This is a genomic window from Bradyrhizobium sp. AZCC 2176, assembly GCF_036924645.1.
Taxonomy (GTDB): domain Bacteria; phylum Pseudomonadota; class Alphaproteobacteria; order Rhizobiales; family Xanthobacteraceae; genus Bradyrhizobium.
Genome location: NZ_JAZHRX010000001.1, coordinates 746949 through 801320 on the forward strand (window position 1 = coordinate 746949; position 54372 = coordinate 801320).

General features: G+C 62.2%; 63 protein-coding genes and 1 pseudogene (1 of these 64 cut by a window edge). 26 read left to right on the plus strand and 38 right to left on the minus strand.

Annotated elements, in window-relative coordinates; all coding sequences use genetic code 11:
- Positions 1 to 345 precede the first annotated feature (345 nt).
- The gene (locus tag V1288_RS03345; RefSeq protein WP_334355723.1) at positions 346 to 735 is read left to right on the plus strand and encodes a RidA family protein; all 390 of its coding nucleotides are present in this window, start codon (positions 346 to 348) and stop codon (positions 733 to 735) included.
- A gap of 6 nt (positions 736 to 741) precedes the next feature.
- Here the strand turns inward: V1288_RS03345 and V1288_RS03350 are convergent, their stop codons facing one another.
- On the minus strand, positions 742 to 1287 hold the full coding sequence (locus tag V1288_RS03350) for a DUF2380 domain-containing protein (protein ID WP_334355724.1): 546 nt from the start codon (positions 1285 to 1287) through the stop codon (positions 742 to 744).
- Positions 1288 to 1489: 202 nt separating this feature from the next.
- Between V1288_RS03350 and V1288_RS03355 the strand changes: the two genes are divergently transcribed.
- Both V1288_RS03355 and V1288_RS03360 read left to right on the plus strand, forming a co-directional pair.
- Positions 1490 to 2257, plus strand: coding sequence for an SDR family NAD(P)-dependent oxidoreductase (locus V1288_RS03355; protein WP_334355725.1), 768 nt, complete (start codon positions 1490 to 1492; stop codon positions 2255 to 2257).
- A gap of 7 nt (positions 2258 to 2264) precedes the next feature.
- Complete coding sequence (locus V1288_RS03360) at positions 2265 to 3437, plus strand: cytochrome P450 (protein ID WP_334355726.1); 1173 nt, start codon at positions 2265 to 2267, stop codon at positions 3435 to 3437.
- Between the two features lie 272 nt (positions 3438 to 3709).
- Here the strand turns inward: V1288_RS03360 and V1288_RS03365 are convergent, their stop codons facing one another.
- A complete protein-coding gene (locus V1288_RS03365; protein WP_334355727.1) occupies positions 3710 to 3934 on the minus strand; it encodes a hypothetical protein in 225 nt (74 codons plus the stop codon).
- A 153-nt stretch (positions 3935 to 4087) separates the two neighbouring features.
- Here V1288_RS03365 and V1288_RS03370 point away from each other — a divergent pair, with 153 nt between their 5' ends.
- Entirely contained in the window at positions 4088 to 4435 is a 348-nt protein-coding gene (locus V1288_RS03370) for a hypothetical protein (protein ID WP_334355728.1), read from the plus strand.
- 62 nt (positions 4436 to 4497) lie between these two features.
- On the opposite strand, the gene V1288_RS03375 is transcribed toward V1288_RS03370, so the two are convergent.
- Positions 4498 to 4728, minus strand: a complete 231-nt coding sequence (locus tag V1288_RS03375; protein ID WP_334355729.1) for a hypothetical protein — start codon at positions 4726 to 4728, stop codon at positions 4498 to 4500.
- A gap of 496 nt (positions 4729 to 5224) precedes the next feature.
- On the opposite strand from V1288_RS03375, the gene V1288_RS03380 reads away from it, so the two are divergent.
- The gene (locus V1288_RS03380) at positions 5225 to 6091 is read left to right on the plus strand and encodes an SMP-30/gluconolactonase/LRE family protein (RefSeq protein WP_334355730.1); all 867 of its coding nucleotides are present in this window, start codon (positions 5225 to 5227) and stop codon (positions 6089 to 6091) included.
- Positions 6092 to 6523: 432 nt separating this feature from the next.
- Here V1288_RS03380 and V1288_RS03385 read toward each other — a convergent pair whose 3' ends face one another.
- Together V1288_RS03385 and V1288_RS03390 are read right to left on the minus strand one after the other, a co-directional pair.
- Positions 6524 to 7177, minus strand: a complete 654-nt coding sequence (locus V1288_RS03385) for a hypothetical protein (protein WP_334355731.1) — start codon at positions 7175 to 7177, stop codon at positions 6524 to 6526.
- A gap of 190 nt (positions 7178 to 7367) precedes the next feature.
- Positions 7368 to 7634, minus strand: a complete 267-nt coding sequence (locus V1288_RS03390) for a DUF2277 domain-containing protein (RefSeq protein WP_334355732.1) — start codon at positions 7632 to 7634, stop codon at positions 7368 to 7370.
- A gap of 127 nt (positions 7635 to 7761) precedes the next feature.
- Here V1288_RS03390 and V1288_RS03395 point away from each other — a divergent pair, with 127 nt between their 5' ends.
- Together V1288_RS03395 and V1288_RS03400 are read left to right on the plus strand one after the other, a co-directional pair.
- On the plus strand, positions 7762 to 8001 hold the full coding sequence (locus V1288_RS03395; protein WP_334355733.1) for a DUF2188 domain-containing protein: 240 nt from the start codon (positions 7762 to 7764) through the stop codon (positions 7999 to 8001).
- Between the two features lie 117 nt (positions 8002 to 8118).
- A pseudogene (locus tag V1288_RS03400) lies at positions 8119 to 9179 on the plus strand (alpha/beta fold hydrolase).
- 42 nt (positions 9180 to 9221) lie between these two features.
- Here the strand turns inward: V1288_RS03400 and V1288_RS03405 are convergent.
- Positions 9222 to 9875, minus strand: a complete 654-nt coding sequence (locus V1288_RS03405; protein ID WP_334355734.1) for a hypothetical protein — start codon at positions 9873 to 9875, stop codon at positions 9222 to 9224.
- A 338-nt stretch (positions 9876 to 10213) separates the two neighbouring features.
- On the opposite strand from V1288_RS03405, the gene V1288_RS03410 reads away from it, so the two are divergent.
- Positions 10214 to 10567, plus strand: a complete 354-nt coding sequence (locus V1288_RS03410) for a hypothetical protein (protein ID WP_334355735.1) — start codon at positions 10214 to 10216, stop codon at positions 10565 to 10567.
- A gap of 66 nt (positions 10568 to 10633) precedes the next feature.
- Positions 10634 to 11236, plus strand: coding sequence for an MSMEG_1061 family FMN-dependent PPOX-type flavoprotein (locus V1288_RS03415; RefSeq protein ID WP_334355736.1), 603 nt, complete (start codon positions 10634 to 10636; stop codon positions 11234 to 11236).
- A 106-nt stretch (positions 11237 to 11342) separates the two neighbouring features.
- Here the strand turns inward: V1288_RS03415 and bfr are convergent, their stop codons facing one another.
- The 4 genes from bfr to V1288_RS03435 form a co-directional block, all read right to left on the minus strand.
- A complete protein-coding gene (gene bfr / locus V1288_RS03420; RefSeq protein WP_334355737.1) occupies positions 11343 to 11828 on the minus strand; it encodes a bacterioferritin in 486 nt (161 codons plus the stop codon).
- A 138-nt stretch (positions 11829 to 11966) separates the two neighbouring features.
- Positions 11967 to 12242: a (2Fe-2S)-binding protein gene (locus V1288_RS03425; RefSeq protein ID WP_334355738.1), complete on the minus strand. Its 276-nt coding sequence runs from the start codon at positions 12240 to 12242 to the stop codon at positions 11967 to 11969.
- 30 nt (positions 12243 to 12272) lie between these two features.
- Entirely contained in the window at positions 12273 to 12446 is a 174-nt protein-coding gene (locus V1288_RS03430; RefSeq protein ID WP_334355739.1) for a hypothetical protein, read from the minus strand.
- On the minus strand, positions 12424 to 12702 hold the full coding sequence (locus V1288_RS03435) for a hypothetical protein (protein ID WP_334355740.1): 279 nt from the start codon (positions 12700 to 12702) through the stop codon (positions 12424 to 12426). The genes V1288_RS03430 and V1288_RS03435 overlap by 23 nt, the downstream gene beginning before the upstream one ends.
- A gap of 178 nt (positions 12703 to 12880) precedes the next feature.
- Between V1288_RS03435 and V1288_RS03440 the strand changes: the two genes are divergently transcribed.
- Both V1288_RS03440 and V1288_RS03445 read left to right on the plus strand, forming a co-directional pair.
- Positions 12881 to 13192, plus strand: coding sequence for a hypothetical protein (locus tag V1288_RS03440; protein ID WP_334355741.1), 312 nt, complete (start codon positions 12881 to 12883; stop codon positions 13190 to 13192).
- Between the two features lie 229 nt (positions 13193 to 13421).
- Complete coding sequence (locus tag V1288_RS03445; protein ID WP_334355742.1) at positions 13422 to 13694, plus strand: hypothetical protein; 273 nt, start codon at positions 13422 to 13424, stop codon at positions 13692 to 13694.
- Positions 13695 to 13774: 80 nt separating this feature from the next.
- Here the strand turns inward: V1288_RS03445 and V1288_RS03450 are convergent, their stop codons facing one another.
- From V1288_RS03450 to V1288_RS03465, 4 genes are all read right to left on the minus strand, one after another.
- Positions 13775 to 14122 carry a YunG family protein gene (locus V1288_RS03450; RefSeq protein WP_334355743.1) on the minus strand — a complete coding sequence of 116 codons (348 nt, stop codon included), beginning with the start codon at positions 14120 to 14122 and terminating at the stop codon, positions 13775 to 13777.
- A gap of 44 nt (positions 14123 to 14166) precedes the next feature.
- Positions 14167 to 15360 (minus strand): lytic murein transglycosylase, encoded by a 1194-nt coding sequence (locus V1288_RS03455; protein WP_334361182.1) that lies wholly within the window; start codon positions 15358 to 15360, stop codon positions 14167 to 14169.
- Between the two features lie 73 nt (positions 15361 to 15433).
- On the minus strand, positions 15434 to 16024 hold the full coding sequence (locus tag V1288_RS03460) for a TIGR00645 family protein (RefSeq protein ID WP_334355744.1): 591 nt from the start codon (positions 16022 to 16024) through the stop codon (positions 15434 to 15436).
- Positions 16025 to 16240: 216 nt separating this feature from the next.
- Positions 16241 to 16450 (minus strand): hypothetical protein, encoded by a 210-nt coding sequence (locus V1288_RS03465; protein WP_334355745.1) that lies wholly within the window; start codon positions 16448 to 16450, stop codon positions 16241 to 16243.
- Positions 16451 to 16496: 46 nt separating this feature from the next.
- On the opposite strand from V1288_RS03465, the gene V1288_RS03470 reads away from it, so the two are divergent.
- Positions 16497 to 16985, plus strand: coding sequence for a hypothetical protein (locus tag V1288_RS03470; RefSeq protein WP_334355746.1), 489 nt, complete (start codon positions 16497 to 16499; stop codon positions 16983 to 16985).
- Here V1288_RS03470 and ettA read toward each other — a convergent pair.
- Entirely contained in the window at positions 16945 to 18594 is a 1650-nt protein-coding gene (gene ettA, locus V1288_RS03475; protein ID WP_334355747.1) for an energy-dependent translational throttle protein EttA, read from the minus strand. The genes V1288_RS03470 and ettA overlap by 41 nt on opposite strands.
- 254 nt (positions 18595 to 18848) lie before the next feature.
- Here ettA and V1288_RS03480 point away from each other — a divergent pair, with 254 nt between their 5' ends.
- Positions 18849 to 19043 (plus strand): hypothetical protein, encoded by a 195-nt coding sequence (locus V1288_RS03480; RefSeq protein ID WP_334355748.1) that lies wholly within the window; start codon positions 18849 to 18851, stop codon positions 19041 to 19043.
- 124 nt (positions 19044 to 19167) lie between these two features.
- Entirely contained in the window at positions 19168 to 20127 is a 960-nt protein-coding gene (locus V1288_RS03485) for a D-2-hydroxyacid dehydrogenase family protein (protein ID WP_334361183.1), read from the plus strand.
- 100 nt (positions 20128 to 20227) lie between these two features.
- Here V1288_RS03485 and V1288_RS03490 read toward each other — a convergent pair whose 3' ends face one another.
- Together V1288_RS03490 and V1288_RS03495 are read right to left on the minus strand one after the other, a co-directional pair.
- Positions 20228 to 21193 (minus strand): NAD-dependent epimerase/dehydratase family protein, encoded by a 966-nt coding sequence (locus V1288_RS03490; protein WP_334355749.1) that lies wholly within the window; start codon positions 21191 to 21193, stop codon positions 20228 to 20230.
- Positions 21194 to 21422: 229 nt separating this feature from the next.
- Positions 21423 to 22685: a L,D-transpeptidase gene (locus V1288_RS03495; RefSeq protein WP_334361184.1), complete on the minus strand. Its 1263-nt coding sequence runs from the start codon at positions 22683 to 22685 to the stop codon at positions 21423 to 21425.
- Positions 22686 to 23015: 330 nt separating this feature from the next.
- Between V1288_RS03495 and V1288_RS03500 the strand changes: the two genes are divergently transcribed.
- The gene (locus V1288_RS03500; RefSeq protein WP_334355750.1) at positions 23016 to 23810 is read left to right on the plus strand and encodes a hypothetical protein; all 795 of its coding nucleotides are present in this window, start codon (positions 23016 to 23018) and stop codon (positions 23808 to 23810) included.
- A 16-nt stretch (positions 23811 to 23826) separates the two neighbouring features.
- On the opposite strand, the gene sseA is transcribed toward V1288_RS03500, so the two are convergent.
- From sseA to V1288_RS03515, 3 genes are all read right to left on the minus strand, one after another.
- Positions 23827 to 24681 carry a 3-mercaptopyruvate sulfurtransferase gene (gene sseA / locus V1288_RS03505; protein ID WP_334355751.1) on the minus strand — a complete coding sequence of 285 codons (855 nt, stop codon included), beginning with the start codon at positions 24679 to 24681 and terminating at the stop codon, positions 23827 to 23829.
- Positions 24682 to 24802: 121 nt separating this feature from the next.
- Positions 24803 to 25216 (minus strand): rhodanese-like domain-containing protein, encoded by a 414-nt coding sequence (locus V1288_RS03510; RefSeq protein ID WP_334355752.1) that lies wholly within the window; start codon positions 25214 to 25216, stop codon positions 24803 to 24805.
- A 133-nt stretch (positions 25217 to 25349) separates the two neighbouring features.
- A complete protein-coding gene (locus V1288_RS03515) occupies positions 25350 to 26525 on the minus strand; it encodes a vWA domain-containing protein (protein WP_334355753.1) in 1176 nt (391 codons plus the stop codon).
- A 141-nt stretch (positions 26526 to 26666) separates the two neighbouring features.
- Between V1288_RS03515 and V1288_RS03520 the strand changes: the two genes are divergently transcribed.
- From V1288_RS03520 to V1288_RS03530, 3 genes are all read left to right on the plus strand, one after another.
- Positions 26667 to 26909, plus strand: coding sequence for a GlsB/YeaQ/YmgE family stress response membrane protein (locus V1288_RS03520; RefSeq protein ID WP_334355754.1), 243 nt, complete (start codon positions 26667 to 26669; stop codon positions 26907 to 26909).
- Positions 26910 to 27023: 114 nt separating this feature from the next.
- Positions 27024 to 27866 carry an AAA family ATPase gene (locus tag V1288_RS03525; RefSeq protein WP_057836460.1) on the plus strand — a complete coding sequence of 281 codons (843 nt, stop codon included), beginning with the start codon at positions 27024 to 27026 and terminating at the stop codon, positions 27864 to 27866.
- 81 nt (positions 27867 to 27947) lie between these two features.
- Complete coding sequence (locus V1288_RS03530; RefSeq protein ID WP_334355755.1) at positions 27948 to 29450, plus strand: flavin-containing monooxygenase; 1503 nt, start codon at positions 27948 to 27950, stop codon at positions 29448 to 29450.
- A 52-nt stretch (positions 29451 to 29502) separates the two neighbouring features.
- On the opposite strand, the gene V1288_RS03535 is transcribed toward V1288_RS03530, so the two are convergent.
- The gene (locus tag V1288_RS03535) at positions 29503 to 30519 is read right to left on the minus strand and encodes a methyltransferase (RefSeq protein ID WP_334355756.1); all 1017 of its coding nucleotides are present in this window, start codon (positions 30517 to 30519) and stop codon (positions 29503 to 29505) included.
- A 309-nt stretch (positions 30520 to 30828) separates the two neighbouring features.
- Between V1288_RS03535 and V1288_RS03540 the strand changes: the two genes are divergently transcribed.
- Genes V1288_RS03540 through V1288_RS03550 form a run of 3 tightly spaced genes read left to right on the plus strand, consistent with a single transcriptional unit; the run spans position 30829 to position 33625 of the window.
- Complete coding sequence (locus V1288_RS03540) at positions 30829 to 31878, plus strand: aromatic ring-hydroxylating dioxygenase subunit alpha (protein WP_334355757.1); 1050 nt, start codon at positions 30829 to 30831, stop codon at positions 31876 to 31878.
- A 4-nt stretch (positions 31879 to 31882) separates the two neighbouring features.
- A complete protein-coding gene (locus V1288_RS03545) occupies positions 31883 to 32635 on the plus strand; it encodes a GntR family transcriptional regulator (protein ID WP_334355758.1) in 753 nt (250 codons plus the stop codon).
- A 9-nt stretch (positions 32636 to 32644) separates the two neighbouring features.
- Positions 32645 to 33625: a PDR/VanB family oxidoreductase gene (locus tag V1288_RS03550; RefSeq protein WP_334355759.1), complete on the plus strand. Its 981-nt coding sequence runs from the start codon at positions 32645 to 32647 to the stop codon at positions 33623 to 33625.
- Between the two features lie 51 nt (positions 33626 to 33676).
- On the opposite strand, the gene V1288_RS03555 is transcribed toward V1288_RS03550, so the two are convergent.
- The 7 genes from V1288_RS03555 to V1288_RS03585 form a co-directional block, all read right to left on the minus strand.
- Positions 33677 to 34384, minus strand: coding sequence for a hypothetical protein (locus V1288_RS03555; protein ID WP_334355760.1), 708 nt, complete (start codon positions 34382 to 34384; stop codon positions 33677 to 33679).
- Between the two features lie 52 nt (positions 34385 to 34436).
- The gene (locus V1288_RS03560) at positions 34437 to 34625 is read right to left on the minus strand and encodes a hypothetical protein (protein ID WP_442894180.1); all 189 of its coding nucleotides are present in this window, start codon (positions 34623 to 34625) and stop codon (positions 34437 to 34439) included.
- A gap of 355 nt (positions 34626 to 34980) precedes the next feature.
- A complete protein-coding gene (locus V1288_RS03565; protein WP_334355762.1) occupies positions 34981 to 35406 on the minus strand; it encodes a hypothetical protein in 426 nt (141 codons plus the stop codon).
- 16 nt (positions 35407 to 35422) lie between these two features.
- Positions 35423 to 37066 (minus strand): GMC family oxidoreductase, encoded by a 1644-nt coding sequence (locus V1288_RS03570; protein ID WP_334355763.1) that lies wholly within the window; start codon positions 37064 to 37066, stop codon positions 35423 to 35425.
- A gap of 24 nt (positions 37067 to 37090) precedes the next feature.
- Positions 37091 to 37684 carry a GNAT family N-acetyltransferase gene (locus V1288_RS03575; RefSeq protein ID WP_334355764.1) on the minus strand — a complete coding sequence of 198 codons (594 nt, stop codon included), beginning with the start codon at positions 37682 to 37684 and terminating at the stop codon, positions 37091 to 37093.
- Positions 37685 to 37836: 152 nt separating this feature from the next.
- The gene (locus V1288_RS03580) at positions 37837 to 38763 is read right to left on the minus strand and encodes an SMP-30/gluconolactonase/LRE family protein (RefSeq protein ID WP_334355765.1); all 927 of its coding nucleotides are present in this window, start codon (positions 38761 to 38763) and stop codon (positions 37837 to 37839) included.
- A gap of 148 nt (positions 38764 to 38911) precedes the next feature.
- Positions 38912 to 39748, minus strand: a complete 837-nt coding sequence (locus tag V1288_RS03585; RefSeq protein ID WP_334355766.1) for an AraC family transcriptional regulator — start codon at positions 39746 to 39748, stop codon at positions 38912 to 38914.
- Between the two features lie 119 nt (positions 39749 to 39867).
- On the opposite strand from V1288_RS03585, the gene V1288_RS03590 reads away from it, so the two are divergent.
- Positions 39868 to 40974, plus strand: a complete 1107-nt coding sequence (locus tag V1288_RS03590) for a mandelate racemase/muconate lactonizing enzyme family protein (protein WP_334355767.1) — start codon at positions 39868 to 39870, stop codon at positions 40972 to 40974.
- Positions 40975 to 40989: 15 nt separating this feature from the next.
- On the opposite strand, the gene V1288_RS03595 is transcribed toward V1288_RS03590, so the two are convergent.
- The gene (locus V1288_RS03595) at positions 40990 to 41379 is read right to left on the minus strand and encodes a hypothetical protein (protein ID WP_442893907.1); all 390 of its coding nucleotides are present in this window, start codon (positions 41377 to 41379) and stop codon (positions 40990 to 40992) included.
- A 186-nt stretch (positions 41380 to 41565) separates the two neighbouring features.
- Between V1288_RS03595 and V1288_RS03600 the strand changes: the two genes are divergently transcribed.
- Entirely contained in the window at positions 41566 to 41781 is a 216-nt protein-coding gene (locus V1288_RS03600) for a hypothetical protein (protein ID WP_247830889.1), read from the plus strand.
- A 243-nt stretch (positions 41782 to 42024) separates the two neighbouring features.
- Here the strand turns inward: V1288_RS03600 and V1288_RS03605 are convergent, their stop codons facing one another.
- Together V1288_RS03605 and V1288_RS03610 are read right to left on the minus strand one after the other, a co-directional pair.
- A complete protein-coding gene (locus tag V1288_RS03605; protein WP_334355768.1) occupies positions 42025 to 42459 on the minus strand; it encodes a cupin domain-containing protein in 435 nt (144 codons plus the stop codon).
- 304 nt (positions 42460 to 42763) lie between these two features.
- Complete coding sequence (locus V1288_RS03610) at positions 42764 to 43417, minus strand: glutathione S-transferase family protein (protein ID WP_334355769.1); 654 nt, start codon at positions 43415 to 43417, stop codon at positions 42764 to 42766.
- A 173-nt stretch (positions 43418 to 43590) separates the two neighbouring features.
- On the opposite strand from V1288_RS03610, the gene V1288_RS03615 reads away from it, so the two are divergent.
- Both V1288_RS03615 and V1288_RS03620 read left to right on the plus strand, forming a co-directional pair.
- Entirely contained in the window at positions 43591 to 44814 is a 1224-nt protein-coding gene (locus V1288_RS03615) for a polyhydroxyalkanoate depolymerase (protein ID WP_334355770.1), read from the plus strand.
- Between the two features lie 172 nt (positions 44815 to 44986).
- A complete protein-coding gene (locus tag V1288_RS03620; protein ID WP_334355771.1) occupies positions 44987 to 45781 on the plus strand; it encodes a substrate-binding domain-containing protein in 795 nt (264 codons plus the stop codon).
- A gap of 117 nt (positions 45782 to 45898) precedes the next feature.
- On the opposite strand, the gene V1288_RS03625 is transcribed toward V1288_RS03620, so the two are convergent.
- The 7 genes from V1288_RS03625 to V1288_RS03655 all read right to left on the minus strand — a co-directional run bounded on the left by V1288_RS03625 (position 45899) and on the right by V1288_RS03655 (position 53854).
- Complete coding sequence (locus tag V1288_RS03625; protein ID WP_334355772.1) at positions 45899 to 46645, minus strand: hypothetical protein; 747 nt, start codon at positions 46643 to 46645, stop codon at positions 45899 to 45901.
- Between the two features lie 650 nt (positions 46646 to 47295).
- Entirely contained in the window at positions 47296 to 49032 is a 1737-nt protein-coding gene (locus tag V1288_RS03630; protein WP_334361186.1) for a bifunctional protein-serine/threonine kinase/phosphatase, read from the minus strand.
- A 62-nt stretch (positions 49033 to 49094) separates the two neighbouring features.
- Positions 49095 to 49946 (minus strand): formate/nitrite transporter family protein, encoded by an 852-nt coding sequence (locus tag V1288_RS03635; protein ID WP_334355773.1) that lies wholly within the window; start codon positions 49944 to 49946, stop codon positions 49095 to 49097.
- Between the two features lie 589 nt (positions 49947 to 50535).
- Positions 50536 to 51282 (minus strand): transporter substrate-binding domain-containing protein, encoded by a 747-nt coding sequence (locus tag V1288_RS03640; protein WP_334361187.1) that lies wholly within the window; start codon positions 51280 to 51282, stop codon positions 50536 to 50538.
- Between the two features lie 112 nt (positions 51283 to 51394).
- On the minus strand, positions 51395 to 51976 hold the full coding sequence (locus V1288_RS03645; protein WP_334355774.1) for an OmpA family protein: 582 nt from the start codon (positions 51974 to 51976) through the stop codon (positions 51395 to 51397).
- 92 nt (positions 51977 to 52068) lie between these two features.
- Positions 52069 to 52485 carry a hypothetical protein gene (locus V1288_RS03650; protein ID WP_334355775.1) on the minus strand — a complete coding sequence of 139 codons (417 nt, stop codon included), beginning with the start codon at positions 52483 to 52485 and terminating at the stop codon, positions 52069 to 52071.
- 187 nt (positions 52486 to 52672) lie between these two features.
- Positions 52673 to 53854, minus strand: a complete 1182-nt coding sequence (locus tag V1288_RS03655) for an MFS transporter (RefSeq protein WP_334355776.1) — start codon at positions 53852 to 53854, stop codon at positions 52673 to 52675.
- A 187-nt stretch (positions 53855 to 54041) separates the two neighbouring features.
- Between V1288_RS03655 and V1288_RS03660 the strand changes: the two genes are divergently transcribed.
- On the plus strand, positions 54042 to 54372 hold the beginning of the coding sequence (locus V1288_RS03660; RefSeq protein WP_442893908.1) for an AraC family transcriptional regulator. Its footprint extends 356 nt past the window's final position; the window shows 331 of its 687 coding nt (coding positions 1-331); its start codon is at positions 54042 to 54044; the stop codon falls past the right edge of the window.

Genomic DNA, 54372 nt, shown 5'->3' on the forward strand with positions numbered 1-54372 from the left:
ATCGAGATCTGCCGGGTATCGGCGCGGCAATAGCTGCCCAAGCGAACAAAATTATCTCCCCTGTGAACTGGATTACCCTCGCCGCGATCATTTCGCGCTAGCTACTCGCCCGGGGATTTCCTCGCACCGGCGCCATGCCTTTTTAAGACCTATCGGCGGGTCGCAAGCGCCGCGCCGCTGCCTTTCCAGCGAGGCAGCGGCGCGTTAGAGCGGGATGACGCTTCTTCGAATCGTCATCCCGCTCTAACGCTTTGATTGGAGCATGATCTTTTCGGAAAACCGGTATCCACTTTTCCGGATCATGCTGTAGGCTCGAGACACCGAACCGTTCATGGAGAGCGTCACATGGCCCCGATCCAGCACTTCGCGCCGCCCGCCGGCATCAAGTCCCCGCCGCTCTCGTTCGCTACCCGCACCGGCGACCTGCTGTTCGTCTCGGGCATTCCGGGTTTTGACGACAAGGGCGCGCTGGCGGACGGCTTTGAGGCGCAGTTCGGCTTCGTCGTCGCCAACATCAAGCGCGTGCTCGGCGAGGCCGGCGCAACGTTTCGCGATCTCGTCAAGGTCAACGTGCTACTGACGCGCGCCTCCGACGTCGCCACGATGAACGTGCTGTATGCGTCCGCGTTCGGACCCGCGCCCTACCCCGCGCGCACCACCTGCGTGGTGCAGGCGCTGCCCGATCCGAAGATGCTGATCGAGATCGAAGCTGTTGCGTCACTGGCGAAGGCGTAGGACGCATTACGGCTTCGGCATCGTTTCCTTCAACTGATCGCCGACGAAATTGGCGGCATGGCGATAGGCGGCATCGTTGTCGCCGCGAAACGTCACCGTTCGCCGCATCAGCAATTTCTCGGCTTCGAGATCGAGCAACTGAATTTCGCCCCATTGCACCAGCGTGCTCATCTTGCGGATGCCGCCATAGACTACAAGCCGCGCGCCGGCCCGGCGGGCGGCGGCGATGAAAACCTCCTGCGACATGCTGGTGGCGGTGCAGGGATGATCGGGACATTCGATCGCCACCACGCGATAGTCGCCCTGGGCGGCCAGATTATCGCGCAGCAATTTTGCAAACGACGCCACACGGGCGCGATGCTCCGCGCTCTGGTCCGCGACCTCTCCGGAGGTGTCGAAATAATCGAAATCCGCTACCGCCACTGCAATCGGCGCGGCAGCGGGCGATCCGCCCGATGGAAACGACAGCGCGGCTACCGCGCACAGCATCAGCACGGCCCTTGCGCCGCTGCGCAGGCTTAGCGCGCACCATCGAGTTGCTGCACGCATCATGCTTCGTCTCCTTCACCTGCGACGTTGGCATCGCTTGCCGGGCCTGAATCATACCAGCGTACGGGGATTTCGCTAAGCCATTCCTGCGATGGTGAGCACGCTTGCGCTCTGCCTACCCTACGAAACTGCCGTCCCTTACCCATCTTGTACAAACGGGCACGCTTGCTATCCTCCGCCAAAATCAAGCAAGAGGAAACGCCCCATGCCCCTTCTCCAGAATCATATCGCCGTCGTCACCGGTGCAGGCTCCGGCATCGGGCGCGCCATCGCGATCGGTTACGCCCGCGAGGGCGCGCGCGTCGTGCTGCTCGACAGGGAAGAGAAGGCGGCGGCGGAGGCTGCCAAGGAAATCCGCGACGCCGGCGGAAGTGCCGAAAGCTTTGCACTCGACGTCGCCAGGCGCGAAGACTGCGTCGCGATGGCCAAGCAAATCGCCGACAAGGTCGGGCAGGTTTCGATCCTCGTCAACAATGCCGGCATCGTCCGCCGCAACGGCATGCTGGGCGCGGCAGAGGCCGTCATCAACGACTGGGAAGACATCATCGCGGTCAACCTCACGGGTGTTTTCAATGTGACGCATGCCTTTCTCGCGCCGCTGCGCGCCAGCAAGGGACGCATCGTCAATATCGGCTCGATCCAGTCCTTCGTCCATGTACGCACGCCGAGCTCGCCGGCCTACACCGCCTCCAAGCACGGCGTGCTCGGCTTCACCAAGGCGCTCGCTGCCGAACTCGGCAAGGAAGGCGTCCGCGTCAACGCGATCGGCCCGGGCTTCATCGCGACGCCCTTGAACGCCAATGCCCGCGCCAACAATCCGGACCTGGTGAAGACCTTCATGGATCATACCCCGCTGGGCCGCGCCGGCACCGCGGAGGACATCGTCGGGCCTGCGATCTTCCTCGCCTCCGATTTGTCGGCCTATGTCTCCGGATCGATCGTGATGGTCGATGGCGGTTATCGAGCTGTGTGAGCAGATCATGTCCAACGCACAGCATTTCGACATCGACGTACCGAGCTTCTGGGCCGACCCCTACCCCGCGCTTGCGCAGATGCGCAAGGAGGCGCCGATCGCCTTCGTGCCGCAGCTCGGCTCCACCGTGTTCACCCGTCGCGACGACATCTTCACCCAGGAAAAGCGGATCGACGTGTTCTCCTCGCACCAGCCGAACGGGCTGATGAATGTGCTGATGGGCCACAACATGATGCGCAAGGATGGCGAGGCGCACATGACGGAGCGGCAGGCGATGTTTCCCGCCGTATCTCCGCGCACGGTGCGCGACACCTGGGTCCGGCAGTTTCAGGCCCACGCCGAGCGCATCCTCGACGAACTCGCGCCAAAAGGCTCTGCCGACCTCTGCAAAGCGCTGGCGCTGCCGCTGTCGGCCGAATGCCTGAAGGACGTCACCGGGCTCACCAACATGCGCTACCAGGACATGGACGCGTGGTCACAGGCAATGATCGACGGCATCGCCAACTACACCGGCAACAAGGAGGTCGAGGCGCGCTGCCATGCGGCGACATCAGGCATCGATGCCGCGATCGACGACATGATTCCGGTGGTGAAGAAACACCCGAACACCTCGATCCTCGGCGTGCTGCTGGCTTCAGGCCAGAACATGGAAAGCATCCGCGCCAACATCAAGCTCGCAATTTCGGGCGGCCAGAACGAGCCGCGCGACGCGATATCAGGCGCGACCTGGGCGCTGCTGACGCATCCTGACCAGCTCGCGCTGGTGCGCGAGGGCAAGGTAAAATGGATCGACGTCTTCGAGGAATATGCGCGCTGGATCGCACCGATCCAGATGTCGCCGCGCCGCGTCGCCAAGCCGTGGAGCTATGCAGGCGTCGACTTCGAGCCTGAGGACCGCGTGTTCTTCATGTTCGGCTCGGCCAATCGGGACGAGGCCTGCTTTGCCGAGCCCGACCGTTTCGACATCACGCGCGATACGCAAAAGAGCATCGCCTTCGGGGCCGGCCCGCATTATTGCGCCGGCGCGTTCGCCTCCCGCGCCATGGTGGCCGACGTCGCGCTGCCGAGCGTGTTCGCGCGGTTGAAAGGCCTGCGGCTCGACGGGAGCGAACCGGTGCGAATCGGCGGCTGGGCGTTTCGCGGCCTGCTCAACCTGCCGGTGAAGTGGGACGCCGGCTGATCGTTGCAGATAGTCATGAAGCCGACTTCTATTTCGGCCGCGCGAAAGCCCGGCGAATGTGTGCCGGGCGAACGCAAATATACGCTTTGGGGAGAAAGCGGCATTCTTAGTCAATGCTTCACGGTCGTCCATTCCGGGCAATTACCGTCAGGCTTGCTGACGGAATTCAGTGCCACAGCGTCGCTTTCTGATCACACCGTCTTCTTAGGCTCCACGTCTCGCTGCTACGCCGATCGCGCGGATCAAGAGCGCTCGATATGTGCTGCCAATTCCTAGGAGCGGGAGTTAGGCTGCCGTTGCTTCGTTATCTCGTTGAGCGCGCTATGTGCGACGGCCCTCAATCCGCCCAAGGTGGTGTTTCCCCTCTTCGCGCTGAGCTTTAGCTTTTGGGCGATGTAGCGACGTCGTTCGTGATCGCCGCCGTTGGGGAAGATGGTGCAAGTCTCTTCCAGAACGAAGTCCATGTTGGCAATCGTACGATCATCCAATCTGGTCATGGCACTACCTCTCCGGGCACTTGTGGTGAATCGACATCCTTTGCGAGCGATAGGACGGTTCTGATGATAGCAAATTCGGGAAAAAGTGGAATAAAATTGGAACCGCTGGGGGTGGACAGCACTTGAATCGCGTGAGTTGCAGGATGCGCGCATATGCCAAAGACTGACTTCTCACCCGGCGTGGTACCCTATGGGGCGGATGAAACCGTCTACCTTGTCGTAGATAGCTTTTCTAACGGTACGGTTTACCGAGAAACCGAGATCGAAAAAGCCGACATTGAAACCATCGTCGGCGATCTACTTTCCGGCCAATATAATAGCCCCGTCTGCATCGTGGCGTTCAACACGCTCGAACACTGGTCCGAAGATGTTTCTTCGGATATGGCGGCCGAAATCCAGATGCGCTGCGACATGGATCGTGTGCCGGTGCCGGATCATCTGATCGACTTTGTGCAGACCCACATCCATCCCTTGCGCCAGTTGACCCTTCGGCTCATCTAATACCGGGATCATCTGTCGGCCCCAAGGCGCGCTTCAGCAGCGCTCAGCCGAACGCGCGCGTATCACGGCGTCTCCCGGCCATCGCCCTGATCGCCGTTCAGCGGAAGCAGACGCATGTGCTGAAAAAACACCCAGCGCATGGCGAGGCATCGGAGGTAGCCTCCGATGGTCCCGCACACGGCGAGAAGGATGATGTAGGCGGGGTGATACTCGCCGCCCCACCACAGCATCCCGCCGATCCAGAAGATGGTGAAGAAGACGGCGGCGAGCTTCAATCGCCTGGCCTGATCCATGGCATCCCTCCGATGGTGACATCCGATGCCATCATGGACGCCACTGCCTCGCCGCACCGTGAGGCGTATCACGTCGTGCTCGAATCCAGGCGGCTGGAACCATAAATCCGGAGTGGTTGGTGGACGTCCGCTTTGACACGCATTCCGGACCCAAGTCGGACATCGCGTGAGGTCCGAAAAGTGCAGTGGAAAAGCTTTCGCCCGAAGTGCTGAATAGCGCTTGCCCATTCAGCGCCCGCACCATCCCACGCGCGCAGCTCTATATGTTCGACGGCAAGAGCACAGCCCGATGTGCTCGGCCATGAGCGAGTGGTGCAATGAGCTTCGCAATTTCATTCGTACGAGACGCGCGGAAAGAACGTTTCTGGGAATAGCGGCGGGCGCTTGGGAGCAAAGAAGTCAAAGGCAAATTGGCGCCTGCCATAAAAGGAAAACGGGAGGAACGTCTGCCCTGACGGGCTCTTTCCTTCCTTGGGGCAATCAGGAGGAGGCTACCATGAGGACACCTCAGCTCTCCGCATTGGTGTTTGCTGTGCTTACCTTCAATGCCGTCGCCGCGGAACCTCAGAAGCTGTGGGAGGCGAGTGGCTTCAAGCAGCCCGAGTCAGTGGTCTTTGACCGAGCCGCGGGGGCCATTTATGTGTCGAACGTCAACGGCGATCCGATGAAAAAGGATGGCAACGGCTTCATTTCAAAGCTCGCGCCGGACGGAAAGGTTGTGACAATCGAGTGGATCAAGGGACTCGACAGTCCGACCGGGCTCGCGCTTGCCAACGGCAAGCTGTACGCCGCAGACGTGGATCGGATTGCGGAAATCGACATCGCCAAGGGTGAAATTATCAACCGATACGAGGCACCCGGTTCCAAGTTCTTGAACGACCTCGCGGCTGACAAGGGGGGACGGGTCTACGCATCCGACATGGTGACAAACAGCATTTGGGTGCTCGACGGCGGCAAGCTGTCTCTCTTGATGCAGGATGACGCGCTCGACAACCCGAACGGGCTCCTCGTCGAGGACGGGAGGCTTGTGGTCGCGTCGTGGGGCAAGATGGCCCCGGACTTCTCGACCAAGGTACCTGGCCACATGAAGGCGGTCGACCTCGCGACGAAGAAGGTGTCCGCTCTTGGTGACTCGACACCAGTCGGCAATTTCGATGGCGTCGAGCCCGATGGCAAGGGCGGTTATCTTGTCACCGACTGGGTAAGCGGCGGTCTGTTCCGCGTCGCGAACAATGGCAAGCCGACACCCCTCCTACCGCTCACCAAGGGGAGCGCCGATCTCGGCGTGGGGCCGGACGGTACCGTCATGATCCCGATGATGATGGACGGCACTGTTGTGGCTTACAGGATCGATCCACGCTGAAAGGATTGCGCCTGACCAGCATTAGGCCCGTGCGCGGTTCCCGCGAGCGAAAAGAATACGGCGCGGCGACAATCGCCGTCTTCAGCAACGAAGGCGGACGATCGGATGAAACAGGAACTTGGCGTGCTCGGAGCGGATGTCTGCTTAGGGTCGCTTTGATGGTGTACTGATCACTTCCGGTCTGCCCCGATTAACAGACATCTTCAGAACCGGTCGGCATGTCTCAAACGCGCCACCACAGCAGTCATGGCACGCATCCCGAGTTGGAAGCGACGGTCGCAGAGGAGCGCGCCACCGATGTTGCGTGAGCGCGGTGATAACCCCTCAAAATGAAGCTCGAAGTGAACTGGGGCGGGAGGGTCGGTCGCCATAAGTTGACCGGGTCACAAAAGGAAAGGCGTTGATCAATTTCGCCGCCGGCAATCTGGGCCGTCAGCGCGCGAGCTGTGGTCCGGCGGGAGGCGGCGGGCGAGCCACCGACGACGACTGTAGGGCCGATGATTGCGCCTTGGGTTGCGGAGGTTTGGGCTGCGGGATAGAGGCCGCCTGCTGGGCCGGGGCCGGAGGCGTGGATGACATCTTCTGTCTGATGTCCTCCTCAACGGCCTTTAGTGCCGCAATGTTCTGGGCCATCTGATCTTGCTTGGCAGCGAGTTGTTCTACGTTGCGCCGCACGACATCGAGATTGGACGCCAAGGGCGCAAGCTGCTGCATCGGGTCAGTGGAAGTTGCAGCCGCGACTGGCGACTTCGTCGTCGAAACGGATAACACCCAGGCCAGCGCCGGAGCCCGGGCTACCAGCATCTCCTTTGCTGCATCACCGTAGGACTGCCAGCCAAGCGTGGCGCCGACACCGATGAGAACCGCAATAGAGAACCGGGTAAGGCTGCGGAATATTCGCCTGCCAATCGACGGCCGGCCGCTCGCCGGCCGACCCTCCCCGAAGCGGTAGTGATGGGGAGGATCGATCGACGGCGTCATGCGCCGTCTGCCAATGCGCTGATCGGATCGGACGTCCGGATCGTGCGCAAGCCCGCCGGACGAAGGTTCTTCGGCCGTCAGTGGTGGGCTTTGCGAGTATAACATTGGTACCTCCACCGACGGTTCTTCCAAATTCTTGAGGGAAGAGGCGATCCTGGTTTGACGGAAGGGAGGCAGGAGGACAGCAGCCCTAGGGCGTTTGTGAGATCGTTGCACGATATTTATGAGATCGTCGCTCGATAAAAGAATCGACTTGTTTGAGGTCGGTCAAGCGTCAACCGTTAGGCCCGCGGCCCTAGCCAAACCTCGCCCGCGAGCGTTCCCTCGCCTTCTCGGCCTCGACCTCGCGGTCGCGCGGCGGGGCATTGGTCTGCAGCGCGGCCAGCAGCCGCCGCGCGCTGTCGGAGACTTCGGAGACCGCGCGGTTGAACGCCTCGGCGTTGGCCTGCGACGGCGAATTGAAGCCAGAAAGCTTGCGCACGAATTGCAGCGCGGAAGCATGGATTTCGGCGTGCGTGGCCGGGGGATCGAAGTTGAACAAGGTCTTGATATTGCGGCACATGGTTCTCTCCTCTGCACCCGTCGGTCAAGGACGAACGGCCGGTGCAAAATCCGACAGCGTGGCCTATTCTGTCATGGATCGCGCGGCGCGTTCACCCCTGTCGGCACCTGCAAACAGCGAGTTCCCGATGACCCATGTGACCTACAAGATCGTCGAACATGACGGCGGCTGGGCCTACACCGTCAACGGCGTGTTTTCCGAGCCGTTTCCGAACCGCGCCGCAGCGCTGGCCGCCGCCCGGCGCGTGGCGGCCGAGCAGCGGGTGCCGGGCCGCACAGAGGTGATCGAATACGAGACCCCGGATGGAAAATGGCGCTCGGAGACCGCGGCCGGTAACGACCGGCCGGAAACCGAGGTGGAGGGCTAGAGCTCGAAAACGCATGGGCGGCTCGCAGTGCCGCCGACCTGGTGACGGAAACAGCCGGTGTGATAGGTTCCCCCGCAAGCGGTGCAAAAGATCGCCGCAGCCCTCGGGGAGACCATCATGAATTTTTCGCACGTCGCTTTCTCGGCCGCCCTTGCCTTGACCTCCGTCACCGCCTTCGCCGCAGATTATCCAGCGCCGAAGCAGGGCGACTGGATCGCCAGGGACTTCAAATTCCACACCGGCGAGACGATGCCGGAGTTGCGGCTGCATTACACCACCATCGGCGAGCCGACCGGCAGCCCGTGCTGGTGCTGCACGGCTCGGGCGGCTCGGCCGCCAGCATGCTGACGGCGGGCTTTGGCGGCGAATTGTTCGGTCCCGGCCAGCCGCTGGACGCCGCGAAATACTGCATCATCATTCCTGACGGTGTCGGCCACGGCAAATCGGCAAAGCCCTCCGACGGCATGAAGACCGCGTTTCCGAAATACAATTACGAGGACATGGTCGACGCGCAGTATCGCCTGGTCAAGGAAGGTCTCGGCGTCAAACATCTGCGGCTCGTCATAGGCAATTCGATGGGCGGCATGCACACCTGGATCTGGGGCGGTAGATATCCGCAGTTCATGGACGCGCTGGTACCGATGGCGTCGCAGCCGACCGAGATGGCGGCGCGCAACTGGATGCTGCGGCGGATGATGCTGGAGACCATCAAGAACGATCCGGACTACAATGGCGGCAATTACACCGCCCAGCCGCGCATGATGAAATACGCCATCAACGCCTTTGGCATCGCGACCGGCGGCGGCACGCTGGCCTATCAGGCGCTGGCGCCGACGGCGACGAAGGCCGACAAGATGGTCGACGACCGGCTGGCGACAGCGATCACCGCCGACGCCAACGACTTCATCTACCAGTGGGAAGCCTCGCACGATTATAACCCTGCGCCATCGCTCGAGAAGATCGAAGCGACGCTGCTCTTGATCAACGCCGCCGACGACGAGCGCAATCCGCCGGAAACCGGCGTCACCGACGCAGCGATGAAGCGCATCAAGAACGGCCGCCTGTTCCTGATCCCCGCCTCCAGCGAAACGCGCGGCCATCTCACGACCGGCAATGCAAAATTCTACAAGAAGCAGTTGGAGGAGCTGCTGCAGACCGCACCGCAGCGGGCCATGTGAACCGGCACGAACATTGAAGCGAGCGCGCGATCCAATCGTCCGTCATCTTCGAAGCTCGGGGCAGCTACCCCATGGGACGTTGCGCGCCCTGTTTTTGTCAGGGCTACCTTTCAGCCCGGCGTGCAGAACGTTGACTGCCTGCAACTCGTATCGCTCGGTGGCAAGTTCATGCGAAAAGATCACGTCAATGGTCGTGTACGACCATATCAGGCAAAGAACGCACACAGGCGCGAAACGCACTTGCGCCATGTAGTATGTGAAATAGACGCGCGAACCGGTGTGATCCAGGCGCATGTCCGGCACTTCCTGGCTTTGGACGTATTCTGCGCCCATGCTGCGCATAACAGCGTGGGCAGCGGCCAGTTGGCGACTAACGGACGGATCGGGTCCAGCAAGCCCTCTGATATTTGAGAGAAGGTGATCATTCAGATTGCTATTGAAGGATGCCGTCGGACCGCGAAAGCCCCTGTCCGATGGCCAGAACACCCCATTCGACAGGCCAGGCCACACCGTCCAGCGCTGCTCGCCAGCCCGCGACAATATGTTCTGGTATTCAGCACCGCTAATCGAACCGATGCTGCATTTCTCCAGCCCGAAGCGTTCGGTAAAGCCGAAAGCCCAGAGCAACACAGGGAGCGCAAACAGCAATCCCGCGGGTGAAAGCAAGCCTATCGCTATCTTCGTGTTCGTGCCCAACGCGTTTCCAATCGTGCCGGATGACCGTGGAGCGGCTGTGCTGGCTCGGCCAGCTCACCACGAATTCTCACGCGAGATCGATAGCACGTTCGTGCTGCCCCTATTAGCGGCAGCCATCAGTTCGGTGCGCGTGTTGAGCCAACCGCGGCGCGCATCAAAACCGTGTACAGTACGCCGGCTGGAAGTTCCGATTTCGCAACGCATCAAATTTGCCTCGCTCACATCGCTCATTATTTGAGCGTGCATCTGCGATCCGGCTCCGCTTGAATTGTCCTGAGATTACGAATCGTGGGCGGCATGCCCCGCGGGGGATAAAGACAAACGCAGCGGAGGATCGGATGCGAAGGCTTGCGCCACTGTTCTTGCTGGCCTGCCTTTCGGTGCTGGCCGGCGCGGCGCTCGCCGTCGACAGGGGCCAGTTCCGCCACGTGCCACCTGATATCCGCGCCTGGTTCAAGAGCGTGATCGCGCCGAACGGCGTGCCCTGCTGCGATGAGTCGGACGGACATCGCACCACCTACGACGTTCGCGCTGGCGCCTATTGGGTTCCGATCGAAGGCCAATGGATGCAGGTGCCCGAGCGCGCGGTCATTCGCGATCAGGGCAACCCGATCGGCGAAGCCGTGGTGTGGTACGTGCACCACCGCGGCAGCATCATCATCAGCTGCTTCGTGCCGGCGGACGCGGTCTAGATTCTCTCAGGGATGACGCCCGCGCCGCGGGATGATAATCTGGCCGAAACCGAACGGAGCCGCGCAGTGACCGATTTTTCCGCCAGCGATCTCGCCTCGATCTATCCTGCACCCTCGCCCCGCGTGATCGCAAAAGCGCGGCCGGAGATCGACGTCCATGCGAAGAAATTCATCGGCATGTCGCCGTTCTGCGTGCTGGCCACCTCAGGCTCAGACGGCAGCGTCGATGCTTCTCCGCGCGGCGGCAATCCCGGCTTCATCCATGTTGCGGGACCGAACCTGCTGTTGATGCCGGATCGCTCGGGCAACAACCGCATCGACAGTTTTCGCAACATCGTCGAGGGAAGTGGCTTCGTGCAGTTGATCTTCTTCGTACCGGGGATCGACGAGACGCTGCGTGTCGGCGGCAGGGGCAAAGTGTCTGTCGATCCGGAGCTGATGGCCTCGATGGTCGAGTTCGGCAAGCCGCCGCGCGCGGTGCTGCGCATCGAGGTCAGGGAAGCCTATTTCCACTGCGGCAAGGCGCTGATGCGCTCAAAGCTGTGGGCGGGTGAGCGGGTCGAGCGCTCGGTGATGCCGAGCATCGGCGAAGTGATCCACGACCAGACCGGTCTCGGCGAGCGCGAAAGCCAGGACGTGATTTACGAGCGCTACAAGACGCAGTTGTAGGGCTCCGTGATGCCCGGGCTTGTCCCGGGCATCCACGAGTTAGCAGTGTCGCGGCGACGAAGACGTGGATGGCCGGGTCAAGCCCGGCCATGACGAAGGATAGAGTCTAGTCCCCGTTCTCCAGCCCGCCGACATGCTTCTGTGTGTAGAGATCAAGCCCGATGCGCTTGATCAAATCGAGTTGGGTTTCGAGGAAATCGATGTGATGTTCCTCATCCTTCATCACGCTCTCGAACAGGTCGCGCGAGACGTAATCCTTGACGCCATGGCAATAGGTCGCGGCTTCCTGATAGAGCGTGCGTGCCGTCATCTCGGTTGCAAGGTCGCATTCGATGATCTCCTGGACGTTCTGCCCGATGCGCAGGGGATCGAGCACCTGCATGTTGGGAAAGCCGTCGAGGAACAGAATCCGGTCGGTGAACTTGTCGGCGTGCTCCATCTCCTCGATGGATTCCTTGCGCCAGACCTTGGCAAATTCCAAAAGCCCCCAATTGTTCAGGAGCCGGTAATGCAGCCAGTACTGGTTGATCGCGGTGAGCTCGCTGCGCAGGCCCTTGTTGAGATAGTCGATGACTTTGGGATCGCCCTGCATGGTCCACTCCGATTTTCCCAGGCCAAAGGTGGCCTGACACTGTATTTAGAACGCTTCTAAATCAGTTTGGAGCCAAGAGCAACTGTTCCGCGGAAAAAGCGGTGGGAACAGCGAAAACCAGTGGATTCTAAGGGATTTTCAGCAGGCCGCGAGCGCGAACGCCGGAGCAGTTTCCTGCGCGGGCTCGTCGTTGGCGGCGTGACGGCTGTGCGGGCAACCGGAGCAGCATTCCTTGGCGCAGGCGCCGAGCGCTTCGTCGATGATGGTCTTGATGGTGCGCGCGCACCGGCCGCATTCGGCGCTGCAGCCGAGGCAACCGTAAATCTGTTTCGGATTTCGCGGCAGGTCCGAGGATGCGCTTACAGCATTGCGGACATCGTGGTCGCTCAAAACGTTGCAGGAACAGACGATCATGAAATCGGTAAAACCTTCGGTGATGCGACCTCATCGATATTTAAGAGCGCGACGAGATGCAAAAGGAAAAGCCGCATTTTCAAGCAATTCCAAACTGATGCCGGAGAAATACTGGAATGAATCTAAAAAGGCGGCATTGCGGTAGATCACACTGGCGCTGAGTTGCCGGCGGTTTTCGGCGTCAATCGCCGCCGCCACCGCCATCGCCGCCGCCTCCGCCACTGTCTCCGCTGGAATCGGCGGACGAAGTGGAGCTATCCGATGAAGAACTGTCGCTGCCGAACCAGGAAAACAGGTTCCAGCCATCGCCATCGGAACTGCCGCTGGGGCCCATGCTGGAAGCGTCGCCACCTGCGCTCTCGCGCTGCGTCTTGCGGTTTTGCACCCGGCTCATCAACAGGTAGCAGATCAGCGACATCCCGCCGACCGCCACCACGAATGCCGTCATTCCGCTTGTCATTGTGTCTTCGCTCCAAATGCGGGCGGGGTCTTAGGTATCTTTGCACCGCAATCTGCCGATCTCTCCCATTTTCGTCGCCCCCGGAGGCACTGCCGTTCATTGATCATTCAAGTGAAATGTGGAACCTTTGCCGGGACAACACTTAACGTGCTTTGCTCCCCACGAGAAAGGTGAGGCCATGAAGAAGACATTGATGGCGCTCGGCGCCGCCGCCGCGTTGACGGTTTCCGCCGTGGCAGTCCCGGCTCCCGCCCATGCGCAACGTGGTGTCGCGGCAGGGGTCGCCGCCGGATTGATCGGCGGTGCCATCGTCGGCGGCGCGATTGCTTCGCAGAACGGCTACTATTACGGCCCGGGTTATTACGGGCCCGGCTATGGCGGCCCGGCCTATGTCGTCGATCCCGGCTATGGCGAATCTTGTATCTGGCAGCGACAGCGGTTCTGGGATGGTTACGGCTGGCGCGTCCGCAACGTCAGGGTTTGCGACTAGCACCCCCGTTCATCTTCATTAAATTAGCGCCCCACATCCCGGAACGGCGCCGCTTTCCGGGATGCATGCCATTTCTGGCCTGAAAAAGACCGTTTTTTTCGGTCACGCTTCAGAACGTTTACTTTCGATTGACCCATGTGCGCTTTTTAGCGAAGCGGCAGTCCGAAACAGCGTGTGAGTCATCCCTAAACCCGGCGCTCGAAGGCGCCACCCCAGGAGAGCCCAGGACATGAAGAAGACATTTGCTGCCTTGGTCGCGGTCGCAACGATTGCCGGTTCGCTCGTCGCGACGCCCGCAAGCGCACAGCGTGGCGTTGCCGCAGGCGTGGCGGCCGGCCTGCTCGGCGGCGCGATCATCGGTGGCGCGATCGCCTCCAGCCGTCCGGCATACGGCGGACCGGTGTACGTGGAAGAAGCGCCCTACCCGGCCTGCCGGATGGTGCGCGAGCGCTTCTGGGACGGCTATGACTGGCGCTATCGCCGCGTCGAGGTCTGCAACTGATCTGATCGATTGATGCGCGAGCGCGCACCTTGATCGAAGCCCGGCCGATATCTCGGCCGGGCTTTTTCTTTGCCGCGGCGTCAAACGACGTCCGCCACCCTGCTCCTCAGCAACTCGTATTGCTGCTTCGAACAATCGCCAAGCGCCTCGTCCCGGCTGCTCGGGACATCGTCGTAACCAATCGGGCTGTCGAATTGACTCATTGTGAAGTCGACGCGACTTCCATCGATCCGGTTGTAGAAATGCCAGGCGCCGTTGACATCGGTCTTCAGGGTCTCGCCACCGAACTTGTCATGAACGACGAGCGCCGTCACGCCGCACTGCCCGGATGCCGGGTTGTCACGCCGCCAGCGGCTGCTGGTCTCGATCGACCACGACCGCCGGAGTTGCCGATAGAAATCGACCAGGAGCGTGCTGCCTGCGGTCATCGACATCCTCGAATTCGGTCGCCCTTGTTCGTGAATGATACGCGCTAGCGCCCCGCGCTCATAGCGCGCAGCACCGCTTCGCTCGGCCAGCAATCGACCTTGAGGCCGGCGGACTTCTGATACGCGCCCAATGCCGCGCGGGTCTGCATGCCCGCCTTGCCGTCGAGCTTGTCCTTGTAGAGGCCGATGCGCGTCAAATGACGCTGCATGGCTTCGACATCGGCCGAGCGCAACTGCGTCGAGACCGACCATGGGGTCGCAAACGGCTGCGGGCTCGTCATGCGGTCGGCGAGATGGCCGACGAACAGCACATACAAGTCGGAGAAATTATATTCCTTGATGACGAAGTAGTTCTTTGTGGTCAGGAACGCCGGGCCGTAGGTGCCTTCCACCTGCAACAGCGAGGCCGGCTGCGCCAGCTCGGCTGCGCTCAACTTCTGCCCGCGCACCGGCACAAAACCCGCCCGCAGCCATTCGGCGATCGGCTTGGTCACCTCGGGCACGCCCGTGGTGCAATCGACATTGGCGGGCGCCTTTACCTCATAGGCCCAGCGCACGCCCGCCTGCCAGCCCTTGTTGACAAGCTGCTGCGCGGCAGACGCCAGCGCATCCGGCACCGAATGCCAGATATCGACCCGGCCGTCGCCGTCGAGATCGATGCCGTGCTTGTAATATTCGGACGGCAGGAATTGCGTATAGCCGGTGGCGCCGGCCCAGGACGAGCGGAAATCCTTGCGCGCCACCGCGCCCTCGCCGAGAAGCTTCAGCGCGAGAATGAATTCGCTGCGGTACTGATCCTTGCGCCGGCCGACATAGGCCTGCGTCGCCACCACGCGCAACGTGTCGTAAGGCAGCCGGTAGCGGCCGTAGTCCGTCTCGCGCCCCCAGATCGCCAAGACGACGCTGGCGGGAACGCCGAAGCGCTTTTCGATCTCGGTGAGCGCTGCGCGGTGCTGCTGCATCAGCTTCTGCCCCTCGGCTGCCAGCCGCGCGATGGAAGCTTCCTTCACGTAATCGGCCGGCACCTGTACGAACTCGGCCTGCGACGGTGCGCCGGTGGCAGGCCGGCCGGGCAGCAGGAGATCGGGCAATTTGTAGTCGGGCTCGAGCCCACGCGTCTCGGCATCGAACGTCGCGCGCGACACGCCGGCCGCCTGCGCCTCCGGCCACAGCGAGGCGACGAACTGAGTGAAGGCGGCGTCGGCGGCCCGGGCCGGGCGCACCGCGCCCGGCGTCATCGCTGCCAGTATCAGAACCGCGGCTATCAACCTTTGTCGCAAACCGGAATCCTGTCGATCGACGCGCCGCCCATCAATGCGAGACGGCCTGTTTGGCGTGTTCGGTGGAAACATTCGACAATTTGTCGACATAGGCAATGCCGATCGCCGACAGAATGAAAACCGTGTGGATGATGGTCTGCCACATCACGCCGGTCTCGGTGTAGCCGCTCTTGCCCGAGGTCAATCCTCCGGCCTCGATGAAGGTGCGCAACAGATGGATCGACGAGATGCCGATGATGGCCATCGCGAGCTTGATCTTGAGCACACTGGCGTTGACGTGGCTGAGCCATTCCGGCTGATCGGGATGTCCTTCCAGATTGAGACGCGAAACGAACGTCTCGTAGCCGCCGACAATAACCATCACCAGCAGGTTGGAAATCATCACCACGTCGATCAGGCCCAGCACCGCCAACATGATCTGCTGCTCGCTGAAGTCGAAGGAATGGGCAAACAGGTGCCACAACTCCTTCAGAAACAGCACCACATAGACGCCCTGTGCGACGATCAGTCCAATATAAAGCGGCAGTTGCAGCCAGCGGGAACTGAAGATCAGCAGCGGTATCGGACGCAATGCCTTCCGCTGAGCTTCGGGCGGCAAGGGCGTTTCGGGCGTAAGGGACATTCAGGAGGGCTCGCTTGCGTGGATTCGAATTGCGGAAGGAGGCCTATATCTACGCAATCTGACCGCGCTGTGAAGCGACAACTGGCCGCAGCGCATATTACGGGATCGTCACGTTATCAGGAGCTTCGGGGCAAAATAGCGGTGTGGCACGATCTCAATCGTAGCCGAAGCCATGGCTGCAGCATCTCGCAAGGCAGGAGCGAGAAGAAACAATCTTCACGCGTCCGTCAGATCGAGACGCCGCTCGATACGCTCGATGCGGACATCCATCCGATCAAGACGATTCGACATATTGGCGTACTGGTTCTCGAGATTGCCTGCGCGCTGCTTTACCTCGCGAATATCATCCCGCACATCATCAATCGCGCCGCGGATATGGCCCAGGTGCTCAAGGACGATGTTGTCCGTGTTGTCCGTCTCGGTCATCGGGTGACATTATCACGATATCGACTCATTGTGAACCGTGGCCGCGATGTTCTTCCCGAAGATCAACGTGAAGACCGATCCGGTCCGGCGGTGGCACCGGCCCGACCGGCACTTCTTCGCTAACGGTGCCTGTCAGGTTCTGGCCTTTGCGTTTCTGGAACGATATCCCGATCTCGAATTCCGCGCCCGATGGATCAAGCCGGCAGCCGGATTTGGCGGCAACCACATCTACGTCACCGACGGGATCAATGCCTTCGACTATCACGGCCTCACCACCGAACAGCGCCTGCTCGCGTTGGCCTTCAGGCGCGGCCGGCGATTCTTTCCCGGCTGGGACGCTGCGCTGGTGGACTTGCCGGCCGATGTTCTGATTTCAGAACAGCGCTCGTGGCAAATCGAGGGACTTTGGCTGCGCGAGCCAACGCAATTCCTTCATGACGCGCTGCCCCGCGCGCGCAACTTTCTCGACGGATTCGGCGACATCAAGCAGAGGCTCACCTTGTCAGCTTCTTGTATTTCACGCGGTGCGGAATGATGCTGTCCTGGCCGAGCCGGCGCATCTTGTCTTTCTCATAGTCCTGGAAGTTGCCCTCGAACCATTCGACGTGGCTGTCGCCCTCGAAGGACAGGATGTGCGTGGCGATGCGGTCGAGGAACCAGCGATCGTGGCTGATGATGACGGCGCAGCCGGCGAAATCCTCCAGCGCCTCTTCCAGCGCGCGCAGCGTATCGACGTCGAGATCGTTGGTCGGTTCGTCGAGCAGCAGCACGTTGGCGCCTGACTTGAGCATCTTGGCCAGATGCACGCGGTTGCGTTCGCCGCCCGACAACGCGCCAACCTTCTTCTGCTGGTCGGCGCCCTTGAAGTTGAACGAGGAGCAATAGCCGCGAGAGTTCACCTCGCGCTTGCCGAGCAGAATCAATTCGTTGCCGCCGGAAATCTCCTCCCACACCGTCTTCTTGCCGTCGAGGTCGTCGCGCGACTGGTCGACGTAGCCGAGATGCACGCTTTCGCCGACGGTGATGGTGCCCTGGTCGGGCTTCTCCTGCCCGGTAATCATCCGAAACAGCGTGGTCTTGCCGGCGCCGTTGGGACCGATCACGCCGACGATGCCGCCTGGCGGCAGCTTGAACGTGAGATTCTCGATCAGCATGCGGTCGCCGAAGCTCTTGTGGAGCCCTTCGAAGTCGACAACGTTCTGGCCGAGCCGTTCGGCCACGGGAATGGTGATCTGCGCGGTCGTGGTCTGCTTCTCGCTCGCCTGCTTCAATAGCTCTTCATAGCGCTGGTAGCGTGCCTTGGATTTGGCCTGGCGGGCTTTGGGAGACGACGCGATCCATTCCTGCTCGCGGGCAAGCGTCTTCTGATGCGCGACCTCCTCGCGGCCCTCCTGCTCGAGGCGCTTCTGCTTCTGCACCAGCCAGGACGAATAATTGCCCTCGTAGGGAATGCCCTTGCCGCGGTCGAGTTCGAGGATCCATCCCGTGACGTTGTCGAGGAAGTAGCGGTCGTGGGTCACGATCAGGATCGCGCCGGGATAATTGCGCAGATGGCCTTCCAGCCAGGACACCGACTCGGCGTCGAGATGGTTGGTCGGCTCGTCCAGCAGCAGGAGCTCCGGCTGGTCGAGCAGCAGCTTACAGAGCGCGACGCGGCGGCGCTCGCCGCCCGAAAGCTTGGTGACATCGGAATCATCGGGCGGGCAGCGCAGCGCATCCATCGCCTGGTCGACCTTGCTGTCGAGATCCCAGAGGCCCGCGGCCTCGATCTCGTCCTGCAGCTTGGTCATCTCGTCGGCGGTCTCATCCGAATAATTCATCGCCAGCTCGTTGTAGCGATCGAGGATCGCCTTCTGCTTGGCGACGCCCTCCATGACGTTCTCGCGAACCGATTTGGAAGGATCGAGGTGCGGCTCCTGCTCGAGATAGCCGACGCGGGCACCCTCGGCGACCCAGGCCTCGCCATTATACTCCTTGTCGAGGCCGGCCATGATCTTGAGCAGCGTCGACTTGCCGGAGCCGTTGACGCCGAGCACGCCGATCTTGGCGTCGGGGTAGAACGAGAGATGGACGTTATCGAGCACCTTCCGGGTCGGGTAGCTCTTGGTCAAACCCTGCATGAAATAGACGAACTGGCGAGCCATCGCGATCCCTGGAAACGGTTGGATTTTACGGAGATTTGCTGCCGCTGATGTAGCGGCGCAGCCGCCAAAGGGCAACCGCGGGAACCCGTTTTCCATCCGTTCACCACGGATGAATACGGGATGGACACCATGTGCGCCGAGATCCCGACAATTGAAACTATCTTTTAATAAATCAGGCGAAAACTCGTTTTCAGGCGCCGAATAAGGCGTTTTACGCGGCCAGCCGCCGCGATTGAAAACGAAGGGCCCGCGTCATGGCTACGATCGGTTCGGCATCCCTTTCCGCCCCGGCGCATGCAAGCGCCGGTCTGGCAAAACCGTTGGCAGAACTCCGCGCCTTCTGGCGCCAGTTCATCGCCAAGGCGTTCGACCCCTACCGGCCGGAACTGCACTATATGCGCGGCCCGGGCCCGGCTTGGCACGCCAAGCATCTCGGCCGCTCGAACTGAGCCATCCGGTTATTTGAGCCTGCCCTGCATTTAAGTCCGCTTGCGCCGTTTCTGATTGCGCGCAACCATGGCGATCTCTCCTGACGGCCATCCCGCCGTCATCCTCGCCACCAACGGACCTCCCATGACGCGGCTGCGCTGTGCAATCCTCGACGACTATCTCAACGTGGCGCTGACAGTCGCCGACTGGTCCAAAGTCAAGGACCGTGTCGACGTCACCGTGTTCAACCAGCCGTTTGCGACCGCGGAAGCCGCGGCCAGTGCGCTGAGGGATTTCGAGATCATCTGCGCGATGCGTGAACGGACGCCGTTCCCGCGCACCATGTTTGCCGCGCTGCCCAATCTGAAGCTGCTGATCACCTCGGGCATGCGCAATGCCGCCATCGATATGGAAGCCGCCAAGGACCACAAGGTTACGTTGTGCGGCACGCAATGGGGCCGCGACCCGACCGCGCCGCTCACCATGGGCCTGATCCTCGAACTGACCCGCAATATCGGCCGCGAAAACGCCCGCATGCATGCCGGCGAACCCCTGCAGAAATTCGTCGGCATGGAGATCGAAGGCCGGACGCTCGGCGTCATCGGCCTCGGCAAGCTCGGCACCAAGGTCTCCAAGCTGGCGCAGGCCTTCGGCATGAACGTGATCGCCTGGAGCCAGAACCTGACGGCTGAAAAATGCAAGGAAGTCGGCGTCACCTATGTCAGCAAGGAAGAGCTGTTCTCGACCGCAGACATCGTCACCATCCATGTGGTGCTGAGCCAGCGCTCGCGCGGGCTGGTCGGGGCTGCCGAGTTGGCACGGATGAAGCCGACCGCCTACCTCGTCAACACCGCGCGCGGGCCGATCGTCGATGAAGATGCGCTGTTGGAAGCGCTGACGCAAAAGAAGATCGCCGGCGCCGGCGTCGACGTGTTTTCGGTCGAGCCGCTGCCGGTCGACCATCCCTTCCGCAAACTGGACAACATGGTGCTGACGCCGCATCTCGGCTACGTCACCGGGGACAGCTTTCGAAACCACTACCAGCAGATGGTCGAGGGCATCGACGCCTGGTTCACGGGCGAGCCGAAGCAACGGCTGGCGTAGAGCGCTATCGGTTCTGATTGAATCAGAACCAAAGCTCCAGATTCTTGTTTGACGCGTTTTTTGCACGCGAACCGGCTATGCGAGCTCAGGCCGGATGTTCTCACGCCGCATGTTGCGTGGTGGCCCGGCTGGCGACCTCCGCAAATCCCTGGCGCCATGACGGATACGCCGGCCGCCAGCCAAGTTCCCGCCTGGCCTTGGCGTTGGAGCCTCCCCGCACCTCGGTCATCATCGCAACCATATGCTCGCCGGCGAACAACCGGCCAAGCCAGGCCGGCACGCGAATCGGCCGCCTGGCTCCGAGCAACGTGGCAATGGCGGGCAGCCATTCGCTGACCGGCGCCGGTTCATCGTCGACGACGTTATAAATTTCGCCAGGCTTGCCGCGCTCAACGGCAGCAACTGTGGCCGCAGCCGCGTCGTCGACGTGGATGAACGACCACCATCCGCCACCGCCGCCGATCAGCGGCACGCGGCGGCCGCGCACCTGATCGATCATCGCGCGGGAGAGCATTCCGGTATCCGGGCCATAGAATGATCCATATCGCAAGACAATCCCTTCAGGGTTTGTCGAGCCGGTGACGGCGCCTTCCAGATACTTGATCGCTTCCAGCGTGGGGCGCAGCTCCTCCGGCGGATCGGGATCGAGCGCATCAGCCTCCGTCTTGATCGATGCGCCGTCACGGCCGTAATTCCAGCCGCAGAAGCTCTGGGCGATGAAGCGTTGCACGCCGGCTTCGCGTGCGGCCGCCAGCAGGAAATCGGTACCCTCCGTGCGCAACCGGTTGGTGGTGGCGAAGGCGCGGTCGAAATGCCGGATATCCGTGACCGCAGCGAGATCGGTCATCTGATCGATGATGATGTCGGGCTTGGCCGCGATCACGGCGGCGCGAATCGATGCCGCGTTGAGCCCGTCGGCGATCGCGGGTTCCGCACCCATCCGTTTGATGATCTCGGCTTTCGCCGCCGTGCGCGTCGTGCCGACAACGGAATGACCGGCTGCAATCAACTGCTGAACGAGCGGAAGGCCGACGGCGCCAGTGGCGCCCGCAACAAGAATTCGCATGGCGTGATCCTCATATTCGTTGCGACCGTGCGGCAGGTAGTCGGAGCGAATGTGAAATCAAGCGAGCGAATGTGGCAGCGGCGGGAAAACTGTGCGGTGCGGAACTCAGATCAGGCCGGGGCCGATGATCGCCCAGCGCCGAAGACCTCATCGGCGCCCCAACAAAAGACGCCCCAACAAAAAGGCGCGCCCTCGGCGCGCCTAAAATGTTTGTCCGACAACAGGCCGCTCAGCGCACCGTGACTGGTGCGGGCAGCGGCGGCACGATGGTCTGCTGCGTGCCGGGAACGGGCGCCAGTTGGGCCTGTGCCGGTCCGGAGGCTGCAGCGCCGGCAGGACCACCGGGCGGCGGGGCGGCCGAGGCGCTTGCGGTGTTGGCGGGCGGCGGGCCGCCGGGCATCACCACCACGCGGGTGCCGACCTTGGCGCGCTCGAACAGGTCGGAGACGTCCTCGTTCAGCATGCCGATGCAACCGGAGGAAACGAACTTGCCGATCGTCGATGGCTGGTTGGTGCCGTGAATGCGGTAGATGGTCGAGCCGAGATACATGGCGCGCGCGCCGAGCGGATTGCCGGGGCCGCCGGCCATGAAGCGCGGTAGATAGGGCTGGCGTTCGATCATCTCGGTCGGCGGATGCCAGTCCGGCCACTCGGCCTTGCGGCTGATCTTCTGCACGCCGGTCCAGGTGAAGCCGTCGCGGCCGACGCGGACGCCGTAGCGGATCGCGCGGCCGCCGCCGAGCACGTAATAGAGGTGGGTATTGGCCGTATCGACGACGATGGTGCCCGCGGGCTCCTTGGTCGCGAACGCCACTTCCTGGCGGCGCAGGTGCGGTGGAAGCTGCGCAGGGCCCACTTCCGGCTGCTCTTCCGGCGGCAGCGCGGCGAGCTGCACCGGCCTGCCGTCGGCGCCGGGTTGCTGCGGTTGCGGCAGTGCGCCGGTAGCACCGGGCGCGGGCGCCGGTGCAGCGCCGATCGCTCCCGGCGGGCGCAGGCCAGCGCGGTCGTCGTTCGGATAGACGATGCCGGCGCCGGGGATGCGGCTGTCGCCGCGATCCGAATAGGCAGGCTGCTGCGAGCCGGGCGGGCGGTCCGCATAGATCACCGGCGGCGGACCGGCCGGGCGGCCGTAACGCGGATCGTCGGGAGAAAGGATCGGGCCCGTGGGCATCGGGGCGCCGCGGTCAGAATAAACCGGGGCGCCGGCCGGACGGCCATAGCGGGGATCGTTGGGCGACAGCACCGGACCGGGCGGCGGCAACGCGGCCGAGTTCTGGCCGTTCGGCGCGTCATCATCATCCAGCGCGTCGAAATCGGGCTCGCCGGGGCTGCGGCGTTCATCGGCCGCATAACCACCGGGAACATACGGTCCCGGAGCTGTCGAATAGGCCTGACCTTGGGCGGGATAGCCCTGCTGCGCATGGGCGAGCGAAGTTCCCGCCACGCCAGCGGCAATGGCGGCACAAATCGTCAGAATGCGGTTGTTCATCATCGCCTTTGTATAGACCCCAAGCCCCACCGGACGGTTAACGGCAGATGACGGAAGATCGCGGCGCATTCAAGACAAATCCGCCAATTTCGGCGCAGGCCAGTCATTTGTGATCGCGCCTGCGCTGCGGCAAAGATGCCTCAGAGCGCCGGAAATCGCCATGAGCGCATAGCGAGCGACTTCGAACCACAGAATTTGTAACAAAAAGCCGCCAGGCGCTGAGATACTCTCAAATCGGCCTGATTCGCCCGCGCGCTTGTTCCCTCGCGAATCGAGCCACTGAGTGGTCACCGCGTTCCCTTGGCATCAATAGCCCTCCAGACATAAGGAGGGGTGGAACTCGCGTCCATGCTTCCCGGCTTTCGTTTCCTGTTCATCGCGATCGTGCTGTCGATGTCGATCCTGGTTTTTGGCCTTGGCGCCGCCGCCCTGTTGCGAGCCGCGCATGAGGAATTTGCCAACCTTCCCTCGCGACGGGCGTCGCCCCAGCCGATGTTTGCCCGCCAGACTGACGACTCGCCGCCGACCCTGGCGCTGCTACGCGTCGATCCGCCGGTCGCGGAGCAGCCGGCGGTGAATGCTCCGGCCGCCACTGATGTCGCGGCGCAGGCCGGGCAAACCCCGGATGTCAGCCCGGCCGAGCCCGAGAAGCTGGCGGCGCTGAAGCCGGCAGAGCCGATGCAGGTCGAAGTGGCAAAGCCGGAAGACCCGGCGAAGGCGACAAGCGCGGAGACACCGGCCGCTCCGGCCCCTGCGGCCGAAACCGAAGCGCCCGTTGCCGATGCGGAAGTAAAGCTCGCCGCCATCGCGGAGGCGCCGGAGCCTGCCGCCGCCATCCCGCCTCCACTGGCACCGGATATCGAAGGCAACGTCGCCGCGGCCAGGATCGCGACGCTTGGCGGTCCCGCCGTCATCGTCGACGAAAAGACGGCGGCCAAGGCAATGGAAGCGACGACGGAAGCGAAGCCGGATCTCAGCGCCGTCAAGAAGCGGGCGGCGCAGCGGGCCCGGGAACGGCGGCGAATTGCAGCGCGGCGGGCGCGTCTGGCACGAGAGGCGGCCCTGACTCTGCAGCAGCAACAACCCAATCCGTTCGCACAGTTCCCGGTGGCGCGCGCGACGAGGTAGCGTCTGGACTTAAGGATCAGACCGGACCGGTCGCGATCGGCGGACCGTCGGCGGCGCCCCACTCCGTCCACGAGCCGTCATACAGCGCCGGGTTCTCGACGCCGAGGCGATAGAGCGCCAGCGTCAGCACGGCGGCGCTGACGCCGGAGCCGCAGCTTGTCACGATGGGCGCGTCGAGCTTCACGCCCGCGCCCGAGAACGCCGCCCGCAGTTCGTCCAGCGGTTTCATCGTGCCGGTCGCGGCATCGAACAGGTTGTTGTAGGGCAGGCTGAGGCTGCCGGGGATATGGCCCGAGCGAAGGCCCGGCCGCGGCTCGGCCACCTTGCCCTGGTAGCGCTCGTTGGCGCGCGCATCGATCACTTGCTCGGCGCGGCTTGCGAGATTTGCGACCAGTTGCTGCATGCTGCGCGTGCGCCGCGCGTCGAACGTCGCCTTGAAGGTCGCAGGCTTCGGCGTCACCTCGCCCTTCTCGACCTTGCGACCTTCGGCGATCCATTTTTTCAGGCCGCCATCGAGCACGCGCACGTCCTTGCCGAACGACAGGAACATCCACCACACCCGGGCGGCGGCGACCCAGCCGCCCGAATCGTAGAGCACGACGGTATCGTCATTGCCGATCCCCAGCCCACCGACGTCGCGGCCGAATTGCTCGGCGGAAGGGAACATGTGCGGCAACGGGTTGGAATGATCGGACACCGCGTCGACGTCGAAGAACACCGCGCCCGGAATATGCGAGGCGAGATAATCGTCCTTCGGCAGCGGCAGCACGCCGGGCATCTTGAACGAGGCGTCGATCACTTTGACACCGGGATCGTTCAGGTGCGCGGCGAGCCATTCGGTGGAGACGAGCGGGTCATTGGTGGTGGGCATGGAGCAGTCTCCGGCAGTTTCTCAGATCGTCATTGCCGGGCTTGACCCGGCAATCCATCTTCTTCGGAAGGATTCATTTTCTAGGATGGGCACGCGGGTCAAGCCCGCGTGTGACGAGTCTTCACCCCTTCTTCTTCGGCTCCCACTTCTCGACCGGGCCGCCGGCATCGCGCCAGGCGGCGAAACCGCCGCCGATATGGGCGACCGGCTTCAGGCCCATGTCCTGCGCGGTCTTGGCCGCGAGCGCCGAACGCAGTCCGCCGGCGCAATGGAAGATGAATTTCTTGTCTTCCTGGAAGATCGGCTTGGCGTAGGGGCTTTGCGGATCGATCCAGAATTCAAGCATGCCGCGGGTGCAGGAGAACGCACCGGGGATCTTGCCCTCGCGCTCGATCTCGCGGGGGTCTCTGATATCGACGATCACGACGCCCGGGTCCTGTGCGGCCTTGATGGCGTCAGCGGCGCTGACGGTCTCGATCGCGGCGTTGGCTTCGTCGATCAGCGATTTGATTCCGCGGTGGATGGTCTGGGGCATTGATTGCGCCTTTCGTTGTTCTTGATCTGTCATTCCGGGGCGATGCGAAGCATCGAACCCGGAATCTCGAGCGAGCGAAATAACCTCTGGATTCCGGGTTCGCGCTGCGCGCGCCCCGGAATGACGGCAAACCCTACCGCACCAGTTCCTTCATCGCGCTTTCGAGGCCTTCGATCGTGATCGGGTACATGCGCTCAGACAACAGCCGGCGGATGATGGTGGTGGATTCCGAATAGTCCCAATGCTTCTGCGCCACCGGATTGAGCCACACCGTATGCGGATAGGTGCGCGTGATGCGCTCCAGCCAGACCGCGCCGGCTTCCTCATTGACGTGCTCAACCGAGCCGCCGGGCACCATTATCTCGTAAGGGCTCATCGAGGCGTCGCCGACGAACACCACCTTGTAGTCGTGCGGGTACTTATGCAGTACGTCCCAGGTCGGCGTGCGGTCGGTGAAGCGGCGCTTGTTCTGCTTCCACACGCCTTCATACAGGCAGTTGTGGAAATAGAAATATTCCATGTGCTTGAACTCGGACTTCGCCGCCGAGAACAGCTCCTCGACCTGCTCGATATGCGAATCCATCGAGCCGCCGATGTCGAAAAACACCAGGACCTTCACCGCGTTGCGGCGCTCGGGACGCATGTGCACGTCGAGATAGCCATGGTTGGCAGTCTCCCTGATCGTGGTGTCGAGATCGAGCTCGTCCGGCGCGCCGGTGCGCGCGAACTTGCGCAACCTGCGCAGCGCGATCTTGATGTTGCGGATGCCAAGCTCGACATTGCCGTCGAGATCCTTGAATTCGCGCTTGTCCCATACTTTCACGGCGCGGTTGTTGCGGTTCTTCTCCTGCCCGATTCTTACACCTTCCGGATTGTAGCCATGAGCGCCGAACGGCGAGGTGCCGGCGGTGCCGATCCACTTGTTGCCGCCCTGGTGACGGCCTTGCTGTTCCTCCAGGCGCTGACGAAGCGTTTCCATGAGCTTGTCCCAGCCCATCGCCTCGATCTGCTTCTTCTCTTCCTCGGTGAGGTATTTTTCCGCGAGCTTCTTCAGCCACTCGGCGGGAATGTCTGCCTTCTCCATCGCGTCCAGGAGACTCTCCAGCCCCTTGAACACGGTGCCGAAGACGCGGTCGAACTTGTCGAGATTGCGCTCGTCCTTCACCAGCGCGGCGCGGGAGAGATAGTAGAAATTCTCGACCGTCTGATCGGCGAGGTCGGCGTCGAGCGCCTCCATCAGCGTCAGATATTCGCGCAGGGTCACCGGGACCTGCGCGTCGCGCAGCGATGTGAAGAATTGCAGGAACATGGGATACAGATTGCCCGCCGGACCGCGCCCGTCAAGAGCCAGCGCATGCCAAAGGCCCGCGCATAGCTGTCAGGCCTAGACCGGGAAGCTTTTTCAATTACAATTGAACCGTAAAGGGCTTATTCCGGCAGGGGAAATTCAATGGGCATCATTGCGGCGCTGATCATTGGCGGTATCGCGGGCTGGCTTGCCGGGCTGATCGTGCGCGGTGCAGGGTTCGGGCTGATCGGCAATATCGTGGTCGGCATCATCGGCGCGCTGCTGGCGAGTTGGCTGTTGCCGCAACTCGGCGTCCACCTCGGCGGCGGCTGGGTCCGCGATGTCATCAACGCCACCATCGGCGGCGTGATCATCCTGGTGATCCTGTCGCTGATCAAGCGCTGAGGGACAGGCACATCAATTTCAATCGCGACCGCCGGACCGGCGGTCGTTTACTGTTCGGGCCGCGAGCGGCCCAAGGACAACCAACAAGGCACGAGCAACAAGGCAAACGGATAGATGAAATTCACCGGCACAAAGGACTATGTCGCCACCGACGACCTCAAGGTCGCCGTCAACGCCTCGATCGTGCTCGAGCGCCCGCTGCTGATCAAGGGCGAGCCCGGCACCGGCAAGACCGTGCTGGCGGAGGAAGTCGCCAAGGCACTCGGCGCGCCGCTCCTGACCTGGCACATCAAGTCCACCACCAAGGCGCAGCAGGGTCTGTACGAATATGACGCGGTGTCGCGCCTGCGCGACAGCCAGCTCGGCGACCCCAGGGTTTCAGACATTTCCAATTACATCAAGCGCGGCAAATTGTGGGAAGCCTTCACCCACGACAAGCGCCCGGTGCTCTTGATCGACGAGATCGACAAGGCCGACATCGAGTTTCCGAACGATCTCCTGCTCGAACTCGATCGCATGGAGTTCTTCGTCTACGAGACCGGCGAGAACATCAAGGCCAGCCTGCGCCCGATCGTGATGATCACATCGAACAACGAAAAGGAATTGCCGGACGCGTTCCTGCGCCGCTGCTTCTTCCACTACATCAAGTTCCCCGACGCCGACACCATGGGCCGGATCGTCGACGTGCACTTCCCCGGTATCAAGAAGCGGCTGGTGGAAGAAGCCCTGCGCATCTTCTTCGAAGTGCGCGAAGTACCGGGGCTGAAGAAGAAGCCCTCGACGTCGGAACTGCTCGACTGGCTCAAGCTGCTGCTGAACGAGGACATCACCCCGGAGATGCTCAGGGAGCGCGATCCGCGCAAGCTGATCCCGCCGCTGCACGGCGCCCTGCTCAAGAACGAACAGGACGTGCACCTGTTCGAGCGGCTGGCGTTCCTCAGCCGCCGCGAAGTGTAGTTCGGGAAACCTCTACAGCGCCAGAACCCCGGGTTCTGGCGTTTCGTTTTCTAGACAACAAACGAAAAAAGAACAGGGCAGATGAACGTTCAAACCCAGATCGACACAACTTCGCCCCGCGCCACGGAGCATTTCGACGTCCTGATCGCCGGCGCCGGCATCTCTGGCGTCGGTGCCGCCTACCACCTCACCACGCAATGCCCAGGAACGAGCTTCGTCGCGCTGGAGGCGCAGAAGACGTTCGGCGGCACCTGGACCACACACCGCTATCCCGGCATCCGCTCTGACAGCGACCTCCACACTTTCGGCTATCGCTTCAAGCCATGGACGACAGCGCCGATCGCGAGTGCCGCAGAAATCCTGAAATACATGGGCGAGGTGATCGAGGAGAACGATCTCGCGCCTCACATCCGCTACCAGCACACCATCACCTCAGCGAAATGGTCGAGCGCGGAAAACCTCTGGACCATCGAGGCCACACGCACCGACACCGGCGAGCAACTTCGCTTCACCACCAACTTCTTCTGGATGTGCCAGGGCTATTACCGCCACACCGAGGGCTATACGCCGGAGTGGAAGGACATGGCCAGGTTCAAGGGCCCGATCGTCCATCCGCAGAAATGGCCCGAGGATCTCGACTACAAGAACAAGCGCGTCGTCGTGATCGGCTCGGGCGCGACGGCGGCGACGCTGATCCCGGCGATGGCCAATGATTGCGCGCATGTCACCATGCTGCAGCGCTCGCCGACCTATTTCCGCACCGGGCGCAACGCGATCGAAATCGCCGAACAATTGCGCCAGTTGCAGGTCGACGAAAAATGGATCCACGAGATCACCCGGCGCAAGATCCTGTTCGACCAGGATGCCTTCACACGCAAGACGTTCGAGGAGCCGGAAGCGGCCAAGAAGGATCTGCTGTCGGCCGTTGAAGCCTATCTCGGCAAGGACTACGACATCGCGACCCACTTCACGCCAAAATATCGGCCGTGGCGGCAGCGCATCGCCTTCATCCCTGATGGAGACCTGTTCCAGGGCATCAGGTCCGGCAAGGCCTCCGTCGTCACCGACGAGATCGACCGCTTCACCGAAAAGGGCATTCTCTTGAAATCCGGCAAGGAGCTCGAAGCCGACATCATCGTCACCGCGACCGGCTTCAACCTCTGTGCCAATGGCGACATCGAGTTCGCCGTCGACGGCGAGCCGCTCGACTTCGCCGATACCGTGACCTATCGCGGCATGATGTTCACCGGCGTGCCGAACCTGGTCTGGGTATTCGGCTATTTCCGCGCGAGCTGGACGCTGCGCGTCGATCTCGTCGCCGACTTCGTCTGCCGGCTGCTCACACACATGAAGGAGACCGGCGCGAAAAAGGTGACGCCGGCGTTGCGTCCCGAAGACCACAACATGCCGTTGTTGCCGTGGATCGATCCGGAAAACTTCAATCCCGGCTACATGATGCGCGGCATGCATCTGCTGCCCAGGCGCGGCGAGAAGCCGGAATGGCAGCACAACCAGGATTACTGGGCGGAGAAGGATGAATTCCCGGCGATCGACCTCGAGGACCGGGCTTTCGTTTACGGCTAAAGTCCTGATGATGAGCGTCGAGTGACGGAGACATCCCGTCACTCGACAGACCTCAAGCGGGATTCGCTTCGATCAAGTTGAAGCGGCCGGCTGGATACGTCGTAGCCAGATCGAAGCCGCTTTGGTTGAGCAATTCGCGGTACTGTCTCTCGGTGCGCTCGAGCCCTCCGGGCCCGCGCATCATATTCAGATCGCTCAACGCCTGCTCCCTGTCCTCGTCCGCCATGGTTGGCGTCTCCGGCATCAGCCGTTCCACCAGAAGCAGCTTGCCGTCGTCGGGGAGCGCCTTGCGACAGTTTTTCAGGATCGCGACGCTGCGCGCATCGTCCCAGTCGTGAATGATGCTCTTGAGGATGATCGCATCTGCGATCGCCGGCACTGCCTTGAAGAAATCGCCGGCGACAAATTCCACACGGTCACCGACACCGATCTGCCTGAGATGCTTGCTTGCGGCCTCGGCACATCTCGGAAGGTCGAAAACAGTTCCGCGCAGTTTCCGGTTTTGCTGCGCGATGGCACCGAGCAATTCGCCGGCTCCGCCGCCCAAGTCCATCAGGTGGCGTATCCCGCTGAAATCGTAGGAGCGCAGGACGTTCGGTGTGACAAGGCGGGTAAGCTCCACCATCGCCGCGTTGAACTTGTCCACAATCCCCGGCGTCCGGCCCATCAACTCGAAGCTGTCATCGATGCCTTGCAGTTGCGCTCCGGTCTTGCCGGTCATGACCGATTCAAGCATTCCGCTCCAGGCCTTTGAAACCATTTCAGCTTCAAGGATGGCCCAGCCCTTGAACGAATGCTCCGCGGCGCCGTCGAGGCAGGCGCCGACTTCCGTCAACGCATAGCGATCTTCGCCGCTACGCGAACAGATACCGATGGTGGAGAGCGCGGTGAGCAGGCGGCCAAGCGCCCGCGCATCTGCACCGGTTGCCTTGGCGAGCTCGCCGAGCGTCTGCGGTCCGTCCCGCAGCAACTCGGCGAGCCCCAGTCTGGCCGCGACATAGATCACCGCCGTCACACGGTGTGACTGGATCAAATCGAAAAGCCTGAGGGCCGATACTTGAGATGACATCGCGCCTCCTTTTGCCGTGGTTGTTGCGAATTCCGAATGTGGTCTCCCTGCGGGCTTGCCGAGCGCTGCTCGGCTGGATTGGCGCTGCGGCTTTCGCCGGCCGGCAGTTATTCGCTTCGATGACGCCTGCAACCGTGGGAGTTGCACTTCGGCCTGTGATCAAGGGTGGCGGCTAACCGAAGCTGGCGAAATGAGATAATTCACAGAGTAACAGTATACTTTAGTGGTATTATGATAAGCGAAATTCGACATATTTGCCATGATTTCGGCATTAGTGTATACATCATGCACTCAACACGGGGTGCAGCCATGCCGTCCTCGTTCCCGCTCAACGCCTGGTACGCCGCCGCCTGGGATGTCGATCTCAAGCACGCGCTGTTTCCGCGCACGATCTGCGGCAAGCATGTCGTGATGTACCGCCAGTCCAACGGCAAGGTGTGCGCCCTGGAGGATGCCTGCTGGCACCGGCTGGTGCCGCTGTCCAAGGGACGGCTCGATGGCGACACCGTCGTCTGCGGCTATCACGGGCTGAAATTCAATGCGCAGGGCCGCTGCACCTACATGCCCTCGCAGGACACCATCAACCCCTCGGCCTGTGTGCGCTCCTATCCCGTGGTCGAGCGGCATCGCTTCATCTGGCTGTGGATGGGCGATCCGGCGCTGGCCGATCCGGCGCTGGTGCCCGACATGCACTGGAACGACGATCCGGCCTGGGCCGGCGACGGCAAGACCATTCATGTGAAGTGCGATTATCGCCTCGTGGTCGACAATTTGATGGACCTGACCCACGAGGCTTTCGTGCATGGCTCCAGCATCGGCAATGACCATGTCGCCGAAGCCCCGTTCGACGTCACCCATGGCGACAAGACCGTGACGGTGACGCGCTGGATGAAGGGCATCGACGCACCGCCGTTCTGGGCGGCGCAACTGCAGAAGCCGGGCGCGGTCGACCGCTGGCAGATCATAAATTTCCAGGCGCCCGGCACCGTCAATATCGACGTCGGCGTGGCGCCCGCCGGCACCGGCGCGCCGGAGGGCGACCGCTCGCAGGGCGTCAACGGTTTTGTGCTCAACACCATGACGCCGGAGACCGAGACCACGTGTCACTATTTCTGGGCCTTCGTCCGCAACTACCGGACAACCGAACAGAAGCTGACCACCGAAATCCGCGAGGGCGTTGCCGGCATCTTCCACGAGGATGAAATCATCCTCGAAGCGCAGCAGCGCGCGATGAACGAAAATCCGGATCGCACCTTCTACAATCTCAACATCGATGCGGGTGCGATGTGGGCACGGCGCGTGATCGACCGCATGGTCGCGCGCGAGACCGCGCCGCAAAGCGTGCAGGCCGCGGAGTGAGGCCATGAGCGAACGCGACGCCGAGCGCTCCGTTTCGCAAACCGTGCGCGCGCAACTCGCGCTGCGCGACATGATCCTCTCGGGCCGGCTGCGCCCGGGCGAACGCATCTCCGAACTGCAGGCGGTCGATATAACCGGCGTCTCGCGGACGCCGGTGCGGCTGGCACTTGTGCGGTTGGAGGACGAAGGTCTGCTGCAAGCGATTCCCTCCGGCGGCTTCATGGTGAAAGCCTTTACCGAACGCGATATTCTGGATTCGATCGAACTGCGCGGTACGCTGGAGGGCCTCGCCGCCCGCTTTGCGGCCGAGCGCGGCGTCAGCGCGCGCAGCCTCGAGCCATTGAAGGAATGCCTTGGCGATCTCGACCAACTGGTTCGGCAGGATCCGATTTCGGTCGAAGCCTTTTCCGCCTATGTCACCATGAACGCGCGCTTTCACGCGCTGCTCAATGAACTATCCGCCAGCGCGCCGCTGATCCGCGAAATCGATCGCGTTTCCGCGCTGCCGTTCGCTTCGCCAAGCGCTTTCGTGATGGCGCAGTCGGCGTTGCCGGAGGCGCATCAGATCCTGCTGCTCGGACAGGATCATCACCGCATCGTGGTCGACGCCATCGAGAACCGCGAGGGCGCGCGGGCCGAGGCCGTGATGCGCGAGCATTCGCGCCTCGCCGCGCGCAATTTGCGGCTGGCGATCCGAAACCGCACGCATCTCGAGCTGATGCCGGCGCTCGCTCTGCTCAAATCGTCAGCGGAATAGGGATCACCCATGCGTTTTGCCGAGCAATGGAGTTGGTGCACCGTCGAGACGATCCGCGACGTGACGCCGACGATCCGCGAATTCAGACTGCACCCCGAGAACGGCCGCGTGCCGCCCTACCCGGCCGGCAGCCATATCGGCGTGACCGTGCTGATCGACGGCCAGCCGGCGCGGCGCTCCTATTCGCTGGTGGAGAACAGCGATTCCAGCACCTATCGCATCGCGGTCCGGCGGGCGCCGGACAGCCGCGGCGGGTCGCGCGGCATGTGGAGCCTGACGCCGGGCGCACGGATCGAGATTTCAAATCCGACATCGCTGCTCGAAATCGATTGGACGAGAAAGAACTATTGCCTGATCGCCGGCGGCATCGGAATCACCCCGATCACGGGCATCGCCGCCTCCTTGCGCCGCCGCAACATCGACGCTCCCCTGCACTATGCGGCGAAATCGCGCAGCGATGCGGCTTTCCTCGACGAGCTGACGGCGCTGCTTGGCGATCGGTTGATCGTACACGCCTCCGACGAAGGCGCGCGGCTCGACCTCGACGCCACCTTCCACGCTTTGCCGGACGATGCCATCGCCATCATGTGCGGGCCGATGCGGATGCTGGAAGCGGCGCGGCGCGCCTGGAACGACGCGGGAAGAGCGCCCGCCGATTTGCGCTATGAGACCTTCGGCTCCAGCGGCCTGAAGCCGACTGCGGAATTCCGCGTGCGGCTGACGGATACCAACACCGAACTCGTGGTGCCGCAGAACAGCTCGATGCTCGACGCGCTGAACGGCGCCGGCTTTGAGGTGATCTCGGACTGCCAGCGCGGCGAATGCGGCGTCTGCGCCGTCGACGTCGTCGCCGTCGACGGCGAGATCGACCATCGCGACGTGTTCTTCAGCGATCAGCAGAAGCAGGACAACCGCAAGATCTGCCCCTGCGTGTCGCGCGCGATCGGCGTCGTGACGATCGACACGCTGTACCGGGCTGAGGCTGTCTAGCGCCTGGATCGGGCGCCGGTCTCGCCAGGGCGGGCCAAGGATGAACGCGAGCTATTGTTCTGACGACAGTTGGACTATCTGTCGCCCGCTATTCATCGCCTTGAGATTGTTCACGTACTCCTCAGGGCGCTGCCAGCGGTGAGGAACTTTTAATCCCATGAACTCCGCGATGTTCCCGATAAACGCAGTGCAATTAGTTGTTTCGGCGTTCCAGACCGGTGAACTCGCCTGCAATTTCTTGATGTATGCGAAAACCTTTTTTGCGTCCGGCTCATTCAAGTAAACCCGGTAACTGGCGGTCAAGTACTGCGGATCAAGATCGCCATAGCTTGCCGCGGTTTCGGAGGGCACCCACGTCAAATGACCAAGTACGTAAGCTGCGGTGTCTCCCGCGGGGGTAAGGCCCGCGACTTCAACTGCTCGCTCGCTTGTCTTCCCAAACCAGACGAAAGCGTGCCCCCAGCTCGCCGCCGTCCTGGCTCTGAAATCAACGTAGTACGGACCCTTTGCTGATCCCGATCCCGGCTTTCGAGTAGATTGTGGCGCCGGTTTCGATTCAATGGGCGCCTCACTGGAAACAAGCGCGTTCGCGGCGGCGGTGCGCTTGTGGACCTCCCGTTTCTGGGAAATGGAACGTTCCGAGCGGGCGCGCGTGTCATTCTCGTGTGCAGAAGCTGATTGAGTTTTGCACTGAAGCAAGACAGCGAGTGTGAATCCCGCAAGCAAGCACAGCCCTAACCTCTTCGGCCTATTTGCCACGCTTCGCCCTTCAACTGTCGACGACAAAGGTCAGATCCAGCGAGACCTTAAGTCAATACCGCGTATAGGGCCGCGTCGCGACGGGCGTCTTGCCGACTGGAGTCTTCCCGATTGGGGTCTTGCCAATCGGCATCTTGCCGATTTGGGCCTGCTGATAGACGGGTTGTGGGCGCGGAATGTCGGCGGCGCCAGCGGCAGTCACCACGGCAAGCGTTGCGCCCGCAATAATCACAATTTTCATCACGGTACTTTTTCCTCCAGGTTAGAAGAACAAGGCAGTAAACTGCCGCGCGTTCCCGTCAGATACGCCGTGAGCATGCGTGTCGGAATGCGTCTACAGTGCGGCAGATCAGACACGTTCGAAGGATAGATCTGCAGTGCGGCAGATATGAGACATCTGCCGGAACCGGGAACCTCGACTCCTATTGGGTCGATGGTGCGATAGCCGAACGCCATTGTCGCGCCAATCCATCCGATGGCGATGCCAAGGCGATATCGATGACAGGCCTACGTTGTTCGGCTAAGCGTCACGAGCGGTGATACTTTAACTGATCGTAAGATTTTCGCTTCTCCGTCAGAAGCGGACATCTACGCCTTTATGAGTTGCACGCCTGGAAGAATTCGTCGAGGAACGCCGCTGCTTCGTGCGAGATGCCGGCGATCTTGTTCGTTGCCTGACGATAGAACTTGAAATTGAGCTCGGTCCCGGGCCGGCCGTCTTTCCAGTTGGTGAAGTGCTTGAGCTCGCTCCGCCCCAGCGACCGCTTCGCGAGCGCAGTGCGTCTGATGGTGACGCTCACACGTGGTGTTTGCCTGGTGATGCCGCGCTTCCTGGCAATCGCTTCGGCCGAAACCACAACGCCGCGCGCGATAAGGCCCTGCCCGCCCTCGTTCTCGCTCGCGAACACGAAAACCGTGTCGCCTTCGGCGATATGCTTGCCGCCGTACATGGTCTTTTGCGCGGTGAACGCAAACGTCTTCGACCGCAGATCGGAAACCTCGGCCTTGATCACGAACGCCATGCTCCCCGTGCCAAGGCTAGGCCGGCACCGGAAACCGCACCGCCTCCAGCGCGGCCTTGCCGCGGATCATGTCGGAGGCCTTGTCGGCGATCATCAGTGTCGAGGCGTTGAGATTGGCCGAGATCATCCGCGGCATGATCGAGGCATCGACCACGCGCAATCCCTGCAGCCCGTGCACGCGCAACTGGTCGTCGACTACGGCCCATTTGGCATCCGCCGGTCCCATGCGGCAGGTACAGCCGGGATGGAAGGTGGTGGTGCCGCGCTCGGTGGCGGCGGCCAGGAATTCGTCGTCGCTCTGCACCTTCGGCCCGGGGAAATCCTCATGGGCATAATACGGCGCGAGCGGCTTGGACGCGAGCAGCCGGCGTGCCAGCTTCATGCCGGCAACGACGACGCGGCGGTCGATCTCCTCGACCAGGTAATTGGTCTGGATGATCGGCGGCGCAAACGGGTCGGCCGAGCGGATGCGAACATAGCCGCGGCTCTCGGGGCGCTGCTGCCATGAGGCGACCGTCATGCCCGGCTCGTCCTCGAGCTGGCCCTGCACGCCTTCCTTGTAGCTTGCCGGCGTGAACGTGAGCTGCAGGTCGGAGCTTTCGGTGGTCTCGCCCGAATGCCAGAAGCAATAGACCATGGTCGGCGACAGCGAGAGCAGGCCGCGCCGCGTCGTTGCCCATTTCAGCGCCTCGACCCAGAGGCTCATGCCGCGCCGCAGTTCGTTGATGGTCCGGATGTTCTTGACACGTGCAACCGAACGCGGCGCGTAGTGATCCTGCAGGCCCTCGCCGACGCCGGGCAGCGCGTGGCGGACTTCGATGCCGTGCGATTGCAGCAATTCCGGCGATCCGACGCCGGACAATTGCAGCAGCTGCGGCGAATTGTAAGAGCCGCCGGAAAGGATGACTTCCTTGTTGGCGCGCACCTCGATCGGAGCGCCGCCCTTGCCGCCCTTGAGATAACGCACGCCGACGGCGCGCTTGCCCTCGAAGATGAGGTTGGTGACATGCGCATGGGTGCGTACATCGACATTGCCCCGCTTCCGCGCCGGATGCAGGAACGCCTTCGCGGCGCTCATGCGCAGGCCCTTCTCGATGGTGCGCTGGCAGTAGGATACGCCCTCCTGGATCGCGCCGTTGTAATCGGGGTTGCGCGGAATCCCCAGGCTCATGGCCCCTTCCATGAAGGCCTCGCAGAGCGGATCCTGCCAGTCCATGGTGGTGACGGTGAGACTGCCGTCGCGCCCGCGATAGGTCTCGTCGCATTCCCCGACGCGGCGCTCCAGCCGCTTGAAATAGGGCAGTATGTCCGGATAGCCCCAGCCGCGGTTGCCGAGCTGTGCCCAGGTATCAAAATCCTGGCGCTGGCCGCGGTTGTAGATATGGCCGTTGATCGAGGACGATCCGCCCAGCGTCTTGCCGCGCGGCGCGTAGATGCTGCGGCCACCGGTCCACGGGCCCGGCTCCTGGCTGTAGGCCCAGTTGACGCTCTTCATGTGGAACGTCTTGATGAAGCCGGCCGGCAGATGAATGTAGGGGTGCCAGTCGCTGGGCCCCGCTTCCAGCACGCAGATGCGGCTCGCAGAATCCTCGCTGAGCCGGTTGGCGAGCACGCTGCCTGCGGAGCCCGCGCCGATAATCACATAATCGAACGTTTCCATCGTCTCTTTTCTGGCGCGGCTTGGCTACCGCGGCTTTTCGTTGAGTTGATAGTTGAGATGCGCCTTCACCGTCGGCCATTCGCCGGCGATGATGCTGTAAACCACGGTGTCGCGCAATGTGCCGTTTGGCGCGATCTGATGGCTGCGCAAAATGCCGTCGAGCTTGGCGCCGAGCCGTTCGATGCCTCGCCGGCTCGGGTGATTGAAGAAATGCGTGCGGAACTCTACCGCAATGCAATTCAGCTTCTCGAAGGCGTGGGTCAGCAGCAGCAATTTGCACTGCGTATTGAGCGCGCTGCGCTGCACACGCCTGGCGTACCAGGTCGAGCCGATCTCGACACGGCGGTTGGCTGCATCGACGTTCATATACGTCGTCATGCCCGCGATCTTGCCGTCGGCGTCAAACACCGTGAACGGCAGCATCGAGCCGGCCGCGAGCAGGCCGAGGCGGCGGTCGATTTCCTTTTTCATGTTTTCGGCGGTCGGAATGAAGGTGTACCAGAGCTTCCACAGTTCGCCGTCGCTGACCGCTTCCACGAGTCCGTCGATGTGATCGTGCGACAATGGCTCGAGCCGCGCGTGCGCGCCTTGAAGGGGAACCGGTTCAAGAAAGGCCATTTGAAATACTCCGCTCTCACACCGTCATTGCCTGCGACAAACGAAGCGTTTGCGCAAGGGAGCGCAGCGACGAAGCAATCCATCTATCCCCTCGCGGCGGCATGGATTGCTTCGCTGCGCTCGCAATGACGGGGTCTAGCATCCCCAGTGTATTATTTGTTCAAAAAGTTCAGCGCCAGCCCCGGCCGCGCCCAGTCCATCGCGATCAGTTCGCCCTTGCCCGACAGCGTGATGTAAGCCGTCTTCAATTCGGGCCCGCCGAAGGCGATGTTGGTGGTGACGCGGTCGCCGGTCGGCACCTGCTCGACCAGTGTACCGTCGGGCGCGATCACCGAGATGCAGCCCGACACCAGCGTCGCCACGCAGACATTGCCGTTGGCCTCTACCGCCATCGAATCGAACATCTGGTAACCGCCAAGACCCGCGATCGGCTTGCCGCGCTCGCCGCGATAGATGACGTCGCGCGGCTTGATGGTGCCGGGCTCGGCAATTTCATAGCCCCACAGCCGCGCAGTCGGCGTCTCCGCGATGTAGACCGTCTTCTCGTCCGGCGACAGGCCGATGCCGTTGGCGGGCAGCACACCATGTACGGCCTCGACGATCTCCTTCATGCCCGGCTTGATGTAGTAGAACGCGCCGACATCCATCTCGCGGGCGCGGCGCTTGCCGAGGTCGGAGAACCAGAGCCCGCCGTGCTTGTCGAACACCAGGTCGTTCGGTCCCCGCAGCGCGTGCTCGCCGCATCTGTCGACGACGGTCTCGACCTTGCCGCTTTGCAGGTCGACCCGCTGGATCGAGCCGCCGAGATAATCATCGGCCTGCGGTCCCGGCATCATCATCTTGCCGGTGGGAATCCAGCTAAAGCCGCCATTGTTGCAGATGTACATTTTGCCGTCGGGGCCGAGCGCGGCACCATTGGGGCCGCCGGGAATTTGCGCGACCACCTCTTTCCGCCCGTCGGGATAAACCCGCGTCAGCCGCTTGCCCCGGATTTCGACCAGCACAACCGAGCCATCGGGCATCACCACCGGACCTTCCGGAAACTCCAGATCGGTGGCGAGAACGCGGATATCGGCCATGAATCCTCCCGGCTCTTTTCGGCTGCAGGTGGATTTCAGACTCGACCCCGCAAGCGCAACATTTCGTTGCGCTTGTTATGGCAAAGTCGATATCGCTTGCCAAGCAACCGCAGGCGATCCCGCGGCGCAGGGCAGCATTGCGGTGATGCTATTCCCTCACCGGCACCCAGATTTCCAGCCCGCCATTACCGGTGGCCGGATCGAACTTTTCGTCGTAGCGCTCAAAACTCGGCGCGTCGGCCGCCTTCATGCCGGAGATCGGCAGCCAGTGATTCCAGATCGTGTTGACGGTGCGGCGAATGGTCGAGATGTGCTCGGCGTGGGTGAACACGGCATATTTCTGTTCGGGTATCCGCACGCGCGCAAACTCGCGCGGCAGGTCGGAGAAGTCGGAAACCTCGACGCCGGCGATGTAATCGAAATTGCCGGAATCGTCGCCGTTGCAGCAAACGCCGTAGGCAACCTTTCCGACGCGGTCCGGAATTTCGTCGACCTTTTGGTGGAAACGCTGCCATTGATTGGGAATGCCGGCGCCGCCGTTTTCGTGGGTGCAGCGTTCGCTGATGCCGGCGACCAGCAGCGGCTTGGACGTTTCGAAACGCGGGGGCTTGAGAGTGTCGAGCAGGGTTGAATCCATGACGATGGGCTCCTGAAGCTTGAGACGATCGAGGCACGCTCCGGCGCGGACCGCTTCGGGCGTGACGCCGAAATGGTCGCGGAACGCGCGTGTGAAAGCTTCGTGAGAACTGTAGTCCGAATCCAGCGCGAGGCTGAGAATGTCGGGAGCACCGGCGGCCAATGCGCGCGCCGCCGTGCTGAGCCGGCGGGCACGCACATAGCGCATGACCGAAAATCCGGTGGCCGCGGCGAACGCCCGCACCATGTGGAAGCGCGAGACGCCGGCAACACCAGCAATCTCATCAAGCGTCAGCGGCTTGGCGAGATGGCTTTCGATGTACCAGAGCGCTTTCTGGGCCGGATTCATGACTGGCTGCCTTCATGCGAAGCGCCTGCATTATGATCGGTTGCAGCGCGCTTCATTTGACAATCCTTGCTCTCTGTTCTTGCCGCTGACAATGTACCGGAGCGCGATTGGAGGGAACCATGCTGATCACCAATGTCCGGGCGCACCACATCCGCATCCCCTATGACGCCGGGGTGGCGAGTTTCAAGCAAGGCGCTTCCGCCATATCCGCGCTGGAAATCGTCATGGTCGAGGTTTCCACCGATGCCGGCATCACCGGCTGGGGCGATGGCTTTGCCTACGTCTGCCCACGGACGACCTGCACCGCCATCGAGGAAATGATCGCGCCGCAGGCGCAGGGCCTCGGGGTTCCCGATGCGGCTGATATTCCCGCCTTCATGGAACAGATCCAGCGCAACCTGCATCTGTTCGGCCGCTACGGCATCACCATGTTCGCGATATCGGCGCTTGATATCGCCTTATGGGACCTTGCCGCCAAAGCGAAGGGCGTGCCGTTGCATCGGCTGATCGGCGAAGCGAAACGTACGCGGATTCCCGCCTATGCCAGCCTGCTAAGGATCGGAAAGCCGGAATTGATCGCAAGCGAGTGCGAAGCGGCGCTGCGGCTTGGCTACAAGGCGATCAAACTGCATGAGACCACGACGCCTGCAGTATTTGCCGCGCGGCAAGCGATCGGTCACGGCACTCCATTGATGGTCGACCTGAATTGTCCGCTGGATGGCCCGGCCGCCATCGCCTTCGCGCATTCCTGCCGGGACGCCGCGCCGATGTTCATCGAGGAGCCGGTCTGGCCGCCGGAAGATTTTGCAACGCTCGCCGAAGTGCGAACCAAAGGCGGGCTCAATATTGCAGCCGGGGAGAACGCCTGCACGGTTCATCAGTTCAGGCAAATGATGAAGGCCGGCGCGGTAAGCCACGCGCAACCCTCCGTCATCAAGGTTGGCGGTATCACGGAACATCTGAAGATCGCAGCGCTGGCCGACGAACTCGGCGTCAGGCTGGCGCCGCATTCGCCGTATTTCGGGCCAGGCTTCCTGGCGACGCTGCAGTTGATGTCGCTGCGCGACGACGCAAGTTTCGTCGAGGCGTTTTACATGAAGCGCGCCGCATGCCTCTGGCGCGGCCGCATCGACGTCGACAGTAATGGCGATGTCGAGGTCCCGCAGGGGCCCGGGATCGGCTATGAACCGGACAAGGCCATCATGGAGCAATACCGCGTGTCGTGACCGCGGGATGGGCCGCTACTTCGAGCCGTCCTTTGCCGGCGCCGCATCCTTCGCAGCCGGCGCGGCATCCTTCGCCGCGGGTGCTGCGGCCTTCTTGGCATCTTCCGCTGCCTTCGCCGCCTGCAGCTCGCTCACGACCTTCTGCAAGCCAATGACCGCGCCCTTCAGCGCCTCGATCTGCCGGTTTGTGGCGTCGATCTTCTGTTGATGGTCGGTAGTCAGCTTCGTGATCGTCTTCTGCAGGAAGTCGACATTGCTCTGCAGGCAAGAGGTGCGCCGCTCCATGGTCTTTTCGACGGTGCAAATCTCGATGCCGGGAACGTCCTGGGCGTGAACGGTCGCTGGCAGTGACGCCATCAGCAGCGCTAAAGCGGCGAAGGTGATCTTGGCCATCGGATCAATCATTGAAATCCTCGTTCCAAAAGCATCCAGCGCACGGGGAACGTCCATCACGGCAATTTGCACGAAGCAGGTCTCCGACCCCAGAGATACCATACTGATACCTCATTCAGGCGTTGTGCTTCACCTCGTTAATGGTGGATGGATTTTGCCGTGAGCCTCAAACGGCCCGCGGCAGTGGAGATTGATTGTATGGCAACGCGTGAAAAGCGGCTGGCGCAGTTCGACGGGAATGGGAATCCGCCGACGGACCAACCGGTAGAAGTTCTTTGCGAGGATCACAGCGGAACCTACCAACTGCCCTTCGCCTGCCGCTGGATCGATGGCCAATGGCGCAATGACAGAACCGGCGGCATGGTCGAGGCCACGGTAGTCGGCTGGAGGCTGCCGCGTTCCAGCGCGATCTGAGCTTTCGCGCAACCGAAAGGCGCTCGCATTGTGCCAGAATGCGACGGAACCGCGCGCCATCTTTACGTTCGGAACGGCGATGGAACGAATCGCGCCCGAATCACTGATTTCGCGTCGTACTCCGTTGTTCACGGCTAGATGTCGCCCGCAATCCGAGGCGGCGCACCACATCCAGAACCACAACAATCGGCCGCAGCCAGCGGCCGACGACAAAGGTTAATTCCTCGGGGGACGACATGGCGGTCACTTCCAGGGGGTCGGCGGAGGCACTTTGTCGACGGCCGGCGGCACGTCGACGGTCTTGAAGTCGGCCGGGCTGACGATCTCGAGGTACTCCATGTCCTCCGAGTAGTCGTAGAGGTAATGCGTGATACCGGGCCGTTGGTGGACGACGTCGCCGGCCTGTACCAGCGTCGACTTGTCCTCATACATGAACCGCGCCCAGCCCTTGGTCATGATGACGATCTGGAATTCGCATTCGTGCTTGTGCCAGCCGGTGCCCTCTTCCGGAGGCAGATCGGGGTTGGCCTTGACGAGATGGCAGATCACCTGCCCGCCGGTGGCGTCGGCGATGCCGAGATCGCGATACAGGAAGAAGTCGCGCAGACCTCCGCCCTTGAATTCGGTATCGCCGGATTTGACGTGAGAGAATTTGCTGACGACGGCCTGCTGGTTCATTGAAGCCTCCACGGTTCGCGTTGGCGAGATCGCGACCGGGCGAAGTGCGTCCAGATTTTCGGCAGCGTCGCATCGTCGCGTTCACGGCTGCATGTTGCTATGCGAAATCCACGCCAGTCGCGCCGCAATGCAGCGATCGCCGGCATCGAAGCAGCGAAGCATTTGTCGGGAAGCCGGAATCCGCCTTCAGCAAGGCTCAGTCGGCGGCCGCGGGACCGGCGACGCCAACCGAGGCTGGCTCTGGCGTGAGCATATCCTGCCCGATGCTTGAGCCCTTCAAACGGGCAGGTGGCGCGCGGCCTGCCTAATATTCGACCTCGAGCTCTTCGATGTCGGCGGGCTCCGCCTTGGCGGCCTCGATCCACTCCTGCATCTCGGGCATGGCCATGATGGTGCTGGCGTAGGCCGCAAGCGCAGGTTCGAGCTTCACGTCATAGGTCATGAAACGGGTGACGACGGGCGCATACATCGCATCCGCCATGGTGCGCTCGCCGAACAGGAACGGCCCGCCTGATTCGGCGAGGCATTCACGCCAGATGGTGCAGACGCGGTCGATATCGGCCTGCGCGCGCGACCAGATCTTGAAGCCCGGGAAATGGCCCTTCAGGTTGACCGGCAGCGAGGCGCGCAGCGTGGTGAAGCCTGAATGGATTTCGCCGCAGATCGACCGGCAATGCGCACGCCGGATCCGGTCGGCCGGCAACAGGCCGGCGTCCGGCATGACCTCGTTGAGGTATTCTGCGATCGCCAGCGTATCCCAGATGGTGGCGCCGTCATGGCGCAGGCACGGCACCAGGATCGATGACGACAGCAGCAGAATTTCGGCCCGCGCCGACGCATCGTCGGGGGCGGTGACGATCTCTTCGAACTCCAGCCCTGAGAATTTCGCCAGCAGCCAGCCGCGCAGCGACCAGGACGAGTAATTCTTGCTGCTGATGGTCAGTGTGGTCTTTGCCATATAGCCCCTCGAACCCCCAAAGCGCCTCCGCGCAGGCACGGTAGCCAGCCGCGCAGCCGCCCAATGCCTGTGCGTCGGGCATTTGTGGAGCAAGCCACGTGCCAGTTTTAGAGGCGGCCGGGCCGGCTCTGGCGTCGATATTGCATGGCATCCCAAGACGGGGGCGGATGTGAATGATGTCAATGATGTACCAAGCCTATCAGAACCACATGGACTTGACGTCACCATGGCGGACCGGGGCCGCGGCGACCCTGAAATATCTCAATCTGGTGCCGCAGGGCGTCTCCGACAGACTGTTTGGCCGGCTCGCCGCTTCGCTCGAACTGATCTCGCGGTCCTCCCTCACCTATCACCGGCCTGCCTATGGCATCGACACGGTGCTGGTCGGCAATCGGGAACTGGAGGTCATCGAGGAAGTCACCTTCGCGACCCCGTTCGGGTCGCTGCTGCACTTCAAGAAGGAGAACGCGCCGGAGCAGCCGCGGCTGCTGCTGGTGGCGCCAATGTCCGGCCATTTCGCCACCCTGTTGCGCGCCACCGTGAAGACGCTGCTGCAGGACCACGACGTCTACATCACCGACTGGCATAACCCGCGCGACATCCCGCTTCATGCCGGCCGCTTCGGGCTCGAGGATTACACCGATCACCTGATCACCTTCCTCGACAAGATCGGCCCGCGCGCGCACATGGTGGCGATCTGCCAGCCGTCGGTATCGGCGCTGGCCGCTGCCGCCGTGATGTCGGAGGACAATCATCCCGCCCGCCCGGCCACGCTGACCCTGATGGCCGGGCCGATCGACACCCGGATCCAGCCGACCAAGGTCAACGAATTCGCCAGGAGCAAGCCGATCAACTGGTTCGAAAAAAACCTGATCAATTTCGTGCCGGTGCAGTGCAAGGGCGCGTTCCGCAAGGTCTATCCCGGCTTCGTGCAGCTCACCGCCTTCGTCTCGATGAATCTCGAGCGCCACATCAAGCAGCACATAGACCTCGCCAATCATCTGGCGAAAGGCGAGAGGGAGAAGGCGGAAGTCATCAAGACCTTCTACGACGAATATTTCGCCGTGATGGACCTGCCCGCGGAATTCTACATCGAGACCGTGCGCGACGTGTTTCAGGAGCATCTGTTGCCGCAGGGCAGACTGATGCATCGCGGCCGGCCGGTGAACCCGGCCTCGATCCGTCGCATGGGCCTGATGACGGTGGAAGGCGAAAAGGACGACATCTGCTCGATCGGCCAGACACTGGCGGCGCAGGACCTCTGCACCGGTGTACGCGCCTATCGCAAGGTGCACCACATGCAGGCCGGCGTCGGCCATTACGGCGTGTTCTCGGGCAAGCGCTGGAACAACGAGATTTATCCGCTGCTGCGGGATTTCGTGCACGTGAATTCGTAAGCAGCCGGTCATTCCGGGATGGTCCGAAGGACCAGACCCGGAATCTCGAGATTCCGGGTTCGCATCTTCGATGTGCCCCGGAATGACGCCAGCGCTAGGCTAACCTGCCTTCGCACGCTAACATCTTCCCAAGGCCGACCGTTCAAAGAGTCGTCCTCGGGGAGAAACCAGCATGCGTCTTTCAACCGATCTTCGCGCCTTCACGCTCGCCGTTCTCAGCGTATGCCTGCTGACCGTCACGGCCGGCGCCGCCGAGGTCCGCGTGATGATCTCGGGCGGGCTGACGGCGGCCTACAAGGCGCTGGTTCCTGAATTCGAGCGTGCGACGGGCCATAAAGTGCTGACCGCCTACGGGCCGTCGATGGGCACGACGACCAATGCGATCCCGGTGCGGCTGGAGCGCGGCGAACCTGCGGACGTGCTGATCATGGTCGGCTATGCGCTCGACGATCTCGCCAAGAAGGGCAAGGCGGTCGCCGACAGCAAAGTCGATCTCGTCAAATCGCCGATCGCGGTCGCCGTCAAATCAGGCACGCCGAAGCCGGACATCTCTACGCCCGACGCGCTCAAGCGCGCGCTGCTGGCGGTGAAGACCATCGCCTATTCCGACAGCGCCAGCGGCGTCTACGTCTCGACCGAGATGTTCGGCAAGCTCGGCATTGCCGAGGAAATGAAGGACAAGGCGCGGAAGATTCCGGCCACGCCCGTCGGTGAGATCGTCGCGCGCGGCGACGCCGAGATCGGCTTCCAGCAGATGAGCGAATTGAAGCCGGTGGAAGGCATCGAGATCGTAGGTCCTTTGCCGGACGAGTTGCAGAAGATCACGGTATTTTCCGCAGGCATTGCCACCGTCTCCAAGGAGCCCGATGCCGGCAAGGCGCTGATCAAGTTCCTCGCCTCCCCCGCCGCCCGCGGCGAGATCGTCAAGAGCGGCATGGATCCGATCGCGTCGGGCGCGACGAACTAAAGCACCGCAGGGCCTGAACGGAAAATCGCGAAAACAACCCCATGCAAAGTAGGCTTGCGCCCCGGCTCGCAGCACTCGCGCTGCCCTGCGTCCGGGCACGAGAAGAAAAAAGCTCGCTCATCGTCCATACTTAGCGTTACACCAGCAACCCAAGTAACAAATTTTTCCGCCCGCCTCTAAAGGCTTTCCAAACCGCCTGACCCGAATTGTATACCAGCTTTCGCCTGCGTCTGATTGAACCATCGAGATATCGTAATCGAGGCCTGCCTTGATATAGCGGTACTTGTTCCTGTCTTTCGGTGCTATGTCGTTCGGCCCATCTCTTGTATAGGCATCCATCATGACCCCGTTCGGATCGGAGCCGGCGTAGCGGCAATAGTTGACATCGCGCTCGGCTACACACTGTTTTAACAGGTCCACGGCTTGATCGGCGACAGCGACAAACTGCTCAACGGTCACGCCGGCGGGCAGTTCGCTGCCTAGTTGGCGCCCACGGTCACGGACAGCACGGCGTATCCTCGGCCGGACCTCTTCGACAAAGTCGGTAGTCCACATGAATCCCTTCGAAGGGCAGACGTTCGCGCCGAAATGCGGCTGCGTCGCCCATGCACCAATGAACAGCATGACACCAAAGACACAGGCGAATGGAACGAGCCACCCACGGCGCCGTACACCGGTTTGAGGATTCCGGGGCCATGCGTGAAGCAACAACCGCATGATGCAAACGAACGCCATCAGAGTGAACATCGTCGCGAAGGGCACCTGCAGCACCAGCCGGAGCAGCAGCGGCACGCCCAGGAGCACCGCTGCAAAAATGGCGGCTTTTCGATATCGCAAGTTGTTCAGACGGGCGAAGGCGGACACAGTCATCTTCTTCCAGATTTCGCGGTTTCAGATGGGGTTGTCATGCGATGTATCTTGCTGCCTCGCCCATCTTGCGCGGCCCGCCGACCATCATGTCGCCGCCTCGCCCTTTTCCGCCTCGCCCACCGGCCGCACCTTCATCTTCTCCAGCACCGCCGGATCGACCAGCCGGCTGACGATCGGATGGATGCGGATGGGTTTGTCCTTCACGACCTCGTGGCCTCTCCCTTATGTCCATGCAGAGTCACATGGCTCGCGATCGAGGCGGCAAGCTCACCGCAGAGCCGACCTTCGACATCACCTGTCTCTACCATGTCGCCAACCCCTTCATGCGGGATGTACGCCCGATTCGTCGCCGGAAGATAAAGCTAGACGTCGCACCTACGGGTTGCAAACGACCACAGGAGCGAGCCCTAACGTTTCATGAAGGGAGGAGAGTGATCTGCCGCGGTTGGGCGCTCGAGCCATAAAGGCAAACGCCGGATTGTCGCGCTCGCCCGATCTCGCATTCGTCAGGTAAAGCGCTGTTAACGATTTTTGAAAGCGTATCGGTGTCAGCCTTGGCAGGAAGAGACGAAATGATCGGATGGGGCGGCAGGCAAATCCACTTCGATACCGACATGGATCCGATCGCGGCAATGGTGACGAACCTAGCGATGCATGCCGTGCTGCATGGCCAGCAGCACGATGACGGCCAGCGCCAGCACGACGGTCGTGCTTTTCCAGAACAGCAGCGGGTTGCGCTCGATCAGCGGCGTCGATGATGTGGCGAGATAGTTCGCATTGGGATGCCGCAGGTCGAACAAAAATTCCGAGAAGCTGTCATAGCGCTTGTAGGGATTGGGATGCACGGCCTTCTCGAGCGTGCCATCGATCCATTGCGGCAGGTCCCGGTCCCCATGTGACGCCGGACGATAGACCAGCCTGTTGAACTGTGATCGCGTCCGCGCATTCGCGATCTGCGAACCGTAGGGCAGTCTTCCGGTCAACATCTGATAGGTGATGACACCGAGCGAGAACAGGTCGGAGCGTGAGGTCGCCGGCTCGCCGAGAAAATATTCGGGCGCGGTGTATTGCTGGGTGCCGAGAATGTCGTTGTGCATGCCTGACGGTTCGGCCTCGACGACGCCGGTGATTTTCGTTGAGCCAAAATCGATGATCTTCACCGTGCCCGTGGCGTCGATCATGATGTTGTCGGGCCGGATGTCCTGGTGCAGCATCTCCTTGCGGTGGAAGGCGCGCAGCCCCTTGGCGATCTGCTCGACGATGCCGCGCACGGTTTCCAGCCCTGGCTTTGGATTGTCGATCATCCATTGCGTCAGCGTCTGCCCCTCGATGTATTCGGTCGCGACATACAGGAAGTTGCGCTTGCGCTGCAGCAGGCAGGGTTTCAGCACATGCGGGCTGTCGATCCGCCGCGCCACCCACTCCTCCATCATGAACCGCTTCAGGTAGGCCGGATCGTCGCGCAGATCGATCGACGGAATCTTGATGGTGACCACGGCGTCGGTTTCGATATCGACGGCGAGATAGATGTGACTGCGGCTGGAGCCGTGCAGCTCCCGGACGATCCGGTAGCCATCGAACACCGCCCGCGCCTCCAGCAGCGGCGGCAGCGGCAGTTCATGCGGCTGCGCAAACACTTCGCTGGCAGCACCATCAGGCACCTCATCGACGCGGACGATCTGAACGGTGAGATTGTCCTCGCTGCCAGCCTCAAAAGCCTGGTCGACAATCCCCTTCGCCGCTGCGTCGAGATCGGCGCCGGCTTCGTTCACCGCCTTTGCAATGCGACGGGCGCTGAGATGCTCATAGATGCCATCGGTCGCGAGCACAAAGACGTCGCCCGACTCGAGCCGCAGCATCTGGTAGTCGATCTCGATCTGCGGATTTACGCCAAGCGCCCGGCCGAGATAGCTCTGCTGCGAGGAGATGACGATGCGGTGGTCGTTGGTGAGCTGCTCCAGCGTGTTGCCGGAGAGACGATAGATGCGGGAATCGCCGATGTGGAAGAGATGCGCCGTGGTCGACTTGATGACCATGGCGCTAAGCGTACAGACGTAACCGCGATCCTTGTCATAGGCATACTGGCTGCGCGTCTGCGAATGCAGCCAGGAATTGGTCGCCTCCAGCACGCGCTGCGCCGAGGTGCGCACCGACCAGGATTCCGAGGTGCAGTAATAGTCGGTCAAAAACCCCTTGACCGCCGATTCCGCGGCGACCCGGCTGACCTTGCTCGTGCTGATGCCGTCGGCCAGCACGATGGAAATGCCCTTGAGGCTGAGCAGCGGCTCGTCCGGGATCAGGACGCCGTGGAAATCCTGGTTGGTTTCCTTGGCTCCCTTATCGGAAAATTGTCCGATCGATATTTTCAGCTCGCGCGGCATTCCCGGCTTTCGCGACAATGGGCCTCTCCCCTTACGAGGAGAGGCCCATCCTCATCTCAAGATCAAGCGGCAATGCGCGAGGACGGCCGCGAAGATGCTGCAGCCGACGCGCTGCGCGACGGGCCGGTCTTGACGTGGGTCGCGTACAGCGTCAGCCCGGTGAAGGCGAGGCCGCCGACGAGGTTGCCGACCACGGTCGGAATCTCGTTCCAGAAGATATAGTCGAACCAGGTGAACTTGCCGCCGAGCAGCAGGCCCGACGGGAACAGGAACATGTTCACGATGGAATGCTCGAAGGTCATGAAGAAGAACAGCATGATCGGCATCCACATCGCGATCACCTTGCCGCTGACCTGGGTGGAGATCATTGCGCCGACCACGCCGGCCGACACCATCCAGTTGCAGAGCATGCCGCGGACGAACAGCGTCAGCATGCCGGCCGCGCCGTGATTGGCATAGCCGACGGTGCGGCTTTCGCCGATCTGGCCGATCACCGTGCCGACCTTGTCCGGCGGCGAGGAGAAGCCAAAGGTGAACACGATCGCCATCATCACCGCCACCGTGAACGCGCCGGCAAAATTGCCGATGAACACGAGGCTCCAGTTGCGCAGCACGCCGCCGAGCGTGACGCCCGGGCGCTTGTCGATCAGTGCCAGCGGACACAGAACGAAGACGCCGGTGAGCAGGTCGAAGCCAAACAGGTACAGCATGCAGAAGCCGACCGGAAAAAACGCGGCGCCGACGATCGGCGTGCCGGTCTGCACGTTGATGGTCACCGCCATCGCCGCGGCGAGCGCGAGGATCGCACCGGCCATGTAGGCGCGGATGACCGTATCGCGCGTCGACATGAAGATTTTGGATTCTCCGGCGTCGACCATCTTGGTCACGAATTCCGAAGGCGCGAGATAGGCCATTCCATTTCCCCTTTTCGAGACAAGGTTGAAGCGCGCCGGATGCTGCGCAGCCGTGCACCGATTAAGTGAAAAATCTTGCCGTCCTCGTGCGCGACAAATCCGGCGCCGCCTTTGAACGGCACAGAACGACGCAGGTCACGCCCGATAAGGGACTTAGGATGCGCGAGCCATCATGAGGTGGTCCCGAAGACTGCTCGAAGCGCCTCACGCGAGGCCGCTTGATCCAACGCCGTCGGCCAACGCTGGCCTTGGCAATCCGAAAGGACGGCAGTCGTCATTGACTGAGACAGGATTAAGCAATCGATGTGCCAACCCGAAACCGGGCCGTGGGCTGGAAAAAGCGCGTATATCTACGTGGTTATGGCCCGATCGCGCGGCGGCTGACCGGGATCGGTGCCTTGTATTTGTGCAGTTGCACAGATGTTAGCGCCCGCCGCGCAGGCCGCTAACGCTGTCATTCCGGGGCGCGCGTAGCGCGAACCCGGAATCCATTCAACCTCTACACAAGGTGCAGAATGGATTCCGGGTTCGATGCTTCGCATCGCCCCGGAATGACGAGAGGATAGACCATCGTTCAGGCAGCTCTCGCCTACTTCGTCTGCGTCCGCACCGGCCGGTCCTTCAGGCCGTTATTGTCATAGGCCTTGCGCAGCGTGCCGTTGGCGATCGCCTCGGTCAGAAACTTGACCGTAAACGCCAGCGACAGCGGACGATTGGGCGGCACGGCGACAGCCGTCACCGTCTGCTTGAAGGTTTCGTCCAGCACGCGCGTGCCCGGGATCTGTTTTGCCATGGCGTTGAGCTGGTCGCGCGACAGCGCGAACGCGTCGATCTCGCCGGCCTTGAGCAGGCCGAAGATTTCGTCGTAGGTCTGGTAGCCCGTGACCTTGGCGTTCTTCAGATGCGCGATCGCGCCGCGCATCGTGGTCGTGTTGTTGACGGCAGCGACCTTGATCCCGGGCTGATCGAGCGTTGCAAAATTCGTGACCTGTGAAGCTGGCTTGACGATGTAGGTCGCGTCCGCGACCTCATAGATCGGCCCAAACGCCATCCTGCCCTCACGTTCCGGATCTTTCGGCAGGAAGGTGACGTCCCAGGTGCCTTTGGAGACCGCATCGACGATCTGCCCGGAATTGTTGTGCGCGACATATTCGACGGGGACGCCAAGTTGCTCCGCCATCGCCTTGCCGAGATCGACCGGCACGCCGGCATAGCCGGTTTCGGTCTTGGTCGACCAGAAGGCGCCACCGGCCGGACTGATCGCAATCGCAACCCGTAGCTTGCCGGTCGGCGCGATCTCGTCCTTCAAGGCATCGGCAGCGGCGGGCGCGGTCATCATCACTGCTACTCCGAGAAAGAGGCCGGCAATTTTCGGCGAGGGTTGATTGGACATCGGGTGCTCCTTCCCCAGCCGGCGGCTGGCGTCGCGCTCACCCTTTCACGGATGATCAGCGCTTCTTTTTCTTAGCCGCAGCGGCGGCTTTTGGTGCCCCCGCAGCCGGTGTTGCCGGCTTGGCCGGATCGGCCGTTTCGAACTTGCCGATCGCAATGATCTGGACGCGCGCATTGGCAGGCGACGCCGGACGACTGACATCCTGCAACTGTTCCTCGCCCAGACCAAGGGCCTGAAGCCGTTTCGGCGACACCTTGAAGGTGTTGACCAGGACATCGCGGACCGATTCGGCGCGCCGCTGGCTCAGGATCAGATTGTGGTCGCGCCTTCCGGCAGACTCGACATGATCGACGATCAGATAGCGATAGGGTCGCGTCTTCGGATCTGTGAGCGCGTCGGCGATGCTGCCGATTGTCTGATAGGAGGCCGGCCGGATCAGGGACGAGTCCTGGTCGAACACGACGTCGAAACGGAGTTGCGGCAGCTTCGTCAGTTGCGGCGCGATCGGCGGCCGCTTTTGCGGCTGGGCATCCGCCCTTGCCTTGATGCGATCGGCGGCCTGCTGGCGCAAGGCGGCCAGGTCGATATCCGACTCGGCGTCGACGGCAAGCTTCTCAATGATATCGCCACTCGACATGGCCGCTTGCGCGCGCGCGGTCGTCGGCAAGGCAAGCAGGACCAAGGCAGCAAGCAAGAAACCGATACCGCGCAGTTTTTCCCCCCAAAGCATCAGCGATACCCCGCCGCGCTGATCGCCTTGTTGCAGTTCGGGGTCGCCTTCTTGGTCGATTCCAACAGGCATTGCAGCCCCTTCACGGGATCCTGCCGGACCTCGCCGCACAGCCGGTTCAACTCCCAATTGCACAGCTTTACGAGCGAAGTGCGCGCGGTGATGCGTTGCTGGATGGCGCCGAGAGCCTGGGGATAATCGGCCTTGCACTTCGCCGACACCACGTCCTGGTTGCGGCCCAGGCACTCCTTCAGGCGCGTCGCGTCGAAATTGACGCCGCGGCAATTGTCGTCGATGTCTTTGCCGCAACTCGCGGCCAGCATGGCCGCGGCCTCCTCGAATTTCATGGTCTGGGCCGCCGCCAGCGACGGCACCAATATCGCAATGATGAACAGGAAAAGTCGGATTCGGGTCATGCGCGCACCTCACACAAGGAGGGTGGCGATGGTCAAGTGTTCTGTTTGGGTTCACGGCAGTCCAGTCGGGCTATTGCGCCGCAGCAAATCGTCGCGGGCAGCAAAACCCCATGCCCCAGCCGCCGGCACCATGACGGAATGATGACGCCATCAGTTCAACAGCCCGGCTGCCAACGATCGAGTGACCTCACGGCGCCGTCTGCGCCGCCGGCACCTTGATCTCCCGCGGCAGGATGAGCGCTGCCACGATCACCAGCAGGCACAGCGCGCCGAACGCCTGCAGCATGGTGACGAAGCCGCCCTTCTCGTAAAGCCATGCCACCAGACCGACGGACGCACCCGCCGCGGTAAAGCCGATGAAGTAGCGCACCGAATAGGCGCGCGACCGCCACTCCTCGCTGGTGTATTTGCCGACCATGGCGTCGTTGACGGTGACCTGCCCGAACGCGCCCATCACGATGCCGATAGAGGCGATGATCAGTGGCAGATTCGACAGCGTCGCCGCGAAATACATGAACGGCGCCAGCAAAAATGACAGCGGCAGCATCACGGCTCTCAGCGAATAATGGTCGATCAACTTGCCGATCGTATATTGCGTCATCGCGCCGAACACATAGACGCCGGCCGCGATGACTCCGAGCAACGCCGGGCTGCTGGTCACGCCGGCCAGCCGCTCAGCGAACAGTTTCGGCATCGCCACGGTGATGGCGTTGAACGTGGTGGATATCGCGATCACCACGATCAGCAGGGCCAGCAACACCCGCCACATGTCCTGCTTGGCCACGCGCACCTGCGCCGCTGCCTGCCTGGTGCCCGTTCGGTCCTCGTGCACGACCATCAAGGCAAAGGCGACGCCAATCAGGACCGTGACGATTCCCGGCGCGATGAAGGCCCAGCGCCAGCCGAGATATTGCCCGATCACGCCGGTGACCAGCGCCGAGGACGCAACGCCGAGATTGCCCCAGACGCCGTTCAGGCCCATCTCGCGGCCGAGCTTGTCGGCATAGGACACGATCATCGCGGTGCCGACGGGATGATAGATCGAGGCGAACAGGCCGATCGCGAGCAGCGCCGCACCGAGCTGCAGCGGGCTCGAGACGAAGCCGACCGCGATCATCGACGCGCCGATGCCGAGGAAGAAGATTACCATCATGTGGCGGCGGCTCCAGCGGTCGCCAAGCCAGCCGGTGATGAGCGAGCCGGCACCGAAGGCGACGAAGCCCGGGGTGGCGTAAGGCAGCAGTTCCGAATAGGCCATGCCGAGCGCGGGCCCCATGATGATGACGGCGGCGGCGAAAATCAGCATCGCATAATGGTCGATGAAATGGGCGGCATTGACGAAAGTGATCACCCGGCTGGGGCTGTTCATGGTCGATTCCCGAATCCCGCAATTTTCCGAAATAGGTTATAGGTGGTTGTCCTGACGGGATGTCGCCAATGAATATCGCCGAAAAGCCAATTGCCGCCATCATCGGACACCGCATCTCGACCGGCGACGGCATCCACATGATTGCGAACAGCTACAATACAAGAAGGGCGTCCGGCTCGACACCCACATGCATCGCGAGGCGCAGCTCGTTTATGCCGCCAAAGGCACGATGCAGGTGACGACGCCGAAAGGCCGCTGGCTGGTGCCGCCGGATCGCGCGGTCTGGGTCCCCGCCCTGTCGGAACACGCGATCGACGTGCTGGCCGATATCGAGATGCGGACGCTCTATTTCGAACTCGACTGGCTGCAGCGCGAGGCGCGCAGCCACAGCCTCGTCGCGGAATTCGTGGTGCGGGTGTCGCCGCTGCTGCATCAGACCATACTCGCGCTGTTCGACGATCGCGGCGACCGCGAGCGAACGGAGCTTCTATTACGGCTCGCGATGATGGAGCTGGACC

Bases quoted from the DNA above. Each gene is read 5' to 3' on its own strand.
- V1288_RS03610 (WP_334355769.1), bottom strand. From the start codon at position 43,417: ATGGCAAAGACCACACTGACCATCAGCAGCAAGAATTACTCGTCCTGG.
- V1288_RS03490 (WP_334355749.1), bottom strand. From the start codon at position 21,193: ATGCGAATTCTTGTTGCGGGCGCCACTGGCGCCGTCGGCCTTCCGCTC.
- V1288_RS03535 (WP_334355756.1), bottom strand. From the start codon at position 30,519: ATGTCATCTCAAGTATCGGCCCTCAGGCTTTTCGATTTGATCCAGTCA.
- V1288_RS03620 (WP_334355771.1), top strand. From the start codon at position 44,987: ATGCGTCTTTCAACCGATCTTCGCGCCTTCACGCTCGCCGTTCTCAGC.
- V1288_RS03540 (WP_334355757.1), top strand. From the start codon at position 30,829: ATGCCGTCCTCGTTCCCGCTCAACGCCTGGTACGCCGCCGCCTGGGAT.
- V1288_RS03470 (WP_334355746.1), top strand. From the start codon at position 16,497: ATGTTCTTCCCGAAGATCAACGTGAAGACCGATCCGGTCCGGCGGTGG.
- V1288_RS03430 (WP_334355739.1), bottom strand. From the start codon at position 12,446: ATGGCGGTGGCGGCGGCGATTGACGCCGAAAACCGCCGGCAACTCAGC.
- V1288_RS03355 (WP_334355725.1), top strand. From the start codon at position 1,490: ATGCCCCTTCTCCAGAATCATATCGCCGTCGTCACCGGTGCAGGCTCC.
- V1288_RS03585 (WP_334355766.1), bottom strand. From the start codon at position 39,748: ATGAATCCGGCCCAGAAAGCGCTCTGGTACATCGAAAGCCATCTCGCC.
- V1288_RS03425 (WP_334355738.1), bottom strand. From the start codon at position 12,242: ATGATCGTCTGTTCCTGCAACGTTTTGAGCGACCACGATGTCCGCAAT.
- V1288_RS03565 (WP_334355762.1), bottom strand. From the start codon at position 35,406: ATGGCGTTCGTGATCAAGGCCGAGGTTTCCGATCTGCGGTCGAAGACG.
- V1288_RS03630 (WP_334361186.1), bottom strand. From the start codon at position 49,032: ATGCCGCGCGAGCTGAAAATATCGATCGGACAATTTTCCGATAAGGGA.
- V1288_RS03370 (WP_334355728.1), top strand. From the start codon at position 4,088: ATGCCAAAGACTGACTTCTCACCCGGCGTGGTACCCTATGGGGCGGAT.
- V1288_RS03605 (WP_334355768.1), bottom strand. From the start codon at position 42,459: ATGAACCAGCAGGCCGTCGTCAGCAAATTCTCTCACGTCAAATCCGGC.
- V1288_RS03655 (WP_334355776.1), bottom strand. From the start codon at position 53,854: ATGAACAGCCCCAGCCGGGTGATCACTTTCGTCAATGCCGCCCATTTC.
- V1288_RS03380 (WP_334355730.1), top strand. From the start codon at position 5,225: ATGAGGACACCTCAGCTCTCCGCATTGGTGTTTGCTGTGCTTACCTTC.
- V1288_RS03350 (WP_334355724.1), bottom strand. From the start codon at position 1,287: ATGATGCGTGCAGCAACTCGATGGTGCGCGCTAAGCCTGCGCAGCGGC.
- V1288_RS03455 (WP_334361182.1), bottom strand. From the start codon at position 15,360: ATGACGCCGGGCGCGGTGCGCCCGGCCCGGGCCGCCGACGCCGCCTTC.
- V1288_RS03410 (WP_334355735.1), top strand. From the start codon at position 10,214: ATGCGAAGGCTTGCGCCACTGTTCTTGCTGGCCTGCCTTTCGGTGCTG.
- V1288_RS03390 (WP_334355732.1), bottom strand. From the start codon at position 7,634: ATGTGCCGCAATATCAAGACCTTGTTCAACTTCGATCCCCCGGCCACG.
- V1288_RS03385 (WP_334355731.1), bottom strand. From the start codon at position 7,177: ATGTTATACTCGCAAAGCCCACCACTGACGGCCGAAGAACCTTCGTCC.
- V1288_RS03525 (WP_057836460.1), top strand. From the start codon at position 27,024: ATGAAATTCACCGGCACAAAGGACTATGTCGCCACCGACGACCTCAAG.
- V1288_RS03635 (WP_334355773.1), bottom strand. From the start codon at position 49,946: ATGGCCTATCTCGCGCCTTCGGAATTCGTGACCAAGATGGTCGACGCC.
- V1288_RS03515 (WP_334355753.1), bottom strand. From the start codon at position 26,525: ATGTTCCTGCAATTCTTCACATCGCTGCGCGACGCGCAGGTCCCGGTG.
- V1288_RS03645 (WP_334355774.1), bottom strand. From the start codon at position 51,976: ATGTCGAGTGGCGATATCATTGAGAAGCTTGCCGTCGACGCCGAGTCG.
- V1288_RS03450 (WP_334355743.1), bottom strand. From the start codon at position 14,122: ATGACCGCAGGCAGCACGCTCCTGGTCGATTTCTATCGGCAACTCCGG.
- V1288_RS03485 (WP_334361183.1), top strand. From the start codon at position 19,168: ATGACGCGGCTGCGCTGTGCAATCCTCGACGACTATCTCAACGTGGCG.
- V1288_RS03600 (WP_247830889.1), top strand. From the start codon at position 41,566: ATGGCAACGCGTGAAAAGCGGCTGGCGCAGTTCGACGGGAATGGGAAT.
- V1288_RS03560 (WP_442894180.1), bottom strand. From the start codon at position 34,625: ATGAAAATTGTGATTATTGCGGGCGCAACGCTTGCCGTGGTGACTGCC.
- V1288_RS03545 (WP_334355758.1), top strand. From the start codon at position 31,883: ATGAGCGAACGCGACGCCGAGCGCTCCGTTTCGCAAACCGTGCGCGCG.
- sseA (WP_334355751.1), bottom strand. From the start codon at position 24,681: ATGCCCACCACCAATGACCCGCTCGTCTCCACCGAATGGCTCGCCGCG.
- V1288_RS03510 (WP_334355752.1), bottom strand. From the start codon at position 25,216: ATGCCCCAGACCATCCACCGCGGAATCAAATCGCTGATCGACGAAGCC.
- V1288_RS03445 (WP_334355742.1), top strand. From the start codon at position 13,422: ATGAAGAAGACATTTGCTGCCTTGGTCGCGGTCGCAACGATTGCCGGT.
- V1288_RS03595 (WP_442893907.1), bottom strand. From the start codon at position 41,379: ATGATTGATCCGATGGCCAAGATCACCTTCGCCGCTTTAGCGCTGCTG.
- V1288_RS03395 (WP_334355733.1), top strand. From the start codon at position 7,762: ATGACCCATGTGACCTACAAGATCGTCGAACATGACGGCGGCTGGGCC.
- V1288_RS03345 (WP_334355723.1), top strand. From the start codon at position 346: ATGGCCCCGATCCAGCACTTCGCGCCGCCCGCCGGCATCAAGTCCCCG.
- V1288_RS03360 (WP_334355726.1), top strand. From the start codon at position 2,265: ATGTCCAACGCACAGCATTTCGACATCGACGTACCGAGCTTCTGGGCC.
- V1288_RS03650 (WP_334355775.1), bottom strand. From the start codon at position 52,485: ATGACCCGAATCCGACTTTTCCTGTTCATCATTGCGATATTGGTGCCG.
- V1288_RS03520 (WP_334355754.1), top strand. From the start codon at position 26,667: ATGGGCATCATTGCGGCGCTGATCATTGGCGGTATCGCGGGCTGGCTT.
- V1288_RS03530 (WP_334355755.1), top strand. From the start codon at position 27,948: ATGAACGTTCAAACCCAGATCGACACAACTTCGCCCCGCGCCACGGAG.
- V1288_RS03440 (WP_334355741.1), top strand. From the start codon at position 12,881: ATGAAGAAGACATTGATGGCGCTCGGCGCCGCCGCCGCGTTGACGGTT.
- V1288_RS03460 (WP_334355744.1), bottom strand. From the start codon at position 16,024: ATGTCCCTTACGCCCGAAACGCCCTTGCCGCCCGAAGCTCAGCGGAAG.
- V1288_RS03435 (WP_334355740.1), bottom strand. From the start codon at position 12,702: ATGACAAGCGGAATGACGGCATTCGTGGTGGCGGTCGGCGGGATGTCG.
- V1288_RS03575 (WP_334355764.1), bottom strand. From the start codon at position 37,684: ATGGCCTTTCTTGAACCGGTTCCCCTTCAAGGCGCGCACGCGCGGCTC.
- V1288_RS03615 (WP_334355770.1), top strand. From the start codon at position 43,591: ATGATGTCAATGATGTACCAAGCCTATCAGAACCACATGGACTTGACG.
- V1288_RS03365 (WP_334355727.1), bottom strand. From the start codon at position 3,934: ATGACCAGATTGGATGATCGTACGATTGCCAACATGGACTTCGTTCTG.
- V1288_RS03465 (WP_334355745.1), bottom strand. From the start codon at position 16,450: ATGACCGAGACGGACAACACGGACAACATCGTCCTTGAGCACCTGGGC.
- ettA (WP_334355747.1), bottom strand. From the start codon at position 18,594: ATGGCTCGCCAGTTCGTCTATTTCATGCAGGGTTTGACCAAGAGCTAC.
- V1288_RS03640 (WP_334361187.1), bottom strand. From the start codon at position 51,282: ATGACCGCGCCCGCCGCTGCCGATGCCTTGAAGGACGAGATCGCGCCG.
- V1288_RS03570 (WP_334355763.1), bottom strand. From the start codon at position 37,066: ATGGAAACGTTCGATTATGTGATTATCGGCGCGGGCTCCGCAGGCAGC.
- V1288_RS03580 (WP_334355765.1), bottom strand. From the start codon at position 38,763: ATGGCCGATATCCGCGTTCTCGCCACCGATCTGGAGTTTCCGGAAGGT.
- bfr (WP_334355737.1), bottom strand. From the start codon at position 11,828: ATGCAGGGCGATCCCAAAGTCATCGACTATCTCAACAAGGGCCTGCGC.
- V1288_RS03590 (WP_334355767.1), top strand. From the start codon at position 39,868: ATGCTGATCACCAATGTCCGGGCGCACCACATCCGCATCCCCTATGAC.
- V1288_RS03550 (WP_334355759.1), top strand. From the start codon at position 32,645: ATGCGTTTTGCCGAGCAATGGAGTTGGTGCACCGTCGAGACGATCCGC.
- V1288_RS03495 (WP_334361184.1), bottom strand. From the start codon at position 22,685: ATGATGAACAACCGCATTCTGACGATTTGTGCCGCCATTGCCGCTGGC.
- V1288_RS03480 (WP_334355748.1), top strand. From the start codon at position 18,849: ATGGCTACGATCGGTTCGGCATCCCTTTCCGCCCCGGCGCATGCAAGC.
- V1288_RS03375 (WP_334355729.1), bottom strand. From the start codon at position 4,728: ATGGATCAGGCCAGGCGATTGAAGCTCGCCGCCGTCTTCTTCACCATC.